The sequence below is a fragment of the Halomonas sp. NYA30 genome (assembly GCF_976980765.1).
On the sequence record NZ_OZ334477.1, the window covers coordinates 57139 to 114324 of the forward strand.

Below are 57186 nucleotides of genomic sequence, written 5' to 3' on the forward strand. Positions count from 1 at the left end.
AGAGGCTGGCACAGGCGGTACTGGCAGTCCGGATGATGCTATTCATAGCAGCGAAGAAGAAAATAGCGAAGATGGCGATGGAGACACTGACGATAACGAGTAACGTCAGTGCCTGAAACATTATTTAGCTAGACGGCGTGAGTTAGCACTGCTGCGCTGATGATAAGGCTTCATTGTGAGCTGGCTGGTGACCCACCAAGGGGCTAGCTGGCCATTCATAGAGTTAAACAATGCTTTCTGCATTTCGAGGCCAGCTTCCATGCTGGCCTCGAGCTTTTCGGTGACCATTTTTTGATTTTCTTTCATCATTTTAGGACTGAAGAAAGGCTGTGTTTGCCATAAGTGATTGCGCATAGTGATGGTCGACAGAGAAGTGGACCATAGTTCAAACGCCATTAGGCCCGCCTTCCAAACATCGAACATCGCTAACGGAGTGGTGGGCATCAGTGGCGCCATTGTGGAGCTTTTCATGAGTATTAGCCTCTCTATTTGAACACGAAACCTCGTGGACTCATCACCAGTGTTAGCGTATCAATGCTGCAATGCAATATGTATTTCGTCGAGCATAACGTGGATTAGGTAAAAAAAAGACGACCGATTTGGTCGTCTTTATAGTCAGCAATGGAAGTATCAGGTTTACTTGATTTTAGGAGCCAGCTCACCGCGCTCATAGCGCAGGGACATCTCTTCTAAACTGATCGGTTTAATCTTGCTAGCGTTGCCTGCAGTACCAAACGCCTCATAGCGCGCAATACATAGGTCACGCATCGCCGTAACGGTCTCTTTAAGGAATTTACGCGGGTCGAATTCGGCAGGATTTTGTGCCAGAAAACGACGGACAGCGCCGGTAGATGCTAGGCGTAGGTCGGTATCGATATTCACCTTGCGTACGCCGTGCTTAATCCCTTCAACGATCTCTTCCACCGGAACGCCGTACGTTTCTGGAATCTGGCCGCCATACTGATTAATCACTTCCAACCACTCTTGCGGCACGGATGAAGAGCCGTGCATGACGAGGTGGGTGTCCGGAATCCGCGCATGGATCTCTTTAATGCGCTGGATAGAGAGCGTATCCCCGGTCGGTGGCTTGGTGAATTTATAAGCGCCGTGGCTGGTGCCAATGGCAATGGCCAACGCGTCTACGTGCGTCGCTTTGACGAATTCGGCAGCTTCTTCGGGGTCGGTCAGTAGCTGTTCCATATCCAGCTTGCCTTCAGCACCAATGCCATCTTCTTCACCGGCCATGCCTGTTTCCAGGCTGCCCAGGCAGCCCAGTTCACCTTCAACGGAAACACCACAGGCGTGGGCCATTTCGACTGCACGACGGGTAACGTTCACGTTGTAGTCATAATCGGTGGGTGTTTTGCCATCTTCGCCCAGTGAGCCATCCATCATCACCGAGGAGAAGCCAAGCTGGATAGAGCGCTGGCAAATTGCAGGGCTAGTGCCGTGATCCTGATGCATGACCACCGGGATATGGGGGAACTCTTCTACGGCCGCTAAAATCAGGTGGCGTAGAAATGGGGCGCCAGCATATTTACGAGCGCCAGCAGAGGCTTGCACGATTACCGGTGAATCGGTGGCATCAGCAGCTTCCATAATGGCGCGCATCTGCTCAAGATTATTAACGTTAAATGCCGGGATGCCGTAGCCGTATTCGGCGGCATGGTCGAGCATTTGGCGCATGCTGATCAGAGCCATTAAATCACCTTATCTAAGTTTTAAAAAAAGCATGTTGTCACAATGGGGCTAGTAACACCGCGGCTTTATTGCACGGGTGGTTTAAGTCGCCCCATATTAACCGCGTTTGGCGGCAGCTTCGAGCGCTGCTACGGCGGGCAACTGCTTGCCTTCGACATACTCAAGGAAAGCACCGCCGCCGGTGGAGATATAGGAAACACGATCAGCAATAGCATATTTATCAATGGCCGCTAACGTATCACCACCGCCCGCAATCGAGAAACCTGAGCTATCAGCGATAGCCTGGGCGATAACCTGGGTGCCTTTGCCGAACTGATCGATTTCAAATACCCCGACGGGGCCATTCCACAAAATGGTGCCAGCATCTTTAAGCATACTGGCCAAGTGAGCGGCGGTATCGGGGCCAATATCTAAAATCATCTCGTTGTCAGCTACTTGATCGACCGGTTTGACGATGGCCTCTGCCGATTCGGAAAACTCAGTGGCCACCACGACATCGGTGGGTAACGGAATCGAAACCTTCTCCATCAGGGCTTTTGCCTGGCCAATCAAATCGGCTTCATGAAGTGATTTGCCGACATTATAGCCCGCAGCGGCGATAAAGGTGTTGGCGATGCCGCCGCCCACGATCAGCTGGTCGCATTTATCGGCCAGCGCGGTAAGCACGTCCAGTTTGGTAGAGACTTTTGAGCCACCCACAATCGCCGCCATGGGGCGTGCCGGATTCGCCAGGGCTTTCTCTAAGGCATCCAATTCTTGGGCAAGCAGCGGGCCCGCGCAGGCGCTGGGGGCAAAGCGCGCCACACCATGGGTAGAGGCTTGTGCTCGGTGGGCGGTGCCGAAGGCATCCATGACAAAGATATCGCACAGCGCGGCGTACTGCTGCGCCAGCTGTTCGTCATCTTTTTTCTCGCCGCTATTGAAACGCACGTTCTCTAGTAGCACGACATCGCCGTTGGCGATTTCTAACGTCTCACCAAGATACGCTTTGATTAGCGGCACGGGGCGACCTAACAGCTCCCCCAAATGCTCAGCCACCGGCGCGAGTGAGAATTCTTCGGCGGGCTCGCCTTCAGTAGGGCGACCTAAATGGCTCATGAGCATCACTTTTGCCCCCGCTTTCGCCGCTGCTTGAATGGTTGGCAGGGCGGCTCGCAGGCGGGCGTCACTGGTGACGCGGCCATGTTTGATGGGCACATTCAAATCTTCACGGATCAGCGCGCGTTGTCCTTCCAGGGGAAGGTCAGTCATCTTTTTCACGTTCATGTGAGCGGTTTCCTCGTGTTTATGCCATTGAGCTGAAAGTAAAAAGTAAACCAATAATGCCAACAGGTTATGTCTGTGCCGAAAGTGTGGCCAATCGCTGACTAATATCGAGCATCCGGTTAGCGAACCCCCACTCATTATCGAACCAGCACAACAGCTTGATAAGGCGCTTACCGGCCACCCGTGTTTGGGTGGCATCGAGAATGCCTGAGCGCGGGTCGTGGTTGAAATCAACCGACGCCATAGGTGCTTCAGTATAGCCAAGTACGTCCTTTAAGCGCTGCTGACTGGCGGCCAGCAGCAGCGCATTGACATCATCCCGGTGAGTATCACGGCGAACCGTCAACGCGACATCCATCGCAGAAACATTGATGGTAGGAACGCGTACGTGCAGGCACTCGAAACGGCCCGCCAGGTGAGGCATTAAGCGGCTGATGCCGAGCGCCAAGCCGGTATCCACTGGCACAATGGAGTGCATTGCCGAGCGGGTAAGACGCAAGTCGGTTTGATGATACGCATCAATCACCGGCTGGTCGTTCATCGCCGAGTGAATGGTCGTGGTGACACCGTGCTCAAGGCCGAGCGCTTCATCCAGAACGGTTAACAGCGGCACAAGACAGTTGGTGGTACACGAAGCGGCAGAAAGGATGCGCTGGGAAAGCGCCAGCTCGCCTTCATTAATACCCCATACAATGGTGGCGTCGACATCATTTTCCGCAGGCTGGGAAAACAGCAGCCGCTTAGCGCCTGCCTCTAAATGCTGCTCGGCGGTGGCGCGATCTTTAAAGCTCCCAGAGCACTCTAGCACCAGGTCCACATCAAGCGCCTTCCAGGGCAGCTTGCGTGGGTCTTGTTCGCATAGCACCTGAATGCGTTGGCCGTTGACCACTAGACACTCACCGTCGTTATCTACCTCACCTGGGAAGCGGCCATGGGTAGTGTCATAGCGGGTCAAGTAGGTGATAGTGGCAAGATCAGAGAGCTCGTTAATGGCGACCACTTCAATTTCCGGGTGGTGCCGCTCAACGAGCGCCCGAAGCACGCATTGGCCAATGCGTCCGTAACCGTTAATGGCGATGCGATACCGGGGAGCAGAATTAGCCATGCAGAAGGGCGGCTCTTAAAAGTGAATCAATGATGAAAATGACGTCGAAAACCGTGGAATGATAACGCATTTCTGCCAGCGATTCTTATCAGTTGCCGGTTCCTGTCAGCCACCCATCCCTAACAGCCGCCAGGCGAGAGGTAGCAACACGGCAGTGAAAATGCCGGTAAGGCTCATTCCCAGCGAGGCAAATGCGCCGGCTGTGGGGCTGAGTTCAAACGCTCTAACGGTACCAATCGCATGACCGTTAAGCCCAAGCGCAAAACCGATCAGGCGTTCGTCATCAATATGTAAAAAGCGCGCGGCGAGACTGACACAGGGAATCGTGATGACCCCAGTGATCAACAGCGCCCCTAACAGTAGCGCTACCGTGCCTCCAAGCTGCTCGGTAATACCAATCGCAATCGGCGCAGTAACGGATTTGGCCGCAATGGAGGCGAGTATCGTGTCCGAACTACCCAGTAACCAGGCAATTGCCAGCGAATAGAAAGCCGCTAGCGCCGCGGCGATGGGTAAACAAATCGCCAAAGGCCGCCATAGTTCAACGATACGCGGTAACTGTTGATAAAGCGGCATGCCTAGCGCCACCGTGGCTGGCCCCAGTAGCACCGTTAACCAAGTGGCCCCTTGCTGGTAGGTAGCGTAAGGCAGCCCTATCAGGGCTAATGCCCCTGCCAATAGCAGCGCCGCGATCAAAATGGCGGGCAGCCAAGAGGGACGTTTTAGGCGCTGAAATAGCCCGTTACCAATTAGATAAGCGGTAAGCGTTAACCCCACCGCAAACAATGGCGTGGTGGTTAACAGGGCGAGCAGCGATGAATCATCGGACATGAGACTGTCCGATGAGGCGTTTAAGCAGCCAAAGCGTAGTAAACACGCTGAGTAATGTGCCTAGTACTAGCGCGATAAGAATAGCGCTCCATTGCCCGGCCAGCTCGCCGATAATAAAAAACACCCCCACTACGCCGGGCATTATCAGCATAGCGAGTAGGGCAATTAGCGGCTGGGCGGCAGCAGCAATGCTGCCAGGAACGCGACCACGAATAGCGAGAGTAACGCACAGCAGCAACATGCCGATAACGCCTGACGAGATCGGCAAAGCGGTGACGCGAATCACCACTTCACCGATCAGCCAGTAGCTAATCAACCATAGAAAGCCACTGAGTGCGGGCATGGCTTAGCCGAGTAGTTCGTTGGCTTGCTTGACCACATTTTCGACGGTAAAGCCGAAGTGCTTGAACAGGTCGCCCGCCGGGGCGGATTCGCCGTAAGTGGTCATGCCGATCACGCGGCCTTCCAGACCTACATACTTGTACCAGTAGTCGGCGTGAGCAGCTTCGATAGCGATACGCTTGGTGACTGCTTTAGGCAGCACGCTCTCACGGTACTCAGCGTCTTGACCGTTAAAGCGGTAAGCCGAGGGCATGGAGACTACGCGTACGGCTTTGCCTTGCTGCTCAAGCTCGGCAGCGGCGTCCATCGCCAACGACACTTCTGAGCCGGTGGCAATCAGTATCAACTCCGGCGTTCCTTCGCTGTCCTTGAGAACGTACGCACCGTTTTGGATCGCTGCCAACTGCGCTTTCGTGCGCTGCTGGTGGGGCAGGTTCTGGCGTGACAGTACTAGTGCGGTGGGGCCTGAGTGGCGCTTGATGGCGGCATCCCAAGAGGCGGCGGTTTCCACTGCATCACAAGGGCGCCAAGTATTGAGATTCGGCGTGGTACGCAGGTTGGTAAGTTGCTCAATCGGTTGGTGGGTCGGGCCATCTTCACCCAGGCCAATGGAGTCGTGGGTGAACACGTAAATCACCTGCTGGCCCATCAGCGACGCCATGCGGATCGAGTTACGCATGTACTCCATGAAGATCAGGAAAGTCGCGCCGTAGGGCACTAGGCCACCATGCAGGGCGATACCGTTCATGACCGCCCCCATGCCAAACTCACGGACACCGTAGTGCAGGTAGTTACCGCTGGCGTCTTCCGGGGTGATCGCCTTAGCGCCTTTCCAGAAGGTCAGGTTGGAGGGCGCCAAATCGGCACTGCCACCCAGCAGTTCCGGCATTTGCGGGCCAATCGTATTCAACACTTCAAAGGAAGCTTTGCGAGACGCGATGGTCTCTCCGCGTTCTTGGGCCTGCTCGATCAGTGCTTCAGTGGCAAGTTCGGTGGGCAGCTGGCGCTTCATTCGGCGCTTAAACTCCCGCGCTTCGCTGGGGAAGGCCTCGGCATAGCGAGCAAAGCGCTCATCCCACGCCTGCTGGGCTGCTTTTCCAGCGGCACGGGCATCCCAGGCGGAGTAGATGGGCTCAGGGATATGGAACGGAGCGTGGGGCCAATCAAGCTGGATGCGGGCCAGGGCGACTTCGTCATCACCCAATGCCGCACCGTGGGCTTCCTCTTTGCCCTGCTTGTTGGGCGCGCCAAAACCGATGATGGTTTTGCAAATAATCAGGCTCGGCTTATCGTCGTGGCTCTTGGCCAGCTCAATAGCGGCTTTTACTTCTTCGGGCTTGTGACCATCGACATTCGGTACCACGTGCCAGCCGTAAGCTTCAAAACGCTTGGCGGTATCGTCGGTAAACCAGCCTTCGACTTCGCCATCAATGGAGATGCCGTTGTCGTCATAAAGCGCGATCAATTTACCCAACTGCTGGGTACCCGCTAGTGAGGCCGCTTCGTGGGAGATGCCTTCCATCAAGCAGCCGTCACCCAGGAAACACCAGGTGTGGTGATCAACAATGCTGTGGCCAGGGCGATTGAACTGCGCCGCCAGGGTTTTTTCTGCAATCGCAAAGCCTACCGCATTGGCAAAGCCCTGGCCGAGCGGGCCGGTGGTGGTCTCAATGCCCGGCGCGTAGCCGAATTCCGGGTGGCCCGCGGTGGGCGAGTGCAGCTGGCGGAAATTCTGCAGTTGTTCCAGGCTTAGCTCATAGCCGCTTAGGTGCAGTAGAGAGTAAAGCAGCATGGAGCCGTGACCATTGGAAAGCACGAACCGATCACGATCGGCCCACTTGGGGTCTTCGGGATTGTGCTTGAGGTAGTCATTCCATAGCACCTCGGCAATATCCGCCATGCCCATGGGCGCACCAGGGTGGCCGGACTTGGCCTTCTGAACGGCATCCATGGAAAGCGCGCGAATGGCATTGGCTAGCTCAAAACGGGATGGCATGGGGGTGCTCCTCGCCTGGAAACAGAAATTATAAAGCCGCTATTGTCGCTGACTTCCCATGTTGCGGCAAATATGATGGCAAATTCTGGTAAGCGCGTTCTGGGAAGCATCGCCGACAGCGTGTAGACTCTGCCCCCCGAAGTGGTGGAGAAAGTGGTGCTGCCGCTTCTCTTACGGGCAGGAGTTACCTGCCATGATTTCCTGCTGATGCTGTGGATTAGAGACAGCCGTCATACAGAGGGTCGAGTGCGCGATGAGCGAATATTCCCTGTTTACCTCCGAGTCCGTCTCCGAAGGTCATCCCGATAAGATTGCCGATCAGATCTCTGACGCGGTGTTAGATGCCATCATCGCCCGTGATAAACAGGCGCGTGTTGCCTGTGAAACCATGGTAAAAACCGGGGTGGCGATCATTGCCGGCGAAATTACCACCTCCGCCTGGGTTGATTTAGAAACTCTCGTGCGCGATGTGATTATCAGCATCGGCTATAACTCGTCTGATGTCGGCTTTGATGGCGCGACTTGTGGCGTGGTTAACCTGATCGGTAAGCAGAGTGTCGATATTGCCCAAGGCGTCGACCGTACCAAGCCGGAAGATCAGGGCGCAGGCGATCAGGGCTTAATGTTTGGCTACGCGACCAACGAAACTGATTCGTTTATGCCCGCGCCGATCCACTACTCGCACCGTTTAGTCGAGCGTCAGGCCGAACTGCGTAAAAATGGCCTACTGCCGTGGCTGCGCCCGGATGCCAAGAGCCAGGTCACCTTCCGCTATAATGCCGAAGGCCAGCCTTGCGGTGTCGATGCCATCGTGCTTTCCACGCAACACGATCCTGACATCGATCAGGAAGATCTGCGTAAAATGATCAAGCGCGAGGTCATTGAGCAAGTGATCCCCGCTGAATGGTTGGATGAGCACACCCAGTACCACATTAACCCGACCGGCAAGTTCGTCATTGGCGGCCCGGTAGGCGATTGTGGCCTAACGGGGCGTAAGATCATCGTCGATACTTACGGCGGCATGGCACGTCACGGTGGTGGTGCATTTTCAGGCAAAGACCCCTCTAAAGTTGACCGCAGTGCCGCCTATGCGGGTCGCTATGTGGCTAAAAATATTGTTGCGTCGGGCCTGGCAGACAAGTGTGAGATTCAGGTTTCTTACGCCATTGGTGTGGCCGAACCCACCTCGGTTTCTATTGATACCTTTGGTACCGGCAAAATTGACGATAAGCAGATCGTTGCGCTGGTTCGCGAGCATTTCGATCTGCGCCCCTACGCAATCACCAAAATGCTCGACCTGCTCCACCCGATGTATCAGCTCACTGCTGCTTACGGCCACTTTGGTCGTGCGCCGTTCGAGCACAGCTACACTTGGAGCGACGATAAAGGCGAAGAACATACCGAAACCTTTACCGCCTTTCCGTGGGAAAAAATTGATAAAGCCGATGCGCTGCGCAAGGCGGCCAATTTGTAAGACATTCGCTACCGCGTTTGTAAGCAATGTATGAAATCGCCCCTTTGGCTCCGGCCGGGGGCTTTTTTTATGCGCGGCTTCGAAGCCCTGCGCTAGGCTAAGCCTATTTGCTAACGATTCGTGTGAAGAGGGGGCAAGATGGCCAGTGGTCTCGTTGTGTGGGTATTCGCTAGCCTGATCGGGCTTGTCACTTTTTCCGCACAGGCTGCCGAATGCCCTGATTGGCCTGAAGAGCGCTTAACTCGCGAGAGCCAGGCACTGGCCGAGCAGGTTCAGCGCTGGGATACCGCCTACCACGACGAAGGTATTGCGCTGATTGACGATGCCCTCTATGACCAAGCGGTAGAGCGCCTCGCTACGTGGCAGCGTTGCTTGGGCAATGTACCTGACCATCGTCCGCTTTCGCGCGTTACCCGAAGCAGCGGCACTCTCGATCATCCGGCGGCGCAGCGTGGGCTTACTAAAGCCGATGACGATGGCGTCAGGCGCTTTACCAGCCGCCGCGAAGACCTATGGATTCAACCTAAAGTAGACGGTGTGGCGATTACGCTGCGCTATGCTGATGGCGAATTGATCGAAGCCGTTAGCCGTGGCGATGGCGAGCGGGGCCAAGACTGGACGAACCGGGTGCGCCAGTTACCCGCTGTTCCCACTACGCTTCCTGAGCCTATTTCTGCGGTGCTACAAGGCGAACTGTACTGGCGGCTAACCCAACACGTGCAGTCACAATCACCTGCGTCGGGTGCGCGGGGCGCCGTGGCGGGGGCAATGGCGCAGTCCTCTCCTACGGCGGCCACCCTTGAACGTATTGGTCTGTTTGTTTGGGATTGGCCCGACGGGCCTACTGGTATGGGCGAGCGTTTAGCGCGTCTTACCGCGCTGGGCTTTGATACTGCCAGCTATACCCAGCCGCTAGATGACCAACGTGATGCCACCTACTGGCGTGATAGCTGGTTCAATGGCCCGTTGCCGTTTGCCACCGATGGCGTGGTAATCAAGCAAGCAGAGCGTCCTGGCGTACGGCGCTGGACGTCATCACCCCCTGAGTGGGCTGTCGCCTGGAAATACCCCGCTCAACAGGCGCTAGCGGAAGTACGCGGCATTGAATTTCGCGTAGGGCGTACCGGACGCGTGACGCCACTGGTGTGGCTTAACCCGGTACAACTGGAGGGGCGGCGCATCAGCCGTGTTTCGCTGGGTTCACTGGAACGCTGGGAGTCACTGGATATTCGCCCCGGCGACCAAGTGGCGATCTTCTTGGGCGGGTTAACGATTCCCCAGTTAAGCGAGGTGGTGTGGCATACCCAGGAGCGCTCGCCGTTGACTCCGCCTTCACCCCAGCGCTTTAACCTGCTGAGCTGCTTTGAATTAACCCCCGGTTGCGAGGGACAACTGCTGGCGCGGCTCACCTACCTTGGCGAGCAGCTTGGCATGCAGGGTATTGGTGAAGGTACCTGGCAAGCGCTCATGGACGCGGGCGTAGTCACCCATTTACTGGACTGGCTGGACGTTGAACCACGTCAGCTACAGCTGGCGTATGGTATTGGTGAGTTCACAGCCGCCGCGCTCACTGAGCAGTTTCAGGTTGCCCGAAGCAAGCCGTTTGCGGCATGGCTGAGTGCGCTGGGGGCGCCGCCGGGGAGCGAGTCAGTTCGTGGGGATTGGGATGATTTAGCAGGCTACCAGCGCGAAGAGTGGCAAGCCGTTCCAGGCGTCGGCCCGGTTCGTGCTGAGGCGCTGGTAGCATTTTTCAGCCACCCCAGCGTGCAGCGCATGGCTCTGCAGTTGCAGCAGGCGGGGGTTGCAGGGTTCTAGGTTAACTCACTCACTACCCCAGGCCGGTGAGACGCAGCATCAAGCCGAGATAAAGCGGAATCAGCAGCGGTGCGAGCAGTGTGGTGACCAGCACGGCTAACGCGCCTTTTTGTGGCTGAATGCCCAGCTCCATCGCCACTACCACGACGTTAGCGGCCATGGGCACCACACCCAATAGCAACAGCGCCAGGGCCAGCTCTGTGGAAAGAGGCGCCATCCACTGCAAGGTTAAAACGGCCAGTAGCATGGCCAGCGGCCACATTAGGTAGCGCAGGCCCACGCAAGTGGCCACAAAGCGCGAATCCCAGGCGGAAAGCGTTACCTGACTGAGTGTCATACCAATAATCATCATGCCTAGTAGGGTATAGGTGGCGGGGAACACTGCCAGCGAACTCATTACCCCAGCGGGTAGCGTTATCTTAAAGGCGCTAAGCAGTAACGCTAATAAGAATGCGTAGATAAGCGGTAAGCGAGAAATCTTGATCAAACTTTCGCGTACCGAGAAGCGCCCACGAGCGCTGAGATAGAAGCCCACGGTGAATTCATAAATATTGATCCCCAGCATGCAGAACAGGTAAAGAGTAACGCCTTCAGGGGGGAGTAGAATCAGCGCGATTGGCAACCCGAAATAGCCGGTATTACCCGTCCCTGAAGAGAACGCCAGCAGGGCGGCTTCCTGTTCACTAAAGCGGTGGCGCGTAACGCGTTGCACCACCAGCGCCATTAGGCTCGCCAAAATGAACAGCGCTAATGTCAGCAGCAAGTAGTCAGGTGTCGGGCCACCGTTCATCAATGCACGGAAAATGGTAAAGGGGGCAATCAGGTAAACCAATAGCGTGGCAATCGGGCGAGGATCTAGTTTAAGCCGTTGGGCGGCGAGCCAGCCTAACGCCACATAGCTCAGTAACATTAGTAGTGGCCCAACCAGAGCCGCAGGTGCAAGATCCATTTACCCTCCCGTAAAATGTGTGGTGACTGACGAACATGAGCCGAATTAAAGGCCGAGCGTGAAATCTTTCATTAGCCCCAGCGCAATGGAACAGCGAGAATACCCCAAAATATCATCACTATTGATCTAAAAAGGAAATCCCATGAGCAGCCACGAGCATCCGTTAGGTATCAGCTTTGAGTTCTTCCCGCCCAATACTGATGCTGGGCGCGATAAGCTGATCCACGTTCGTGATGAGCTGGCCGCCCGCAAACCGCGTTTTTTCTCGGTGACCTATGGTGCCGGTGGGTCGACGCAGGCGCGTACCCGCGAGGTAGTGCGTGCGGTCGGCGAGAGTGGCATCACCACCGCGCCGCACCTTTCTTGTATTGGTAGTGAGAAAGCTCAGCTGCGCGACCTGCTGGCGCAGTACCGTGAAGAGGGCGTGGATAGCCTGGTAGCGCTGCGTGGTGACATGCCCTCCGGTATGGGGAGCATTGGTGAACTACGTTATGCCAACGAACTCGTTGAGTTTATTCGCGCGGAAACCGGTGATCATTTCGATATCGCCGTAGCCGCTTATCCTGAATCTCATCCACAGGCCCCCAACCTAGATAAGGATGTGGAAAACTTTGCGCGTAAAATGAAGGCGGGGGCCAATATGGCCATCACCCAGTACTTCTTCACCGCTGACGCCTATTTCAACTTCGTCGATAAAGCTCGCGCGCTGGGCGTTGAGCAGCCGATTATCCCCGGCATTATGCCGATTACCAACTACACCAAGCTGGCGCGTTTCTCTGACGCCTGTGGTGCCGAGATCCCGCGCTGGATTCGCAAGCAGTTGGAATCCTACGGTGATGACAGCGAAGCGATTGCCGCTTTTGGCACCGATGTGGTGAGCCGTCTTTGCCAACGGTTGCTGGATGGTGGTGCGCCAGGCCTGCACTTCTACACGCTTAACCAAGCCGCTCCGGTACTGAAGATCGTCGACAACCTGAGTGATTAAGCCATTTATTGACTTACTTTAGGCTCACTAAAAACCCCGCCCAACGAATGTTGAGCGGGGTTTTTTACGCTTACTGTTTTGCGGTTTGTATCAATTAACCAGCTTGCGCCGTTTTGTTACCACCGCCGTGAAGCTTACGCTGCATCATAAATAGCACGATACCAATCGCAAGGCCTGCAATGTCGGTATAGATACCGCCATAGATCAAGAACAGCGCGCCTACGAGCATGACGATACGTTGCACTGTATTAACGGGGCCAAAGAACCATTTCTGCACCATACCCGAGAGCAGCACAATACCCAGTGTCGCCGTTAAGCCAACGCGTAGGATCTGCATCGGCGAGCCTTCCATCAGCATGGCCGGGCTGTAGAAGAACATAAACGGAACAATGAACGCGGCCAAGCCAATCTTGAACGAGGCCACCGACGTGCCCATGGGATTGTCGCCAGAGATACCAGCCGCTGCATAGGAGGCCAAGGCAACGGGCGGAGTGATCGCCGACACGACTGCAAAATAGAACACGAAGAAGTGCGCGATCAGTGGCTCAATACCGATATTGATTAGGCCAGGCGCAACAACTGACGCGGCCACCGCATAGGCAGCGGTGGTCGGCATGCCCATCCCCAGCAAAATGCTGATCAACATGGCGAATACTAGCGCCAGTAACTGGCTGACACCGGCTAGGCCAAGCAGCAGCGATGAGAAGCGTGCACCGACACCCGTTAGCGAAATCACCCCGACGATTAAACCCGCACAGGCGCACACGGCGATAATCTGAATCGACATAGTGCCCGCAATCTGCAGGGCTTTAAGAATCGCACGAAGGCCCATTTTGTTGGGCGAAATCCAGCTTACGACGGCGGCTGAAGCGGTTGCCAGGGTACCGGCGCGGATAACCGAGTAACCCATAAACAGCGCGACAATCAGGATAATAATGGGCGCAAACAGATAGACCTGTTTCACCAGCTTCGAGAACAATGGGATCTCATCTTTGCGCATGCCACGCATGCCTTTACGAGCGGCCTCAAAGTCGACCATAAAGTAAATAGAAGCAAAGTAGAGAATGGCTGGAATGATTGCCGCAATGGCAATTTCGGTATACGGAATACCGGTCACTTCAGCCATGATGAACGCGCCAGCGCCCATGATGGGCGGCATGATCTGTCCACCGGTTGAAGCGGCGGCTTCGATGGCACCCGCGCTACGCGCGGGATAACCGACTTTCTTCATCAAAGGAATGGTCAGGGAACCAGTAGAAACCACGTTACCCGCCGATGTGCCGTTGATCATGCCCATCAGGCCAGAGGCGAAAATAGCCACTTTAGCGGGGCCACCGCGAGCACGACCCGCTGCGGCAAAGGCAAAGTTAACGAAGTAGTCGCCTACTTTAGAGGCCTGCAAGAAAGCCGCAAAAATAATGAACAGAATGATATAGGTCGACGATACCGCTGTGGTGGGTCCGAGGATACCGGCATCGGTGTATACCTGGCTGAAGAAGCGCTGCAGTGACAGACCCGGATAACCCAAAAAGCCCGGCAAATAAGGACCGGCGAAAACATAGGTCAAAAAGACCGCAGAAATCACGACTAACGCTAAACCAGCTACTCGGCGAGTAAGTTCTAGAATCAGCAGAGAACCTGCGATGGCTGCCCAGGAAATGCCCGCTGGTGCAAAGGAGGTACCCGTCGACATACGGATATTGGTGTTATAAGCCACCAGCAAATAGCCTGCGCTCGCCATCGCGCAAACCATCAGCACCAAATCGGCAGGGTTGAAACGGTGCCGAGCCTGGCGATAAAACCATGACAGCACAATCGCACCCGCCGTGGTCGCCATGAGCGGATAGCCGTAGTGCCAGTTTTCAACACTTGGGTCGATGCGCATGGCACTGCCGCTGAGCGTTTGATACATCACGAAAACTTGCGCCAAGGTATAGGCAGCGGGAATCAGTAGCGCATAGCTAACCCACTTAATCCAGGCGCCTGACGCCTGATGATCGTCCTCGGCAAAGCGGGCACCGGCAAATAGCCCGTAACCCAGAATAAGTGCACCGGCAATGTGTACGATACGAAACGACCAGGTTTCCATCGGATACACGTTGAGTGAAATCAGATGGAAACTTGAGTAAGCGATCGCTAATGCCGCAAACAGTAGAAATTGCCAGCCCGTAAACAGGCGACGATTAGGTTCAACAACATCATCATCGACACCATCGGCAATAGACTCTGGTACCGCTGACGCCGCGTGAACATCATCGTTAAGACCATTGGGGTCTTGGTCGGTTTTGTGACTCATTAGAGTTCACCCTCACAGCAAAAGCAGACAAAGGGGGGTAGCAGCGAAAGCTGCCCCGCCCGGCGAAACCGGAAACGGGGCAGTTAGAACGGTTTAAGGTTGCTTAGTTGATCATGTCATCAGCAATTTCATAGCCGTTCTCTTCATACCAGCGAGCAGCACCGGGGTGGAACGGCAGCACGGTGTTGTGCTTGATGTTTTCTGGAATGGTGGTTTCAGCACTGCGGTGCACAGAGCGCATGCGGTCGTTGTTTTCCATGGTGGCCTTGGTGACTTCATAAACGAAGTCTTCCGGCAGATCACAGCCAGCGATAGCGAAGTTCCACATGGAGACAGCGCGAGCATCTTCTTCAAGCGTTGTATAAGTGTTCGCCGGGATCATGAATTCAGCGACTGGGTAGTTTTCAAGTACCGTGGCCAACTCTTCTTCATTAAATTCGATGATGTTGACGTCAGTTTGTACTTCCAACTGGCTGACTGCCGGGATCGGAATGCCCGCAGCGAAGGCAACAACGTCAAGCAGGCCATCCTGCAACTGACCGCCCAGGTCTGACCAGCCGCCGTTACGACGTTCAAAGTCAACGCCCAAGGTTTCTAAAATGGCCGGGAAGTAAGTGTCAGACGTTGAGGCAGCCGGGCCGAAACCGATGCGTGCGCCATCAGGAATGTCGGAGATCGTCTCAATGCCGCTGTCAGCAAGCGCGGTAATGGAGAACGGCGTTTCGTACATGGGGAACATGGCGCATACATTGTCCATCTTCATACCAGGCGCCAGCGGGCTTTCGCCTTTAACGGCATCAGAAGCGGGACCCATGGTGGTTAAGCCAAATGCCATGTCGCCCGTGTGCACGAGTGCCAAGTTTTGAGTTGGGCCACCGGTGACTTCACCGCCACCCGATACACCCAGCTCATCAGCAATAAAGTTTGCCCAGCCTGAACCATAAACGAAGTAAGTGCCGCCTTGGCTTGCGGTACCTACAGTGAAGTTGTCAGGCCAACCGGAACGGTCTGCTTGAGCTTGAGCACTGCTGGCAGCCGCCACAAGCAGGGCGCTGCTGGCGAGAAGAGTGAACGTTTTAGGCATTTGATTGCGCATGGCGAAAGTTCCTAGCTGTTATTGGGGTTATAGTCTGATGATTCCGAGTAATAGCGCTCTTCGAACGGCATTAATCAGGCTATGCAGCAGTTATAACAGCGATAGTTGTGCCAGCTTACCTTTATGATTTTAAAATCAAACGCTTATAATTTTTTTATTCAACTTTGGTGGAAAGGGGATTTCGCTATTGTGTCCGGTTGTTCGCACGGCAGCGGCTTTTTAGTGTGCGGATAACCGCACACTTGCTGCACTCTTCTGATACGAACAATGCGAGGAGGGAATTAGCGAGAAGACTTGCCTGGATCCATAATGCGTACGGGTTGCACATCCTGCTGTTTCTGATCATCGCGGACCTGGTTGACCCGGGTGGTCATCTCGGTAAGCGCATCTTCTTCGATAGGCAGTTGCTCAAAAAAATCACAGCTGACGCACTCGCGATAGCGGATGCCGTTTTGTTCCCAGGCGCGGATACGATCCATTGCCGCACAGCGCGGGCAGGTAACACCGGCGATAAAGCGTTTAACAGTCGACATTCAAAGCTCCAAACGCGTGGCACCCAAGGTGCCACGCATGGGAAATGGTTTAAAAAAGCTTAAGCAGCGCGAATGCCGCAGTGGCGCAGCAGCGGTTCGACGCTGGGTTCACGGCCACGAAAGGCGACAAACAGATCCGCCGCGTCTCGGGCGCCGCCCTGTTCGAGGATCTCGCTACGAAAGCGCTGTCCTGTTTCAGGGTCGAAGATACCGGCCTCTTCAAAGGCGCTCCAGGCATCCGCCGAGAGTACTTCCGCCCACTTATAGCTGTAGTAACCGGCAGCGTAGCCCCCGGCGAATACGTGGCCAAAGCTATTCTGAAAGCGGTTGTACGATACTTTCGGCAATACTGATACGGCATCGCGCACTTCATCTAACAAGTTTTGTACGTCGCTGGCGCTGGGAGCGCTTAACTCGTGGTGCAGCCGCAAATCAAACAGCGAGAACTCGATTTGACGCATCATGCCCATAGCGGATTGGAAATTCTTAGCCGCTTGCAGGCGCTCAAGCAGCTCTGCAGGTAACGCTTCTCCGCTATCCACGTGCTTGGCGAGCAAGTCTAGCCCTTCGCGCTCCCAGCAGTAGTTTTCCATAAACTGGCTGGGCAGTTCGACAGCATCCCAGGCAACGCCATTTATGCCGGAAATATCGGCAATATCCTGTTTGGTCAGCATATGGTGAAGACCGTGACCAAACTCATGGAACAGCGTGGTGACTTCATCGTGGGTGAGCAGCGCAGGGCGACCGCCTACCGGGACCGTGAAGTTGCAGGTTAAAAAGGCGACAGGCAATTGCAGGCCCTGCTCTGTTTGACGCCGCACGCGGCAATCAGCCATCCAAGCGCCGCCCCGCTTCCCTTCACGGGCGTAGAGATCCAGATAAAAACCGGCAATCGGCTGGCCGTTTTCGGTGATGCGGAAATAGCGTACGTCAGGGTGGTAACGGGGCGCTTCAGTATCTTCTTCAAAGCGTACGCCATAAAGACGCTCGACCACCTGAAACAAGCCATCGACCACCCGTGGCGCGGGAAAGTAAGGGCGTAATTGCTCTTGAGATATCGCATGGCGCGCTTCGCGCAATTTTTCACTGGCATAGGCAACATCCCACGGTTCTAACGTCTCCAGGCCAAGTTCATCACGGGCATAAGTGCTTAGCTCGGCAAACTCTTCCTGCGCCTGGGGAAGCGCCCGGCGGGCTAAATCGTTGAGAAAGTCGAGCACTTGTTGGGGGGACTCTGCCATTTTGGTGGTCAGTGAATAATCAGCGTAGGTATCAAAGCCGAGTAGTTGGGCAATTTCGCTACGTAGCGCCAGTATCTCTTCCATGATCGCGGCATTATCAAACTTACCCGCGTCAGGGCCCTGGTCTGAGGCGCGGGTAACGAAGGCGGTATACACTTCGCGGCGCAGCTCGCGGTTGTTAGCGTAGCTCACCACCGGGAAAAAGCTGGGGAAATCTAGGGTAATACGGTAGCCCGCCACGCCTTTAGCCTCAGCGGTGGCTTTTAATGTTTCAAGAGCACTTTCGGGTACGCCTGCTAAGGCTTCTTGGCTATCGATATCTTTATGCCATGCTTGAGTGGCATCCAGCACGTTATTCGAGAACTGGTTTGACAGCATGGAGAGCCGCGACTGAATCTCGCCGTAGCGGGCTTTTTTGTCTGCGGGAAGGTCAACACCGGCCAGACGAAAATCGCGCAGCGCATTCTCAACAGTACGCCGCTGTGCGGCATCCAGGGTTTCCCAGGCCGGGCCCTCTTTTAGCGCTTGCCAGCCATGAAACAGCCCTTCGTGTTGGCCAACCCAGGTGCCAAAAGCGGAGAGTTTTTCAAGGCATGCCTGATATGCTTCGCGCAATTCTGGAGAGTTCATGGTGCCGTTAAGGTGCGAGACCGGTGACCATGCTTTAGTCAGCCGGTCATTGACGGCTTCGAGTGGCACCGCAAAATTCTCCCAGCTTGGCGGGGCGGCGGCTGCCTGTTCGGCGAGGCGGTCAATGGCTTCGCGGCTCTCGCTAAGCAGCGTTTCCACAGCGGGCTCCACATGCTCGGCGCGAATTTCAGCAAAGGGGGGTAGCTCGTGCGTTTCAAGCAGCGGATTGGTGGACATAGGCACCTCGAGTGGCATCGTTTTTAAAACCGTATAGGAAGCGCAAAACGCGCAATAATAATGACACAGTGCGGGCGGCGGGGCTGCGTTTCAATGTTCGCTTCAATAACTATAACAACGATGTTTAATATCCGGGTTTACGCTTAGGGTTTGGCCTGCACGCAAGCGCCTGCTAGTCTTGCCGCCTTTTATTGCCACCAATGGCAGGAGCATGTGATGAGCGAGACGCTGGAGCGCTGGGGGTCGAAGCGGGCCTTTATCTTGGCGGTAACAGGTGCTGCGGTGGGGTTAGGCAACATCTGGCGCTTTCCTTATGTGGCGGGAGAGAACGGCGGCGCGGCCTTTTTGCTGATTTACGTGGCGTTCGTGCTGCTGCTGGGTATTCCCGTAATGATGGCCGAGATTCTGATTGGCCGTGCCGGTCGGCGTGGGCCGATGCAGGCGTTGGGGGCTTTGGCGGCCGAGGCGGGGGCTTCCCCTCACTGGCGTTGGCTGGGGTTGTTCGGGGCGTTCACCGTGTTCTGTATCTTGTCGTTCTATTCGGTGGTCTCCGGCTGGTCGATTGAGTTTTTGGTGGCCTCCGTTAACGGCAATTTTAATGGCGCGAGTGCCGCTGAGATCGGTGCCAGCTTTGAATCTTTTTTAGCCAATCCGGGGCTGCTGATTTTTAATCATTCGTTGTTTCTGTTTATGACCATGACCGTGGTAGCGGCGGGCGTTGCCAAGGGGCTGGAGCGGTTGAACAACCTGCTGATGCCGCTGTTGTATCTGTTGTTACTGCTGCTGGCGGGCTATGCCGCGACGACCGATGGTTTTGGTACGGCGCTGGCGTGGCTGTTCTTACCCTCTTTCGAGGCGCTGACACCATCGGTAATGGTGCATGCCATGGGCCATGCCTTCTTCACGTTGGCGGTGGGGGCCTGTGCATTAATGGCTTATGGCGCTTACATGCCGGAAGAGCAAAGCCTGCCCAAGGCGGCGGTTGCGGTCGCAGTGCTCGATATCAGCGTGGCATTGCTGGCGGGGATCGCTATTTTCTCAGTGGTATTCGCGCAAGGCATGGATCCTGCCGACGGTCCGGGCTTGATGTTTGTGACGTTGCCTATCGCCTTTTCTGAGTTGCCGTGGGGCTCGGCATGGCTAAGCGTGTTCTTTTTACTGCTGCTGTTGGCCACCTGGACATCGGCGATAAATCTTGCGGAGCCGATGGTCGCCACGCTGCAAGGATTGGGGCTGCGTCGCAGTATCTCGACGGCGATCGTAGCGCTCAGTGTCTGGTTGATCGGGCTATTATCAGCCTTCTCCTTCTCCTCCCTGGCTGAGTTTCGGCCGCTGTTCGGGCGCAACGTCTTTGAGCTTGTTAGCAGTATACCGCCGGATGTCTTCCTACCCTTGGGCGGCTTGTTGATCGCGGTTTTTGCGGCTTGGGTTATGCCTCGTGAAAGAGTGGTAAGTGCGTTAGGCGTTGGTGAACGCGGCTACTTAGTGTGGCGTAATATCATTCGCTGGGTGTCGATTCCGCTTACCTTTATTGTTCTGCTGGCTGGGTTGCTATAGTGGAGGAATTAAATTCTCTAAGCTGTCCAGCAGCATTCCAGGAGCGAGTGATGAGCAGTGCATTAAGACGTTATCAAGGTATGGCGCCCCAATTAGGTGAGCGCGTTTATATTGATCCGGCCAGTGTGGTCATCGGTGATGTAGTGCTAGGTGACGACTGCTCTGTGTGGCCAATGACGGTAATTCGCGGCGATATGCACCGTATTCGTATCGGCGCGCGAACGAGCGTGCAGGATGGCAGCGTGCTGCATATTACCCACGCCAGTGACTTCAGCCCCGACGGCTTTCCGCTCACCATTGGGGACGACGTGACGATTGGCCATAAAGCGATTCTGCATGGCTGCACGTTGGGCAACCGGATACTGGTAGGGATGGGCGCGATTGTGATGGATGGCGCGGTCGTCGAAGACGAGGTCATTATCGCCGCGGGTGCTGTCGTCACGCCGGGTAAACATTTGGAAAGTGGTTATGTGTATGCGGGTAATCCGGCTAAAGCGATGCGGCCGCTAAAAGATAAAGAGCGCGCTTTCTTCCCCTATACCGCCGGCAACTACGTTAAATTAAAAGACCGCTTCTTGGCAGAAGCGTCTCTTTAGTTAATGTTGTTAGAAACAGCCTAAGCAGTTGCTCCGCCAACCTTTTTTCTAAATAATTCATGTCGCGGCTGTAAGAAATCTGTTAATTTATACAGTTTTCTTTTTTGCAGACTCTGGGATGCCGCGTCATGGCTAATTTTCGCACGCATATTACGGTAGCAGCGGCGGGCGGCATGCTAGTAGCTTACGCAGGCTGGAAAGGCCAATGGTGGCCGCCTTCCCAGGCGGTGGTGATGATTGCGTTGGTCACGTTTGGTGGCATTCTGCCCGATATTGATGCCGACCGCTCTCACTCTATCCGTTTGATATTCAACCTACTTTCAGTGCCCGCTTTGGTGCTGGGGGCACTGTTGCTCCAGCCCTGGCTAACGCCTGGTGCGCTGTTAGTTGCCTGTGGTGGGATCTACTTTTGTGTTCGCTATTTGGCGGGCGTACTATTTTCGCGACTAACCGTTCACCGTGGTATTTGGCACTCTCTGCTGGCGGGTGGGCTATGTAGCCTACTGGCCGCCACGTTTAGTTTTAACTTACTTGGCCAGCCAGCGTGGTTGGCCTGGTCCCACGGGGCTGCCACGTTGGTCGGTTTTTTGATTCATCTGAGTTTGGATGAAATATATAGCGTTGACCTGGAGGGTGCCCGGCTAAAACGCTCATTTGGAACAGCGCTGAAGTTAGGCGATAGCCGTCGGCCGATGTCCAATCTGTTGATGCTGATTGCGACGTTTACGCTTATTCCCTGGGTACCGCCCTGGTCGGTATTGGGGGAGTTACTCCATCAAGGCTCGCTGCTGTGGCGATAGTCGTCGGCGTTGAGTCCGTGCTTTTTAAGTTTGTCGTAAAAGGTTTTGCGCGGAATCCCTAAGTGGCGACAGACATCGGTTACCCGGCCGTGGTAGCGCGCCAATGATTGGCTGATCAGGCTCTTTTCAAACAGCTCTACCTGGCGCGGCAGAGTGAGCTCTTCGGTATCGGCGTTGACCCCTTCCAGCAGCGCGTCCAGGCGGTAATCAAAAGCAGCACCCAGCAGCACATAACGCTCAGCAAGGTTACGCAGCTCGCGTACATTGCCGGGCCAGTCGTGGGCCAGCAGGGCGGCAATAGCAGGGCTGTCGAGGGTAGGTGCTTCCAACCCGCTGCGGTTGGCAGCCACCACGGCAAAGTGTTGAAACAGTAAAGGAATATCTTCGCGCCGCTCACGCAGCGCGGGCAGCGGCAGGGTAACCACATTCAGCCGGTAGTAAAGATCTTCGCGAAAATTTCCCTCTTCGGAGGCGGTTTTGAGATCGACCTTGGTGGCCGCAATCACGCGGATATTGAGCGGCACGGTTTCATTGGCGCCTAACCGCTCGACGCTGCGCTCTTGAAGTACCCGCAGCAGTTTGACCTGCAGCGCCATGGGCATCGATTCAATTTCATCTAAAAATACCGTGCCGCCATTAGCGTGTTCAAACTTGCCGATGCGCCGTTCTACGGCGCCAGTAAAGGCGCCTTTTTCATGACCAAACAGCTCGGACTCAATGGTATTTTCGGGCACGGCACCACAGTTAATCGCCATAAACGGGCTGTTACGCCGGGCGCTGCGCTCGTGAATGGCGCGGGCGACCAAGTCTTTGCCGGTGCCTGTCTCGCCAAACAGCAATACATCGGCTTCCACTTGGCTGATGCGCTGAATCATCGCGGCCAGCCGTGAAATGATCGGTGTGCGCCCTACTAACCGTGGTCCTAATGCGGCTTGTTGCACCTCTAGTTCCGCTTTTAGGCGATGGTTTTCCAAACTGAGCTGGCGCTTTTCAATACCACGACGTACCACATCCAGCAGTTGATCACCGGCAAAGGGTTTCTCAAGAAAATCCCAGGCGCCTGCGCGCATGGCTTCTACCGCGGTAGAAATATCGCCGTGGCCGGTGATTAAAATAATCGGCAGGGTGGCATCGCGGCTGTGTAGCTCATGCAGTAATGCCATGCCATCCATCCCCGGCATGCGGATATCGCTCACAATCACGCCGGGGAAGTCCGGCGTTAATGCCGCCAGCGCTTGTTCTGCAGATTCAAAGCAGTAGGGCGTATAGCCCGCAAGTTCGAGGGTTTGGCTGGCGGTGATCCGCAGATGCGGTTCGTCGTCGATCACCATGACCGGCAGCGTCGACGGCTCATGCATAGTGAGTGCGCTCCTGGGGGTGCGTAAATGTTGAGTGGGGCAGGGTAATGGTGAAACAGGCGCCCCCTTCGGGTTGGTTAGCAGCCTGCAGCTTGCCGCCTAGATCGTCCATGATACGTGACGAGATCGAAAGCCCCAGTCCCAAACCACTCCCTGGCGCCTTGGTGGTAAAAAAGGGTTCAAAAATATGCCCTAAATGCTCCTCGGGGATGCCAGGACCGTTATCGGTAACGCTGATAACGACCTGCTGCTGGTGGGTATGCGCCCCTAAGGTCAGTTGCGGGGCCGGTACGCCTTTCATAGCCTGCAGTGCATTGCCGATTAAGTTAACCAGCACCTGTTCCAGCCGCACTAGGTCGCCTTTTACCCACAGCGTTTCATCGGGCCAATCCTGAATAATGCTGATATTGCCTTCGCGCAGGCGGCTTTGAAACAGGCGCAAGGCGTAGTCGATACAGGCTTGTACCGATATCGTCTCCTGGCGTTCGCTGCTTTTGCGCGAAAACTGCCGCAGCTGGGCGCTGATATCCGCCATGCGTTCGGTCAGCTCGACAATTTGTTCCAGGTTGGCATCCGCCTTGTCGTGGCGGGCTAATGCGATAAAGCGACGGGCGTTTTCTGCGTAGGCGCGAATAGCCGCCAGCGGTTGATTGAGTTCATGGTTGATACCCGCGGCGAGTTGCCCTAAAACCGCCAGTTTGGCGGCTTGAATAAGCTCATCCTGGGTTTGACGCAAGTTGGCTTCAGCGCGGCGACGTTCTTCAATTTCATCGGAAAGGCGCTGATTACTGGCTACTAGGTCACGAGTGCGGCGTTCAACGCTGACTTCCAGTTCGTCACGCACGCGGGCCAAAGTGTTGCGTTCGCGTTGGGCAAATGCTTCCCGCTCACGACGCAGCCTTAGACGCTGCCAGCCAATGCCCACGCCAAGCGTTACCACGCCATAAAGGCCGCCTGCCATGAGGGCGGCAATCCATTGGGCGCTAATCACTGGTGTTAGCGGCTTTAAAATATGCATTTGCCAGCCAAACTCAGGAATATGCCGGGTCAGGCTAAGGTAGTCGCCGTTGCTTAGCGGGCCCTGGGAGAAACTGACCAGCTGACTGCCCTGGCGGTAAGGCGCATCGACTTCTATACCCGAAGGCGACAGCGGCTCCATGGCGTAGCGGCGAGTGTCGTGCAGTGTTTGGCGCTGTTCATCGCTGAGCGGGTAAAGGGCGTTCATGCGCAACTCTGGGTGGCTGGCCATGAAAATGATGTTGTCGCTATCGGTCACAAACAGCTCGGCATCCTGTTCCGCCCAGCTCTCTTCAACGTCATCCAGCAGGACTTTTACCACTAACACCCCGTCTGGCTGTGAATCTGGCGAGGTGTCGTCTAGCCACACAGGCGAAGAAAAGTAGTAGCCCCGCTCAAGAGATTTGATGCCCAAACCAAAAAAACGGCCCTGGCCGCCTGCAATGGCATCGGTGTAGTAGGAACGAAACGCATAGTTCTGGCCAATAAAGGTGTTGGGGCGGTGCCAGTTGCTGGCGGCGATCGTGTCACCATCGCGGTTGAGCAGATAGACGTCCGACACGCCCGCTGTGAAGCGGAAACGATCCAGTAGCATATTCAACGGCATTGGGTCTTGGCTGTCGGGAGAGGCCAGAAAGCGCTGCACGCCTTCCCGGGTAGCAAGCATTTGCGGCAGGTAGTCGTAGCGCAGCAAATAGCCGTTCAAGTTGGCGGCAGACAGCCGCAGCTCGTTTTCAGCATCATCCTGCAAGTTGGAAAGCGCTTGCTCACGCGCTAGGTGAGCAGCCTGCCAAACACATAACAGCAAGCCGAGCGAAATGACCAGTAGCCACAGGCGCCGCCAACGTAGCGGCAAAGGAGCCGGGGCTTGATTGGTCATGGCAGCGCTGTTCATGCCGGTGTCTTGCTACTGCCTTGGGCGCGGCGGAGGGCGCGCTGGGCGCGTGTCTCTGCCCGAGCCATTTCCAACAATCCTTCTTCGACAAACACTAGATGTTCGTGGGCGCGAGTGCGGGCATCTTCTGCGCGCCCTTCTAAAATGGCATTGAGTAGAGCGCGGTGCTGTTGCATTAATTGGCTGCGTGAACCTTCTTTGGCAAACAAGTGGGCGAGATTATTAACAATGCTTTTCTCCAGCAGGTGAAAAATGCCGCGAATGGTGTGTAGCAGCAAAACATTATGGGCAGCCTCGGCAATCGCAAGGTGGAACGCTGCATCCAGTTTCGCTTCTTGAATAGGGTCGGCACCGGCAAAACCGCCGTCGAGCTCTTCAAAGCGCTGAATAAGCACGGCTTTATCGGCAGGTGTTGAACGTAGTGCAGCGTAATAAGCAGAGATTCCTTCCATGGCATCTCGGAATTCGAGTAAATCCAGGTTGAACTCGTCGTGGCGGGAAAGCATTTCCAGCAATGGGTCGGTATAACCATTGCTGAGATCGTCGTTAACAAAAGTACCGCCGCCTTGGCGGCTGGTTAGTAAACCGCGAGCCGCTAGTTTTTGGATTGCTTCACGTAAAGAAGGACGCGAGACGCCGAAGCGTTCAGCCAATTCACGCTCAGGAGGCAGGCGTTGCCCTGGTTTTAGGCTGCCTTCCAACATCATGGCTTCTAGGCGCTCAGTAATTACATCGGCCAAGCGCTGCTGGCGGAGCGGTGGGTAGCTCATGTTGGTCGGCTCCTTTAATTGGTAAGACCAATATTAAGGGCTTTGAAGCCTTAGCTCAAGAGTCTGTAGGGTAGGGCGGTGCTGGGCCCCATGAATAGCGGCTTTAAACTAAAGTATAGCGCAGTGGAATGCTATAAAGCGGCATCATGGTTTGACACGCTTAAGACGCCTCACTAATGTTGGCGTTACTTTTTTGTCAATTGGTAAAACCAATTCTTACAATGGGGCGTCGGTGTAAAGCGCATCCATTGCATAGGCTATTGCACAGGGCTATCCATGATCATTTCAGCTTCCACTGACTATCGCCAAGCGGCCAAGCGTCGTATCCCGCCCTTTTTGTTTCATTATGCGGACGGCGGGTCTTATACCGAGCATACGCTGCGGCGTAATGTCGACGATCTTGCCGGTATCGCGTTACGTCAGCGCGTGCTGAAGGATATGTCTTCATTGTCATTGGAGACCGAGCTGTTCGGTGAGAACCTAGCGATGCCGATTGCTTTAGCGCCAGTGGGGTTGGCAGGCATGTATGCAAGGCGTGGTGAAGTGCAGGCTGCGCGCGCAGCTACTAATAAAGGTATACCGTTTACGCTGTCTACAGTATCAGTGTGTCCAATCGATGAAGTAGCCTCGGCAGTCGATCGGCCTATCTGGTTTCAGCTCTATGTGCTGAAAGACCGTGGCTTTATGAAGCATGCGCTGGAAAAAGCCAAGGCCGCTGGCGTCAAAACGCTGGTTTTTACCGTCGATATGCCGGTGCCTGGGGCGCGTTATCGTGATGCGCACTCTGGCATGAGCGGCAAGTATGGGCCAATCCGGCGAATGGCTCAGGCCGCAATGCATCCTTTCTGGGCCTGGGATGTGGGCGTTCATGGCCGCCCGCATGATCTGGGTAACGTATCTGATTATCGCGGTAAGCCAACGGAGCTTGAAGATTATATTGCCTGGCTTGGTGACAACTTCGATCCCGCTATTTCCTGGAAAGACCTGGAGTGGATTCGGGAATTCTGGGATGGACCGATGATCATCAAGGGCATACTCGACCCCGAAGACGCTCGTGAGGCGGTTCGCTTTGGTGCGGATGGCATTGTTGTTTCTAATCATGGTGGACGCCAGCTTGACGGGGTGCTTTCTACCGCGCGTGCTTTGCCTGCCATCGCCGATGCGGTTAAAGGGGACATAGCGATACTGGCTGATTCTGGTATACGCAGCGGACTTGATGTCGTGCGGATGATTGCTATGGGTGCTGACACGGTATTGCTTGGGCGTGCCTACATCTATGCCCTTGCTACTGCCGGAGAGGCTGGCGTTATCCATTTGCTTGAGTTATTCGAAAAAGAAATGCGGGTAGCAATGACACTCACCGGGGCACATAGCATCGCTGACCTCGGGTCTGATTCTTTGGTTCCAAATTCGCTCCGCGATGCCTATTGAGCGTCACTTGCGCCTTATTAATATCAATATTAAAAAAAGCCCTTGCCAACCCGGCAGCGAATCCGTAAAGTACGCATCCGCTGCCGGGGACGCCGAGCGTTACCAGCGGTGAGTGAAGGTGAAAACCTTCGGTTTGTCAGATAGTTAGCGATTTCGTGTCAGGGTTGTATAGATAGCGAAAATCGCACATTGACAACCACCAGGAAATGCGTAGAATACGCCTTCCTCGCTGCGGCAAGCCAAGTCAACGGCTCGCCAGGTTGCTTTCACAGTAACCAGGACAGCGAAACAGCTCTTTAACAATTTGATCAGGTAATTCATGTGGGCGCTTGCTGACGTTGGTGACAAATCACCAAATATCAAGGCAAGCGGTCATGACAATGTAAATTGAAATGAATTCGTTTGAACCTTGAGCCAAGTTTGATCCGCTTTTGTCACTTTCGAGTGACGAGTAAGGATCACAATGATTGTAAACTGAAGAGTTTGATCATGGCTCAGATTGAACGCTGGCGGCAGGCCTAACACATGCAAGTCGAGCGGTAACAGGGGTAGCTTGCTACCCGCTGACGAGCGGCGGACGGGTGAGTAATGCATAGGAATCTGCCCGGTAGTGGGGGGTAACCTGGGGAAACCCAGGCTAATACCGCATACGTCCTACGGGAGAAAGGGGGCTCCGGCTCCCGCTATTGGATGAGCCTATGTCGGATTAGCTAGTTGGTGAGGTAACGGCTCACCAAGGCGACGATCCGTAGCTGGTCTGAGAGGATGATCAGCCACATCGGGACTGAGACACGGCCCGAACTCCTACGGGAGGCAGCAGTGGGGAATATTGGACAATGGGGGCAACCCTGATCCAGCCATGCCGCGTGTGTGAAGAAGGCCCTCGGGTTGTAAAGCACTTTCAGCGAGGAAGAACGCCTGTCGGTTAATACCCGGCAGGAAAGACATCACTCGCAGAAGAAGCACCGGCTAACTCCGTGCCAGCAGCCGCGGTAATACGGAGGGTGCAAGCGTTAATCGGAATTACTGGGCGTAAAGCGCGCGTAGGTGGCTTGATAAGCCGGTTGTGAAAGCCCCGGGCTCAACCTGGGAACGGCATCCGGAACTGTCAGGCTAGAGTGCAGGAGAGGAAGGTAGAATTCCCGGTGTAGCGGTGAAATGCGTAGAGATCGGGAGGAATACCAGTGGCGAAGGCGGCCTTCTGGACTGACACTGACACTGAGGTGCGAAAGCGTGGGTAGCAAACAGGATTAGATACCCTGGTAGTCCACGCCGTAAACGATGTCGACCAGCCGTTGGGTGCCTAGCGCACTTTGTGGCGAAGTTAACGCGATAAGTCGACCGCCTGGGGAGTACGGCCGCAAGGTTAAAACTCAAATGAATTGACGGGGGCCCGCACAAGCGGTGGAGCATGTGGTTTAATTCGATGCAACGCGAAGAACCTTACCTACCCTTGACATCTACAGAAGCCGGAAGAGATTCTGGTGTGCCTTCGGGAACTGTAAGACAGGTGCTGCATGGCTGTCGTCAGCTCGTGTTGTGAAATGTTGGGTTAAGTCCCGTAACGAGCGCAACCCTTGTCCTTATTTGCCAGCACGTAATGGTGGGAACTCTAAGGAGACTGCCGGTGACAAACCGGAGGAAGGTGGGGACGACGTCAAGTCATCATGGCCCTTACGGGTAGGGCTACACACGTGCTACAATGGCCGGTACAAAGGGCGGCGAGCTCGCGAGAGTCAGCGAATCCCTTAAAGCCGGTCTCAGTCCGGATCGGAGTCTGCAACTCGACTCCGTGAAGTCGGAATCGCTAGTAATCGTGAATCAGAATGTCACGGTGAATACGTTCCCGGGCCTTGTACACACCGCCCGTCACACCATGGGAGTGGACTGCACCAGAAGTGGTTAGCCTAACGCAAGAGGGCGATCACCACGGTGTGGTTCATGACTGGGGTGAAGTCGTAACAAGGTAGCCGTAGGGGAACCTGCGGCTGGATCACCTCCTTAAACGATGCGTCACAGTCAGTAAGCGTCCACAATGAATTACCTGATCAGATAGAGAGCAAACGGTAAAAGCACGATCCCCTCTTGGGTCTGTAGCTCAGTTGGTTAGAGCGCACCCCTGATAAGGGTGAGGTCGGCAGTTCAAGTCTGCCCAGACCCACCAAATTTTATCTATCCCTGCGTTATTTTATGACTCGCATAGCAGGTTATGTGTCGCCATAAAATGCCTTGCGCTAAATAAAATTGGCCAGAGGTGAGTGTGACGAAGAGCGACTCGATGGGGCCATAGCTCAGCTGGGAGAGCGCCTGCCTTGCACGCAGGAGGTCAGCGGTTCGATCCCGCTTGGCTCCACCATTATGTTGCTACGCTGTTTTACCTTAAATACCGTTTGTGAATGTTTCGTGACCACTGATAAGTCGCTGTACTGTAACTGCTGTTTTAGTTATCGCTCGCCGCTTTATCACTGTTCATTGAACAGCTGCTCTTTAACAATGTATATCATGCTGACAAGAACACTTCGCAAGAAGTGCTCCTTAAATTGTGATACGCGTCAGCGTATCCGGCAAAATGAAACGTGATCATTGCGAGTCCAGACTCCTTCGGGTTATAGGGTCAAGCAATGAAGCGCACACGGTGGATGCCTAGGCAGCCAGAGGCGATGAAAGACGTGGTAGCCTGCGATAAGGCTCGGTGAGGTGGCAACAACCTGTGACCCGGGCATTTCTGAATGGGGAAACCCACCGATCATAAGATCGGTATCGTGCATTGAATACATAGATGTACGAGGCGAACCAGGGGAACTGAAACATCTAAGTACCCTGAGGAAAAGAAATCAACCGAGATTCCCCTAGTAGCGGCGAGCGAACGGGGACCAGCCCTTAAGCATGTGACTGATTAGGCGAATGCGTTGGGAAGCGCGGCCGTAGCGGGTGATAGCCCCGTAGTCGAAAATCTGAGCATGTGAAATCGAGTAGGTCGGGGCACGAGAAACCTTGACTGAAGACGGGGGGACCATCCTCCAAGGCTAAATACTCCTGGCTGACCGATAGTGAACCAGTACCGTGAGGGAAAGGCGAAAAGAACCCCGGAGAGGGGAGTGAAATAGATCCTGAAACCGTGTGCGTACAAGCAGTCGGAGCCCACTTGTTGGGTGACGGCGTACCTTTTGTATAATGGGTCAGCGACTTATATTCAGTGGCGAGGTTAACCGTATAGGGGAGCCGTAGGGAAACCGAGTCTTAACTGGGCGACACAGTCGCTGGATATAGACCCGAAACCGAGCGATCTATCCATGAGCAGGGTGAAGGTTGAGTAACATCAACTGGAGGCCCGAACCAGGATCTGTTGAAAAAGATTTGGATGACTTGTGGATCGGAGTGAAAGGCTAATCAAGCTCGGAGATAGCTGGTTCTCCTCGAAAGCTATTTAGGTAGCGCCTCACGTAGTACCGCCGGGGGTAGAGCACTGTTTCGGCTAGGGGGTCATCCCGACTTACCAACCCGAGGCAAACTCCGAATACCGGTGAGTAACGCGTGGGAGACACACGGCGGGTGCTAACGTCCGTCGTGAAAAGGGAAACAACCCAGACCGTCAGCTAAGGTCCCGAAATCCTGGTTAAGTGGGAAACGATGTGGGAAGGCTCAGACAGCTAGGAGGTTGGCTTAGAAGCAGCCATCCTTTAAAGAAAGCGTAATAGCTCACTAGTCGAGTCGGCCTGCGCGGAAGATGTAACGGGGCTAAACCAGGTACCGAAGCTACGGGTTCATTCTTAGGAATGAGCGGTAGAGGAGCGTCGTGTACGCCAATGAAGGTGGATTGAGAAGTCTGCTGGAGGTATCACGAGTGCGAATGCTGACATGAGTAACGATAAAGGGAGTGAAAAACTCCCTCGCCGGAAGACCAAGGGTTTCTGTTCGACGCTAATCGGAGCAGAGTGAGTCGGCCCCTAAGGCGAGGCCGAAAGGCGTAGTCGATGGGAAACGGGTCAATATTCCCGTACCGGACATGGTTGCGATGGGGGGACGAAGAAGGCTAGGTGAGCCAGGCGTTGGTTGTCCTGGTGAAAGTGAGTAGGCAAGCGGTTTAGGTAAATCCGGACCGCTCTTTCAAAGAGAATGCCGAGACACGAAACGAACTGACCACGGTCAGGAAGTCACTGATGCCACGCTTCCAGGAAAAGCCTCTAAGCTTCAGATCATGTGCGACCGTACCCCAAACCGACACAGGTGGTCAGGGTGAGAATCCCAAGGCGCTTGAGAGAACTCGGGTGAAGGAACTAGGCAAAATGGTGCCGTAACTTCGGGAGAAGGCACGCCGGCGTAGGGTGATGAGACTTGCTCTCTAAGCCCGAACCGGTCGAAGATACCAGGTGGCTGCAACTGTTTATTAAAAACACAGCACTCTGCTAACGCGCAAGCGGACGTATAGGGTGTGACGCCTGCCCGGTGCCGGAAGGTTAAATGATGGTGTTAGCCCCTCTCTTGTAGAGGGCGCGAAGCTCTTGATTGAAGCCCCGGTAAACGGCGGCCGTAACTATAACGGTCCTAAGGTAGCGAAATTCCTTGTCGGGTAAGTTCCGACCTGCACGAATGGCGTAATGATGGCCACGCTGTCTCCACCCGAGACTCAGTGAAATTGAAATCGCCGTGAAGATGCGGTGTACCCGCGGCTAGACGGAAAGACCCCGTGAACCTTTACTATAGCTTCACACTGGACGCTGATGTTGCCTGTGTAGGATAGCTGGGAGGCTTTGAACTCTGGACGCCAGTTCGGAGGGAGCCAACCTTGAAATACCAGCCTGGCATCATTGGCGTTCTCACTCAGGTCCGTTATCCGGATCGAGGACAGTGTGTGGTGGGTAGTTTGACTGGGGCGGTCTCCTCCTAAAGAGTAACGGAGGAGCACGAAGGTACCCTCAGCACGGTCGGACATCGTGCATTGAGTGCAAGAGCATAAGGGTGCTTGACTGCGAGACAGACACGTCGAGCAGGTGCGAAAGCAGGTTCTAGTGATCCGGTGGTTCTGTATGGAAGGGCCATCGCTCAACGGATAAAAGGTACTCCGGGGATAACAGGCTGATACCGCCCAAGAGTTCACATCGACGGCGGTGTTTGGCACCTCGATGTCGGCTCATCACATCCTGGGGCTGAAGTCGGTCCCAAGGGTATGGCTGTTCGCCATTTAAAGTGGTACGCGAGCTGGGTTTAGAACGTCGTGAGACAGTTCGGTCCCTATCTGCCGTGGGCGTTGGATGTTTGAGAAGGGCTGCTCCTAGTACGAGAGGACCGGAGTGGACGACCCTCTGGTGTTCCGGTTGTCACGCCAGTGGCATTGCCGGGTAGCTATGGTCGGACGGGATAACCGCTGAAAGCATCTAAGCGGGAAGCCCCCTTCAAGATGAGACATCCCTGAGGCCTAGAGCCTCCTGAAGGGCCCAGCGAGACCAGCTGGTGGATAGGCACGGTGTGGAAGCGCTGCAAGGCGTTGAGCTAACGTGTACTAATGGCCCGTGAGGCTTGACCCTATAACACCCAAGGGGTCTGGTCGCGATGATGACGCACCATTAAAAGCCGGATATGCATGCTAAGCCACGTGGTTAAGACACAGGGCTTGGCAATGAGACGATCACAGTTTAGTTAAAACAGTCAGCATGATGTACATTAACCGTTACGCCTGACGACCATAGCACGCGTGAACCACCTGATCCCTTGCCGAACTCAGCAGTGAAACCGCTTAGCGCCGATGGTAGTGTGGGGTCTCCCCATGCGAGAGTAGGTCATCGTCAGGCACCTATACCACGAAGAACCCAGCCACCCGGCTGGGTTTTTTGTGTGCGTGAAAGAAAAATACCTCGCTCTTACCAGTCGATAGGTTGGCCGTCCCAAGCCCAAAAAGTACCGTTATCATCGGGTGTTCGCTGAGTGATAACTTCTAGCAACTGCTCTGCTACAAATGCAGGCGTGAAGAGCTGCTCGTTAGGCACTCTTGCTTGAAAAGGTTTAGAGAGTGCCGTATCGGTAGTGCCAGGATGCAGGCATAACACGGTGCATTGTTTGTTAAGCCGCTTGAGCTCTATTGATGCCGTCTTAAGCAGCATGTTGTGCGCTGCTTTGCTGGCTCGATAACTGTACCAGCCACCTAGCTGATTATCCTCGATGGAGCCAACCCGCGCGGAAAGACTGGCGATTACTGCAGGGTGTGTCCCTTTGAAAGAGTCTTTCAGAGCCGCCAGCAGCAAGATAGGCGTAAAGGCGTTGATATTCATTGTCTGCGTTAGGTTTTCAACACTCAGCTGATCAAGTCGCTTTTCAGGAACCAGTTGTTTAGCTTCATCATGAAGGATGCCAATGGCATTAAAGAAGAAGTGAACAGGCCGGGCAGCCAATGCATTTTGAAGCGCCTGCCTATCCTGTTCTTGAGAAACATCAAGCATCAGGTGAGTAAGGCGTGGGTGGTCAATTTGTGATGGTTTACGGCTTACCGTAATAATGTGGCCGAGCTGGGAGGAAGAGAGCAGCTGCTTAATGATGGCAGCGCCTATTCCTCCCGATGCGCCAACAACCAGCGCTGTATAATGATGAGGCAGCAAATAAAACATGGAAAGCCTTTGGAATCCTACTAGTGAGGAGGGCTTTCATTGAAACGTTATGCAGGGAACTTGTCGAGGGAATATATCAGGCGGAAGCGTTGATTCTGCCAGGTTGAGCGCTATTACGACCATCCGGCTTATACAGCGTTTTTTCTGCAATTTGGCGGATGTAATCCAGCATTGCCTGGTTATGCTTCATTCGTACTGACAGCATTTGTCCCGTCAGCTCGTTCATGCGTGAGGCGCGCTCACTTTTTTCAAGCAGGCTTTCCCATGCTGTTTGACAGCCAGCATCAACAGCTGCTGATCTAGCGCCAATAGCACCTTCATCATAACCGAGGCGTTTCTGTACATTGCGGCGCACAGTTTCAATCCGCTCTAGCTCGGCTAATAATGACTGCTTTTCGTGTGCAACTTGAGCTAACGCATCGCCGTCAATGTCACCTTGCGTCAAAAGGTTTTGCTCGTTGGACAACAACGAAATTAACGCATCAAGGCGCTGCCGTTGGTCGGTAAGCAAAGATGCAAGGCTCATTTAAAGCGTCCCCTATAAATCTTTAAGATTGGCAATTAGACCGTCAGCAATTCGGTCTGCGCGCATTTCCAGGCGCCCTTCACGAATAGCGTCTCGAATCTCTTCAACTTTGGCGGTATCGATATCCTGAGACTCATCAATACTCGATTGACTCAGTTGGGTCGACTCACGAGTCGTGCCGCCCGGTGTGGCTGGCGATACGCTCTCCGCTTTTTGCGTTTCATCCCGCTGCTGCGTAGGATTCGAGCGTAATAGCGAGTTAATGTTATCAATTTTCACGTTGTCTGCCTCATCGTCAACGTCGATGCGCTTGGCGCCTAGTGTAGCTTCTATAGCCATATATCGGCAGCGCAGGGTATAACTTTAGGCGATGCGTTAAAAATCCACCACCAAAATACCTCGATCAGTGACGCGGGCAGTCATGATTTCCCGTGACCCAAAACGCACCCTTACTTGTTCACCAAGAGCGCCATTTTCTAGCGCTTCACCTTCACGCGAAACGCGAAAAGCTGAGCCTTGCGCTACGACAGTAACGCGCTGCCCACGTTCAACCAAGTCAGGAGCTTGTAAGTAATGCGCCAAAAAAGCGCTGCCAGTACGAATGGGCCGCTGGGTGATTTTACCTACGATGTCTTCTTCAGCCGTCAAAGCTTGTGCCGAAAGATCGCCTAAATTACCACCACGTTCGCTGAGCATATTCGAAGTAATCAACGTGCCTCGTTCAATATCTCTCGCTGCCACCACATAACTACCAATGACATCAATTTGCGCCTGTAAGTAGCGCACTTGTCGGCCGTTTTCACCGCAACGTACCCCAACGGAAACGCGGCCCAAGGGGGCTTGATTTGCGTTGGGTAAAAATGGCTCTGGTTGAATACATTCCGGCAAATGCGGAGACGGTGGCCGCAGGTCAATCACCACTTCCTCGCCTAATGCCTGGGTTTCCTGATACAAAAATTGGTGTACTTGCTGGAGCAGAGCATCGTCGTCAGCCTGAACCTTAGTCAAAGCTGTCACGGCTAGCATTGCCAATAAAAAAATCACTTGGCAGTAGCAAAGCATGCTTGGCTGAGTAACGCGCTTTCGTAGCATGGAAGGGGTCACTTGCTGAAGAACTTGGAGAAGTAGGCTGATGAGGCTACCGGTCAGTCAGTGTAGCGAAAAGGTAGCAGCCGTATCACGCGAAATGCTGGTAGAAACGCCAGCTGTTCCATGCTTTAGGCTGACAGTTCCAGACGTATTCTTCATCATCAACAAAATCCATTTTATTTTTTGCCTCAACGCGAGGGTCGGCATGATTGATCAACTGGAATCTGCCTTTAACTATCACCAGCAAGCAGTCGGTTTGCGCCAGGCACGCCACGAAGTGCTGGCGGCGAATATAGCCAATGCAGATACACCCAACTATAAAGCGCGTGATATCGATTTTGCTAGTGAGCTGAAAAAAGCAGTAGACGGTACTCAGAATGCATCTAGTAATAGCGGCGGCGGTCTGACATTGGCGCGTACCGCTGGCAACCATATTGCTGGAGAAGGCCCCGCATGGCGTGGAGCGGGCAACGCCGATTTACTTTACCGCATTCCCGACCAGCCTAGTTTGGATGGTAATACGGTTGATATGGATCGTGAGCGCACGCAGTTTGCGGATAACGCTGTTCGTTATCAAGTCGGCCTTACGATGCTCAACAGCCGTATTCAAGGGCTGAAAAATGCCATGCAGCCCGAATAACCAGGCCAAATTAGTGAGGAGTTAAGCAACGATGTCGATGTTCTCTACGTTTGATATTGCCGGTTCGGCAATGAGTGCCCAGTCCCAGCGAATGAACGTTACCGCTAGCAACATGGCCAATGCCGATAGTGTTGCCGGGCCTGATGGGGAAACCTACCGAGCAAAACAGGTCATGTTTGAGACCCAGGCACAAGGCAACCGCTATGGCGTTGGCGGTGTGCGAGTTACCGAAGTGGTGGAAGACGACTCACCGCTACGCATGGAGTACATGCCCAACCACCCGGCAGCGGATGAAGAGGGCTATGTCGCAAAACCCAATGTTGAGCCTGTGCATGAAATGGTCAATATGATTTCTGCTTCGCGCTCCTATCAAGCCAACGTTGAAGTGTTTAATACCAGTAAGCAAATGCTGATGCAGACGCTGTCGCTGGGAGAGGGCTAACAATGAGTACTATTGATCCAACCACGTTGTCGAATATCAATGGTGGTGGTATTCAGCTAAAGCAGAGTCAATCAGACGAGCTGCGTAATAGCTTTATGACGCTATTGATTACGCAATTGCAAAATCAAGACCCGCTTAAACCCATGGAAAACGCGGAGATGACGTCTCAAATCGCACAGATCAACACGGTAAGCGGTATTGAGCAGCTGAATAGCACGTTACAGAGCATCACCAGCCAAATGGATGCCAATCAGGCATTGCAGGCGAGCGGGTTGATTGGCCAGGGGGTCATGGTACCTGGGCGTCAAATCATGTTGGAGCAAGATAGCGAAGGTCAACCTTACTCAACACCTTTTGGGATTGAATTAGACCAGCCCGCCGCCAATGTTCAAGCGACGATAGTTGGCCAGGGTGGCCAAGTTATTCGCCGTTATGATTTAGGGGCAGTTGATGCGGGTGTGCAGTCTTTCAAGTGGGACGGGGAGAATGACCAGGGCGAGGTGGTTGCCAGTAATCGCTATGCCGTTCAGTTAGAGGCGACGGACGCTGAAGGCGAAGCCATTGAATCAACCGCGCTTAACTATGCGATCGTCAATAGCGTGACACCTAACGATGTTAACGGTGGTGTTCGGCTGGACCTAGGGGCGATTTATGGTCAAATCAGCCTGAATGATGTTAAACAAATCCTTTGATTTAGTAACATAAATTGTCTTCTAGGAGAATGAAATGAGTTTTTCTCAAGCACTAAGCGGTCTGAATGCACAGTCAGAAAACCTAAAGATCTTAGGTAATAATATTGCGAACTCGCAAACGGTCGGCTTTAAAAGCTCAGGTGCAATATTTTCTGATGTATTTGCCGGTGCAAGTAGCCAAGTGGGCCTGGGCGTAAAAATTTCAGATGTTCGTCAAGACTTTGCGGCAGGTGATTTGGAAACCTCGGGTCGCACTTTGGATCTGGCAGTGGCTGGTGAAGGTTTTTACCGGGTTGAACAAACGAGTGGTGAAGCCGCTTATACTCGAAATGGTCAATTTAGCCAAGATAATGAAGGCTTTTTGGTGAATGCATCAGGCCAGCGGTTAACGGGGTATGGTCTTTCTGATCCTAATGATCCGTTTTCAGCTGTTGTGCCAGGAGGAGCCCCTGAAGCGCTAAATATTTCATCAGCTGACATTCCTGCAAAGGCTACTGCGGACGTGGCAGCTACCTATAATTTGAATGCCAGTACAGTACCAGGACAGGGTTTGCAGCAAGCAACTGTCCAAGCAGTGGATGGAAATGGTGATTTAATCACGGTTGATAACGACGGTGCTTTTGATGCAACAGGCGATCCACTTGAACTCGATGTTTCGTATCACTTTTCCAATAGTTTCACTACGTTCGATTCCTTGGGAAATGAACGCAATATTACGATGTATTATGAAAAGGTAGATGATAATACCTGGAAAGCGTTTCAAGCTGTTGATGGGAAGCTTTCATTTGATGGAGTGGATAATGCTGCGCAAGATCTGGAGAATTCGTTCTGGCTGAAGTTTAACAGTAATGGACAGCTTGCTAAATATAGCGATCTTGATGGGGCAGGGGCTGGACTTAGAGATGAAGACGATATAGTTGGTGTCGCTGATGCCGGTTATCGGCTTGCTTTTGGTACGGCTACTACCCCAGTGAATCTTGATGTAGATAATGCTTCCGCCAATGGTCAAGATGCGACTCAAGCATTCAACCAAGCCTCGGTAGACAATGCAGGCCTAACGAAAGCCTTTGCAAATTTAGAATTTATTGTGGGTGATGGTGCTGATCCGCTTAACTATGATTTTGCACTGACTGGAACTACCCAGTTCAACAATAACTCTGTGCAAAATACACTGACGCAAGATGGTTATACCTCCGGCAGCCTCGCTGGGTTAGAAATAACACGCGATGGTCGTGTTATTCGTATTTATACCAACGAAGAGCGCCGTGATGCAGGGCAAATTGTATTAGCTAACTTTGCAAACGAAGAGGGCCTCCAGTCTATAGGCGACAACGCATGGCGCGAAACCAATGCCTCAGGTATCGGCATTATAGGTACTGGTGGTACCGGCGTATTCGGCACCATTGAGTCTGGCGTGTTGGAAAACTCCAACGTTGACCTAGCAAAACAGCTGGTGGATACCATCGTTGCCCAGCGTGCTTACCAAGCGAACTCGACGTCGATTAGTACCCAGGACGAGCTCCTGCAGACCATTATTAATCTTTAATAGTCGGTCAATCTTGTAAGGAGTAAGTACCGTGGATCGAATGCTCTATACCGCCATGAGTGGCGCCAAAAACAGTATGGATCAACAGTCGATAGTGAGTAATAACCTATCGAATGTGAGTACTACTGGTTTTCGTGCCCAGCTACAGGCTGCTCGTTCTGTGCCCGTGCAGGGTGAGGCGTTGCTGGCAACGCGGACGTCAGCGGTGACCACCACGCCCGGCAGTGACTTTTCACAGGGGCCCGTTGAGTTTACGGGGCGCACACTTGATGTCGCGATGCAGGGCGATGCGTGGATGGCAGTGCAGGCGGACGATGGTACCGAAACCTATACGCGGCGCGGCGATCTCCAAATTGACAGTGATGGGGTTCTGCTTAATGTAGGGCGCCCGGTGATGGGGGAAGGTGGCCCTATTGCCGTGCCGCAAGGCGCGCAAGTCTCTATCGGTGCCGACGGGACCATTAGTGCCATTCCCGAGGGCGTAGGGCCAGAAGCGCTCGTCGAAGTAGGGCGGATTAAGTTAGTGACACCCGAAGAGGGAGCGCTAACCCGTGGTGAGGACGGCCTGTTTCGTGCACCTCCTAATGAGGAAGGTGGACCGGGCGCCTTGCCCGCCGACGAGAATGCCAAGCTAGTGAGCGGCGCGCTTGAGGGCAGCAACGTGAGTGCCGTCGATGCCATGGTTTCAATGATCGATGTGGCACGCCGTTACGATATGCAGATGAAAGTGCTCAGTACCGCTGACGAAAACGCCCAGCGTGCCAACGGCATTCTATCTATTCAAGGTTGATGTTGGCCATTCAATGCTGATGTGAGTCAGTCGGCCAAGGGAGCATAATTATGATTAAGTCATTGTGGACCGCTAAAACCGGTCTAGAGTCGCAACAAACCAAGCTAGATGTCATTTCAAATAACCTGGCCAACGTCAGTACCAATGGCTTCAAACGCTCACGTCCCGTGTTTGAAGACTTGTTATATCAAAATATGCGTCAGCCAGGGGCTCAGAACAATATTCAGGATCGCCTGCCCTCAGGCATGCAAATTGGTACCGGTGTTCGCGCGGTGGCCACTGAGCGTTTGCATACCCAAGGTGGTTTAGAGCAAACGGAAAACTCGCGTGATCTAGCCATTGATGGCGAAGGCTTTTTTCAGGTATTGATGCCCGACGGGACTAATGCTTATACCCGCGACGGCAGTTTTCAGCTAAACGAAAATGGCCAGATGGTGACGGCTAATGGCTATCCCGTTGAGCCTGCTATTTTCTTACCTCCCAACGCACTGTCAGTGAATGTAGGTGAAGACGGTACGGTGAGCGTCCGCCAGCCAGGCGTGGCTATTGATAATGAAGTTGGGCAAATCACCGTCAGTACCTTTATTAACCCGGCAGGTTTAGAAAGTGTTGGGGGCAACCTCTATCTTGAAACAGGGGCCTCAGGCGCACCTAACGAAAATATGCCCGGAATGAACGGCGCTGGGCGTCTATTCCAAGGCTATGTAGAAACGTCCAACGTTAATGTGGTTGAAGAAATGGTCAATATGATTCAGACCCAACGCGCCTATGAAATTAATAGCAAAGCGGTCTCTACCAGCGATGAAATGTTGGCACGCTTGAGCCAGCTGTAACGGTTTTTCAATAAAGTTTACTAACAGGTTGCGTCATGCTGGAGTTGCACCCAATGTTACGTCGTATTGCACTAGCTGGCTTGGCGCTCTTAATACTGGTGGTTGCCGGGTGCGCTCAAATTCCAAGAGCCTCAGTGGTGGGAGAGCAGGAGCAGATCAGTATTGTTGATCGTCCACCACCCATCCCTAATGGCTCTATTTATCAGGCAAGGCAAGGGTATCAGCCGCTTTTTGAAGATCGCCGGCCGCGCTCGATTGGCGATATTTTGACCATTGTGTTGGATGAAGAAGTCAGTGCGAGCAAGAATTCGCAGTCCAACGCAGGTCGTAGTGGCAGTGCTAGCCTGGAATTGGCAGAGCTTCCAGATATTCTCGATACTCTTGCTGAGTACGGCTACGATGTTTCCGGTGAGAACGATTTTACCGGCAGTGGTGGGTCGCAGGCGAATAACTCCTTTACCGGTACGATTACCGTATCGGTGTTAGAAGTCATGAATAACGGCAATTTACGTGTACGGGGCGAGAAGCAAATTGCCATCAATCAGGGAACGGAGTTTATCCGTTTTTCAGGCGTGGTTAACCCGCGCACGATTACCGCACAAAATACCGTTCCTTCCACTCAGGTGGCTGATGCGCGTATTGAGTATGTGGGTGACGGTTATATCAACGAAGCGCAGCACATGGGTTGGCTACAACGTTTCTTCTTAAACGTCTCGCCATTCTAGCCCCTATTTGGAGCTATCAATGTTAAAGCGACCAATAACACTGTTACGACGGGCAATAGCGATGCGATTAAGTGGTTATCGAACAAGCAACACCTGGTTGGTTCAGCTGGGTGTCTTAGTGCTGATGTGTTCACTGGCACTACCCGCCCAAGCGGAGAGTGTTCGCGAGCTTTCGAGCTTTGCCGGTGTCCGCGATAACCAGCTGGTGGGCTATGGGTTAGTCGTGGGCCTTGATAGCACCGGTGACCAAACAACCCAGGCGCCTTTCACCAGTCAAAGCCTGACCAACATGCTTTCCCAGCTTGGGGTGACGGTACCTGCAGGTACGAACTTACAATTGCGCAACGTGGCTGCAGTGATGGTAACGGCTGATCTCCCGCCATTTTCCAGGCCGGGCCAGCGGTTGGATATAGTGGTTTCGTCGATTGCCAATGCGCGCAGCTTGCGAGGCGGTACGCTGTTAATGACGCCGCTAAAAGGTGCCGACGGGGATACTTATGCGATTGCCCAAGGCAATATGCTCGTAGGTGGGGCGGGTGCACAGGCTGGTGGCAGTAGCGTTCAGATTAACCAACAGGCCTCAGGCCGTATCCCCAATGGTGCCCTGGTGGAAAGAGAAGTGCCGCTTAACCTGGGCAGTAACGGTGGGATGCTTGAATTACAGCTCAACGATTCCGATTTTGGCACCGTTCAGCGCATGGTGACGGCGATTAATAACGAGTTTGGCCAGTCGGTTGCCTACGCACGAAATGGTCGAGTCATCGCCCTGGATGGCCCTACCGATGACAATGCAAGGGTCAACTTTATGGCCCGTGTCGAAAACGTTCAGGTAACACCTACTGAGGCACCAGCGCTTGTTGTGCTGAATTCACGTACCGGCTCGGTCGTAATGAACAGTGCCGTCACATTGCGAGAAGCGGCGGTAGCCCACGGCAGTCTGTCGATCATGATTGATACCCAGTTTGGCGTTAGCCAGCCTAACCCGTTTGGCGAGGGAGAGACGGTCGTCGTACCTGATGCGGATATTGAAATTGATCAGCAAGAGGCTTATCTGCAAATCGTAGAAGGCGCGCAGCTCAACGAAGTGGTCAATGCATTGAATGCGTTAGGCGCCACACCCCAGGATTTAATGTCGATTCTAGAAGCGTTAAAAGCATCGGGTTCGCTACGCGCTGAGCTGGAGGTCATTTAATGAGCGCGAATGATATGAGCAGTCAGTTCGCCCTGGATGTGAGCGGCTTTCAACGGCTTCAACACACCGCCCGAGTCGACCCTGAAGCTGGCGTAGATGGCGCAGCCCAGCAATTTGAAGCGTTGTTTATTCAGATGATGATGAAGAGTATGCGCGAAGCGACACCCACCTCAGGACTGATGAATAGCAGCGCGACGAATACCTATCAATCGATGCTGGATCAACAGTGGTCCCAAGTGATGGCTTCGCGTGGCATGGGCCTTGCGGATGTTCTCGTTGAGCAGTTAGAGCGCCAAGGTGCTATTTCAAAAGCAGAGCCAGCAGCCAATGCAGATCAAGAGCTGCAAGCCCTAATCGCCGGTATTCCCCGTGGCACGCCCCGAATACTTGATGACTCTTTCTCGGTAGATCCGGGCGCTACTGGCACAACAAGCTCACAGGGCAGCGGGCAATTCCTGGCTGAGCTTGAGGCCATTCGCCAAGGTGTGGAGAAAGGTAATACAGTCGATGAGTCCGCGTTAAATCAGCGAGAGCAGGCAGCCTCAGGTCACGTCGACCAATTTATGCAAACGTTAGCGGCTCCAGCCCAGGCGGCTAGCGCTACGACTGGCGTTCCTGCTGAATTAATTTTGGCCCAGGCGGCGTTAGAAACGGGCTGGGGTCGGCACGAAATTGCCACTCGCAATGGAAATAACAGCCATAACTTGTTTGGTATCAAAGCAGGTAGCCATTGGCAGGGCGAAACAACTGACATTGTGACGCATGAATATATCAATGGGCGACGTACTCCGGTAGTCGACACATTCCGCGTTTACGAGTCGTTTGAGCACGCTTTTACCGACTATGCCAGCCTGATCAGTAATAACCCGCGCTATGCCGGTGTTGTCCAGGCACCGAGTGCCGAGCAGGCAGCGCAAGAGTTACAGCGTGGTGGTTATGCCACTGACCCGCGTTATGCCGATAAACTAGTGGCAGTAATGAAGTCGATGGGGCCGCTTAACGCGGGTGACGATTTCCTGGCAGATTCTCGCTAGCCCTTTCCTCAAGTTTTTTTGCGCACTGCCGATACTTGTAACATGTATAGGTATCAGCCTAAGGAATTGAACCATGAGCATGTTTTCGATTGGGTTAAGCGGCCTTAATGCGGCACAGAATGCCCTGAATACGGTTAGTAATAATATTAGTAATGTCTATACGCCTGGCTACAATCGGGAAATTACGGTTCTTAACGAAAGTAATAATAACTCTGGCGTGCGCGTCGCGGATATTGAACGACAATACAACACATTTGTCGCTGCTCAGCTGAATAATGCCAAATCCCAGTCTAGTGCTCTAAATGTTTATAGCACGCAAGTCACGCAAATCGATAACTTGCTTGCCGATCGTGAAGCTGGTTTGGCACCATTGATGCAGGATTTTTTTTCCTCCCTTGAAGATTTGGCCAGCGCACCTTCTGACCCTGCATCGCGCCAGGGTGTGTTAGGCTCTGCTAATACATTGTCTGCCCAGTTCCGTTCGTTTGATGGTTATCTCCAAGATTTGCAGTCAGGTGTTAATGGGCAAATAAAAGATGAAATCACTCAAATTAATAATACGACGACTCAAATCGCATCGATTAACCGTGAAATTTCTCTAGCAAGAGCGCAATTAGGTGAAGCACCGAATAGCCTATTAAATCAGCGTGATCAGATGATTTCCGAGTTAAACGAAAGATTGGATGTGCGCCTTAATATCCAAGATGGTAAAACCTATAATCTAACTCTTCCTAATGGCCAGCCGCTTGTTACCGGTGATACCGCTTATAAACTTGAAGCGATAGAGTCGCAAAGTGATCCGCAAAGAGTGGTAGTGGGTTACCGAGAGGGAGCCCAAGGAAACGGAAATTTAGTTGCTTTAGACGAGGGATTGATTAGCGGTGGCGCGTTAGGTGGTTTGATGAGCTTTCGCTCAGACACGCTAGATAAAACGCAGAATCAAATTGGCCAGTTAGCCTCCTCATTGGCATTAGCTTTTAATGAGCAGCATCAGCAAGGGGTAGATTTACAAGGAGATCAAGGCGAAGCGTTTTTCAGCTTAGGTAAGCCAAATGCTTACTTTAATGCTGAGAATGGTGGCAGCGCTAGCGTTGAAGCGACTTTTGACCTGGAAGATATCAGTGCATTAAAAGCGACCGATTACTCTATTAAAGTGACTGACGCTGCAGCTACACCACCAACATTTGAAGTTACTCGTAAAGATGATGGTTCGTTAGTCGATGTTGAATTCGAGGATACTACAGACACGCTAAGCTTTGGCGGTGTCAATGTCGTTTTTACTGATTTTAATACGGCTCAAAACGGAGATCGTTTTGAAGTACAGCCCGTTCGCCGCGCCGCTGGCGGTATGGATAGCAATATTACTGATCTAGATAAAATTGCTGCGGCCAGCTTGGTTGAAAGTAAAGGTGATTTGGACATTAGCCAACTAACTGCTGCAAGCGGTGCTTTTAGCGCTAATGAGGGTTATGAACTAAAAGTTGACGGTGCTGGTGCCCTGACGGTTGTTACACCGACAACAGCAACAGCGACCGTTACACGGGGCGACTCAGTCCTTGCTTCTGGTACACCTCTAGAAGCGGGAGACAACATCAGTATTGAAGGTATAAGCTTCACCCTGGATGCACTTCCTACAACCGCCGGTGAAGCTAGTCTTGTCATCAGCCGTAGTGACGCTAGCGCGGGCGATAATCGTAACGCCCTGGCGCTGCAAAATATGCAGGCTGAATCGATTGTGGGTGGTAGTGCTTCTGTTAGTGGCGCCTATGCATCCATTGTGAGCGATGTAGGTAATCGAACTAATATTGTTCAAGTTAATTTAGATGCACGTCAAGGCTTAACCGATCAATTAAAGGCAGTACAGCAGTCTGAATCAGGCGTTAGCTTAGATGAAGAAGCTGCTAATTTGATCCGCTTTCAGCAGTATTATCAAGCGAACGCACGTGTGATTGATACGGCTTCCAATATTTTTGACACCATTTTAGGTCTGCGAAGCTAACTTACTAGGAGTCTATTTCATGCGCATTAGCAGCGTAACTATGTACGATCAAAGTACGGCTTCTATTAATCGTCAACAGAGCGATTTTTTGAAAGTTAGCCAGCAGATTGCCAGTGGCCGACGGGTAGTGAATCCTTCTGATGATCCACAAGCTGCTTCACGGGCAGTGGGCGTTGACCAATCAAAAGCCGTCACACAGCAGTATGCCGATGCGCGAGTATCGGCGCGTAATTCGCTATCACAGACTGAAAGCATCCTAAACAGTGTTAGCGATGCGGTGACTAGTGCCAAAACGCTGTTGATTCAGGCATCAAGTGATACGTTGAGTGATGTGGATCGTGAGTCAATCGCCAGCGAGCTGAAAGGCGTTTACGAGACGATGCTAGGCCAGGCCAATGCCACTGATGGTAACGGTCGGTATCTGTTTGGTGGCTATAAAGATAATGCCCCGCCGTTCGTAAAGTCAGCCGATGGCAGCGTGGAGTATCAGGGCGACAGTAATGTACGCGAACAGCGTGTGGACGCCTCGCGCCTGATGCCGGTTAATGATAATGGAGAGACTATTTTTAAGAACGTGCCTAGCGGTGCGGGTTATATAGCTGAATCGGTCAAGACTAATAACCAGGGCGAGCGCCTCACTGGAGACGCGGCTAGAAACGTTGGCACCGTAACGTTTACTGGCCCGCAGGTAAGGGATGTAAATGCTGAGGGTTATGGAGAAAACTATCGAATGGTTTTCGGCGGCGATGAAGACGCTGGCTTTACCTATGAAGTTCAGAAATTCGATGAGGTGGTTGGGGAGTGGGATGCGGCGACTCCAGTGCTTAGCGGTACTTACAGCCCTTCCAGCGAAGGCCAGCAGATTCAATTTGCAGGTGTCTCAATTAAACTTGAGGGGAAACCTGCGGCCGGAGACGAGATACTCGTCGCTAAAGCTGGTGGAGATGTTCGTGATGCCGATCTTTTCCGCACGATGGAAGAAGCTATTCGCGTACTAGAAAATCCTGCTGACACTCCCGTCAAGAAAGCTGATCTGCGCAATACGCTGAATACTGCCATGCGTGATCTGGACAATAGCTTAGATAATGTCTTAACCGTGCGTGCGTCTGCGGGGGCGCGGCTCAATGAGCTTGATGTCGTTGATGCCGTTGGTAGTAACCGGATGTTGAACTACGAGCAAACGCTATCCGACTTGGTCGATCTTGATTACGCAGAAGCAATTTCTGAGTACAGCCTGCGCCAAGTAGGTATGCAGGCGGCGCAAAAAGCGTTTGTCGATATTAAAGGCTTATCGCTATTTAACTATATGTAACGAGCGCCTCGTTCTTACACGGTTTACTAAAAACCCCATGCTTTAAAAAAGCGTGGGGTTTTTAGGTTATAGGTGCCATCGTTTCGATTAGGTTTTGCAGAAAATCTAATCCTTGAGTAAATAACCGCTGCAGAAAGCGGCTAATATCGGTCATTAACACCATCATCAATATGAGCCCCACGATGAGAGAGGTAGGGAAGCCGATATTGAAGACGGTGAGCTGAGGGGCGGAACGGTTCAGTATGCCCAATGCCAGGTTGATGGTTAGTAAGGAGCCCACTAGCGGTAGTGCCAATAACATACCCGCCGCAAAAATCGTCCCCGCGTAGCGGGCTAGCAAGATAAACGCATCTGGGTTGAACGTCCCAATGCCAATGGGCAGTGTTCGGAAGCTCATAATCAGGGTTTCAAGCACCATTAAATGGCCATTCATCGCCAAAAACATGAGCAGTGTGATCATATAGAGAATACGCGATAGCACCATAATGTTGGTGCCGCTCGATGTATCAAAAAAGCTCGCAAATGCTAGGCCCATTTGTAGGCCGATAAAGTCCCCGGCTGCTTGAACAACCGCAAAAATGATATGCATGACGAGACCCATCGCCAAGCCGATCAGGATCTGTTCGATCATAATGCCGATGCCTGCCCAGGACATGACGGCGATAGCCGGCATGGCCGGTAGAATCGGCGCAATCACAATGGCAATGAGGGCAGCAAGGCCGACTTTGGCTTGATTGGGAACACTGGAGTGCCCCCAAAGCGGGGAGGCGGCCATAAAGGCAGTGATGCGCGCAAACGGCCATAAAAAAGCCACTAGCCACCCTTGTAGCTGTGCGAAAGTGACTTCGACCATTGGTTTACATCACCATATTAGGAATATTAGTAAATAGGCGATGGGTGAAGTCGGTAATCAAGCCAATCAGCCATGGGCCAGCAAAGACCAGTACCGCAAACACGGCCAGAATCTTAGGAATGAAGGTCAGCGTCATTTCATTAATCTGTGTGGCTGCTTGAAACAGACTAATGATAAGGCCGGTGAACAGGGCGGCCAGCAGCATGGGGCCAGCAAGGAGAAGCGTTACACGCATACCTTGATACGCAATGCTCATCACCATTTCAGGGGTCATAGCAAAAATCCTCTGCGGCGTATAAAACGCCACGGCTTATTTGATATAAAAAGCTATTTCAACAACACGCTATATCATGTAAAAGCTTTCAGCCATCGAGCCAATAATAAGCTGCCAACCATCCACTAAAATGAACAGCATCAGTTTAAAGGGTAACGAGATTGTGATGGGCGGTACCATCATCATCCCCAGTGCCATCAGCGTGCTGGCGACAACTAGGTCGATGATTAAGAACGGAATAAAAATAGTAAAGCCAATTTGAAAAGCGGTTTTCAGTTCGCTGGTAACAAAGGCAGGCAACAAAACACGCATAGGCAACTCTTCTGGCCCTTGCATAGGGCCTACATCCGCCAAGCGAACGAATAAAGCCAAGTCGGGCTCGCGGGTTTGGGCAAGCATAAATTCACGAAAGGGGTCTTGGGCAAGTAATAAAAACTCTTCAAAATTTATTGTTTCATTAGTCAGTGGCACCCAGGCGTTGTCATAGACTTGTGCCAATACCGGCGACATAATAAAAAAAGTTAAGAACAGTGCGATCCCCAAGAGCACTTGATTGGGCGGTGTTGCCTGGGTGCCCATTGCTGTACGCAATAGGCTAAGCACAATGATGATGCGTGTAAAACTGGTCATCATCAGCAGCATTGAAGGTAAAAACGCTAGCGAGCTCAGAAAGAGCAGGGTTTGCAGCGAAAGCGACCACTGTTGCCCGCCATCCTCTAAGGGCTGCGAAATAATCCCGGGTATTTGCTGAGCATGCACTGGCGCGGCGATAAAGCACACGACCATAGCGCTAATCAGCCATAGCCAGCGCTGGGCATCGCGTTTAGAAATATAATTTTTTGAAACACATGGCTTAAAAAAACAGGGCCAAGAAAGGTGCATCCATTGCCTCATGGCGTCTTATGGGGATCGGAGGGAGCGGTTGCCCCTTTGCGCTGGCTAGCGGCTAGCGCTTTAGATAAGCGTCGCGCAAAGCGCGAAGAAGGAGGAGATGAGGCGGTGGGGGCACGCTCTTCTGGAGCCGGGCGTTCGTGTAACTTAGTAATACGTCCTCCGCCAACACCAATAACCAGCCATGTATCTTCCACTTCAACGATGACAACACGTTCACGGTTGCCCACCGCCGTGCTGCCCACGACACGTAAGTGAGCGCCATGACGTGTGGTGTGGTTGCTCCAGCGCTTTAAAAGCGCCGTACAAATTAAAATGATCGCAATAACGAGGGCCAAAGCGGCGGCGGTTTTACCCAGCATAGCCATGCCCACTAATGACTCGCCCCCATTGCCTAGTGCATCAAGCGAGCCATTCTGCGCCGAGGTGGTAGTAACGCTCATCGGTTCAATTTGTGAATACGTTCGGAAGGTGTGACGATTTCAGTGATACGAATCCCGTATTTATCTTCAATAACAACCACTTCACCTTGGGCGATTAAATAGCCATTAATCAAGATATCCATCGGCTCACCGGCGAGCCCTTCCAGCTCAATGACGGAGCCTTGTGCTAACTCCAGCAATTGCTTAATAGTTAGCTTGGTACGGCCTAACTCCACGGTGAGTTTCACCGGGATATCCATGATCATCTCAAGCTCACGCGCCTGTGAGGAACCGTTGTCTGGGCTTAACGGGCGGAACACTTCATCACTCGCGGCTTTTGCAGCGGGCGCCTTGGGCTCTGGCTCAGCAGCAGATTCTTCTGAGCTCTCTTCGGCGGCTTCTTGCTCTGCCATGGCAGCTGCCCACGGATCTTCCTCTTCGCTGGCGGCGTCGGCGCTGGAGGCCGTCTCTTCTTGCTCGGACATGGCATCCGCCCAATCGTCTTCAGAGACGTTCTGATTAGGCTTATTGGGATCAGTCATGCTTTGGATTCCTTGGCTTTCTGTCGCGTAGGCACTTTAATAAAGTCTTTGGACGATGCGCTGTTCATAGCGGCATGGTCGATCAGATGTAAGACACGCAGCGCATGCTGTTGACGTTGGCTGCCGTACTCACACTGCATAACAGGCACTCCATCCACACTGGCTGTAATTGAGCTTGGAATTTCTAGTGGGAGGACATCACCCTTCTTTAGCCCCATTACATGGGCGATACGGCTGGGTATCTGCGCAAACTCTGCCACCAACTCTACTTCTGATTGACGTAGCTCACTCGCCATACGGCGCGACCAACTGCCATCTTGGTCGTGGTTACTATCGTTGATCGGGTTGGCCAATAAATCCCGCAACGGCTCGATCATGGCGTAAGGCATGCATATCTGGAAATTGCTTGATAGATTGCCAACTTCAATATTGAACTTGGTATTCACCACGATTTCGTTAGGTGAGTTAGTGATGTTGGCAAATTTTGACTGTACTTCTGAGCGCAAAAAACTCACATCAAGTGGGTAAACGACCTTCCAGGCTTCTTGATAAGCATCAATTGCCAGATTGAGCAGGCGCTGGATAATACGTTGTTCAGTGTTGGTAAATTCGCGGCCGTCCGATTTAGTGACAAAACGACCATCACCACCGAAGAGGTTGTCAACCACCATAAAAACGAGGTTAGGTGGGAACACCACAAGCGCAGAGCCGCGCAGCGGCTTCATTGACACAATATTCAGGTTCGTGGGTACGGGAACATTGCGAGAAAATTCGCTAAAGCTTTGATAGCGTACCGACTCTACTGTGATATCTGCACTACGCCGTAATAAATTAAACAGCCCGTTACGGAAGTAACGAGCGAAACGCTCATTGATGAAATCCAGCGCATGCAAGCGCTCACGAATAACGCGATGCTGAGTCGCCGGATCGTAAGCGCGAATACGCGATTCATCTTGCGTTTGGGAAGAGGAAGGCGATGACTCATCGTCTCCGCTAACACCCTTTAGCAGGGCATCAATTTCTTCCTGGGACAGTAGATCGTCCTGTGACATGAACGGCTCCAGTTCCCGAGGTTATTGCACAATAAATTCAGTGAATAAAACTTCACGCAAATCAAGCGGCGGCTGATTTTCCGTTAACGGGACGTTTAGTCGGTCAACAATCGACTGAGCAAGCTGCTGTTTACCTTCCGTTGAGGTAAGTTCATCAGCCTGCTTGCCGGAAAGCAGCATTAATAAACGGCTACGCACTTGGGGCATATGTTCTTCAAGAATGACTTTGCTTTCCTCGTTCCCAACGCGAAGGGTCACGCCTGTATAGAGTAAACGTGAGCCATAGCCGTCATCGACGAGGTTGACGGTAAAGGGTTCAATGCGCATAAAAATGGGCGTCGCGCGCTCCATCGCCTGCTGCACTTCTGCCGTTTCTGTACCATCTTTACGCTGGTCGATTACCATATAAATAGCGACCGCTGCGCCTATCGACGACAGCAGCACCAAGATAATCATTATCCAGAGCAGTTTTTTTGACCCGCCGCTTGTTTCTGCCATTTGCGATTCCTGTGAACTCCATGCGTATCACTAGCAAAGTATTATGCCTAAAGCGCATGCTGGTGATGAAATGAACAGGCTTGTTTGGCAAGCCTATCTTTTGGTTTAGTTATCTCGTGTGCCCGGCACCAGAATAATCATACAAAGTCAGGCGGCCACTTTTAAGCTTGTAGGTCGACTAAGCATAAAGATCGACTCGCCCATCGATGATCAGTGGGCTGCTTTCGGCACTTAACGAGAGTTTCTCACCCTCGCCTTCATCGCCACTGTCACTGCCTATTCCTGTGCCTCGTCCACCGCCTGATTGGGCAAAGCCCTGTGCATTAGGGTCTCGCTGTTCTCCTACCGATGTCTCGCCTAGCGAAATACCTTGTTCAGCCAATGCTTCCCTTAATTGAGGAATCGCTTGTTCAAGTACTTGTCGCACCTGAGCATGGGCGGACAAAAAGTGTGCTTGCGCCCCTTGTTCACCAAATTTTAAAGAGATAGATAGCGGCCCTAGCTCTGCTGGATTCAACTGCATTTGGACGTGTTGTTCGCCCCCACGCTGTGAAATCTGCACCAACTGTTGGCCAAGCTGTTGTGGCCAGGCAGGGCTTGTAAAGGGCGTTGTTAAGGCAGCGGGTGTCGGGGCGACTGTGGGAGTAAACCCTTGTGCAGAAGGTGTTGAAGCTAACGGACCACTGCCAGCGGCTAACGAAAAGCCTGTAGGTAAGTGCTCACTGGATTGACTTCCTTTTGGTGCTCCCTCAAGCGTCATTAGAGCCCCCATTAGGGCTTCGCTGCTGATCTGTGAGGTGGCGGCAGCGCTGGTATTAACTTGCGCAAAGAAAGTATCAGATTGAGCTCGTGGAGCAGCCTGAATGTCCATAGCCGGTGCAGGAGCGCTGGTTAAGCGAGCTGTATCAACAGGCAAGGATTGATCGCTCTGACCACCCTGGCGTTGGGCAATCAGGCCATTTAGCGCGGAGACCAACTGTGCTGCTTCAACTTGGCTAATATTAAGCTGCTCGGCGACAGTCTCTAGCGCTAGAGAGGGGCTGCCATCCTGTGTAGAAGCAGTAGCTAAAGGCTGGGCGCTTTGAGCTTGGTTCATCAGGGAATTCAATGCTGCTGCAAGCTCGTTGACTTGATCCTGATTAATATTTAACTGTTCTGTAATGATCTCGAAGGCAGCCGGAGTCATTGGTGATTCAGGCTGTGCTTGAGGGCTACTTTCAGAAAATGAAGCCATTAGGGCGAGACGAGCAGCAATCTCGTCAAGGGGCGTGGCAGATTCCGCACCCTTAAGCTCCAGCGTGTCTACTTTGATCTTTGAATTCGGCAGTTCAAGCTGAGCCAGTAGATCAGATAAGTCGCTTTCACTGAGATCAAGCCCGAGTGCTTCAAGGACGGCGTTCAAATCCTCGCTATCCATTTCTAGCGCGTCAGATAAGAGGCTACCGAGTGTATTGAGCTGTGCTTGGTGTGAAGCTGTCTGTAACGAGCCATTCTCACTAAGCGTAGGTGCCGACAAGCGTTGCGCGGCAGAAGCTTGTGAAAACGCCTGCTGGAAAAAACCGTTGGGAGAATCTTGCCGGCTGAAAGTGCCATGAGACTGCGTCTGAGGCGAGCTTTGGCTGGCTGAAAGCAACTGGTGAATAGTCATGGTCAGTTCCCTGGCACCGCTAATGCGGAGTGTCGTTATGCTGACGAGCCAAACGGCTAGTCACCAGATCATCGTTAGTTTTTTGTTCATGACGCTCGCTGCGGCGGTGCTCTTCTAACAGTCGACGCGACGCCAGTGTATCGTAGGAAGAGAGCTTGCGCTGCTCTTGTTGCCAGTTCTTTTGACTCTGCTGAACGCTTGCCTGCTGTGCCGCTAACGCTTGCCGGGCACGGCTTAGGGCTGTATCCAGCGAGGCTAGAAATTGTTGATAGTTGTACATGGTGGCAGGGTCAATGCCATCGCGCATCGCTTTCTGCAATCGCTCAGCATACTCGGCTCGGTAACTCAGCAGCGACTGTAGTTGAGCGGTCGTTTGCTGCTCTGTTTGTCTCTCTTGCGCTAGTACTTTGCCCGCGTGATCGCGAGAGTCTCTGGCTAAGTCGGTTAGCATTTCGAGTTGCGATGTACTCATGTACGCCCTCCCACCAGTGAGCGCAACGCTTGACGAGAATCGGCAAGCGTTGCGCTCTCATTAATATTTTGTTGAAGGAAGTTCTCTAATGAAGGGAACCGTTTCACCGCCTCGTCGAGCTGTGGGTCGTGACCAGGGCTGTAGGCACCGACACTAATAAGGTCCCGGTTACGCTGGTAGCGCGAAAACAACTGCTTGAAAACACGCGCTTCCTGGAGTTGCTCAGGAGCGGTGATCGAGGTCATCGCCCGGCTGATGGACGCTTCTATATCAATGGCAGGATAATGTCCTGCTTCTGCTAACGTTCTTGATAACACAATGTGCCCGTCTAAGATGGCGCGAGCAGCATCGGCAATCGGGTCCTGCTGATCGTCGCCTTCCGTAAGAACTGTATAAAACGCTGTTATCGAACCGCCGCCGCGCTCAGCGTTGCCTGCGCGCTCTACTAAACTAGGTAATTTGGCAAACACTGACGGCGGATAGCCTTTGGTGGCGGGTGGCTCACCGATAGCCAGGGCAATTTCCCGCTGGGCCATGGCATAGCGAGTCAGTGAATCCATAATCAACAGGACATCACGGCCCTCATCGCGAAATCCTTCAGCCAGGCGCGTAGCATACGCGGCACCTTGTAAGCGTTGCAGTGGCGAGGTATCAGCGGGAGCCGCTACCACCACGGCACGCCGCCGCCCCTCTGGACCCAAGATATTATCGATAAAGTCCTGTACTTCACGGCCCCGTTCACCAATCAAGCCAACAACAATCACATCGGCCTTGGTGTAGCGCGCCATCATTCCCAGCAGCACCGATTTACCCACCCCAGAACCTGCAAAAAGCCCCATCCGTTGCCCTCGCCCTACGCTTAGCAGCGCATTAATTGCGCGGATGCCGACATCAATCTGTTCTTCAATAGGGGCGCGTGAAAGGGGATTAAGAGAAGGCGTGCTGAGGGTGGCACGAGGCGTTTCTTCTATGTTGTTGAGTATGCTTTCGCGATCATCAAGCGGGTTGCCGTTGCCATCAAGCACGCGGCCTAGCAAATCTTCGCCTATTGGGAATCGCCGTGCGCTATTGCTGCCGCCTTCATCCAAAGGGGAAACGCGTGCGCCAGGCATCAACCCAGAAACCTCTTCTAGCGGCATTAAAAATAGTTTGTCACCAGAAAAACCAACCACCTCGGCTTCAGCGTGCTTGTCACTGTCGGCTAGCCGACCATCACTACCAGGTAGTTCAATTCGGCATGCGCTACCGACGGCCACCCGTAACCCGACTACCTCGATCACCATCCCTGTCGCGCGAATGACGCGACCGCTGTTTCGGTAGCGCGGCAAATGGCTGACGCGCTGCTGCGTGCGTCGCACTGCCTTATTCCAGCGATGTTGATGGGGACAGGTGGTATCTGCCATAGCGTATGGGCCTAGGATGAAGGGACGTTAGAAGGTGGTGGTGAATTGAGGCCACGTTTGCGCGACTGAGCTTGAATTGCCTGCCAGCGATTTTCGAAAGTCGCGTCAATTTCGCCCTGGGCACTGGTTACCCGGCAACCGCCACGGGCAAGTTGATCATCGGGTTGCAGCTTCCAGTTGGCAGCCCTAAGTTCATTACCTAAGTGCTCTTCAACCAAGGTATGATCATTGGGGTTGAGCCACAAGCGCTGCTGACCTACCAAGGGCGGCTCGGTGTGCAGAAGTTCGCGCACCATCGCTAAAATCTGCTCAGGCGTTTCCTGCAGGGCATCACTGGCAAGCTGTTTGCCGGTCGCAAGCGCTAACTCAACCAAGTCATGGGCGATGGTGTCATCAATGCGTTCTAATGCATCAGAGAATTGCTTTGCAAGGCTTTGTAGCGGGGTAACGGTTAACCGAGTTTGCTCTTGTAATTCCACTTGTGCCTGCTCAGCGGCTTCTGACAAGCCTTTTTCCATTCCCTCTTTATGACCCTGCTCAAAGCCTGCTTTATAGCCTTCTTCTTCCGCTTGCAGACGAATACGGTCATGAATTTCCTGACGCTCTTTCTCTTCACGCTGGCGCGCCAGTTCGGCTGCCTTTTGTGCCGCCTGTACTTTGCGCTGGTGAGCCGTGGGTACCTCGCCATCAGCAACGCGCTCAGCCGTGGTGGCCAGTTCATCCATTTGCCAGCGGCGCCAATCACCATGGCGGTCGAATTTAGGCGAGTGAGTATTAGACATACTCATCATCTCCACCCGCTAGGACAATTTCACCTGAATCAGCTAAGCGCCGCACAACCTGCAAAATGGCTTTCTGCTCGGTCTCCACTTGAGAGACGCGGATGGGGCCACGGGCTTCCATATCTTCGCGCACTAAGTCGGCGGCGCGCTGCGACATATTGCGCAGGAATTTGTCCACTAAGGCGTCCTGAGCACCTTTAAGGGCCACCACCAGCGAGTTGGTATCGACTTCCTGAAGCACCATTTGAATGGCACGGTTGTCGAGGTCGAGCAGATTCTCGAATAGGAACATTTCGTCGATGATTTTCTGTGCCAAATCTTCGCTGTGCGAGCGAACTGTTTCGATGGCGGTCTCTTCTTGAGAAGAGTTCATTAAGTTAAGAATCTCGGCCGCTGTTCTTACGCCGCCCATTTTGCTGCGCTTGAGGTTCTGGCCGTCGAGCATACTGGTAAGCACTTCGGTCAGTTCCTGTAAGGCGGCGGGCTGAACGCCGCTAAAGGTGGCAATCCTTAGAACGACATCATTGCGTAGCTTCTCTTCAAATAGCTCCAGGATATCAGCAGCTTGATGACGATCCAGGTGAACCAGAATAGTCGCAATAATTTGTGGATGTTCGTCGCGAATCAACTCAGACACCATGGAGGCTTCCATGAGATTGAGTGCGTCGATGCCAGAGTTGCCGCCCGTCGTTTCGAGAATATCTTCGATCAGGCTAGTGGCGCGTTCGCTACCCAGTGCTTTGGTCAGCACCGAGCGAATGTGGTCGCTTGAATTCAGGTTAAGCGCTACAAACTCTTCGGTTTCTTTATGGAAAGCTTCGAGCACCGCTTTCATGTCGTCATGGGAGACCTGATTCAGACGGGCCATCTCCATACTAATTTCTTGCACTTCATTGGCACCAAGGTACTTAAACACCTCAGCGGCACTGTCTTCATCGAGTGCAAGCAATAAGACGGCGCTCTTGCGGGCACCGCTCATTTCAGCAATTGAACTACTCATTAGCATTCATCCAGCTACGAATGATCATCGCGACCATGCGGGGGTCTTCTTGAGCCATTTCACGCAGGTCATTGAGGTTATGCTCATAAAGTGAGGTCTTACGCCGCCGCTTGGGCTTAGCGTAGGTCTCATCGCCCTCATCAGAGGACTCTTCACCCTCTTCGCCATCTTCTTCGTCGCCTACGCTCGCAGCCAACGTACCGCCAGGTACTGCAGTTGCCATAACCGGGGATTGGGTATAGCGCTTAATTAAGGGGCGCAAAATCAGTAGGTAGAGTAATAAGATAGCCAGCGCAACCAGCAAGTAGCGACCTACAGTGGCGGCTATTGAAAGGGTGTTGGGTTGCTGCCACCACACGACGTCAGTGGTTTCATCAGCACTGCGCGCGAAGGGTGAATTGACGACTTCTACCTCATCGCCACGAAGCTGCGAAAAGCCCATTGCTTGACGAACCAAGCGCTCAATCTGGGCAACTTCTTCATCGGTTAGCGCAACGTCGACCCACTCGCCTTCATCGTTCATTTCCGAGCGGTAGTTTACGACCACCGCGGCGGATAGCCGCTCGATCTGGCCGAGACGGTGTTGCACATGCTCAATGCTGCGATCAACTTCGTAGTTGATAACGTCGTCTTGGCGTAAGTTACGCAGCGCTTCAGCGGGCGCGTCCTCTTGCTGGTCGTCAACTTCTGGGTCGCCCTCTTCCGCTGGTTCATTAATAGGGGAGGGCAGGGTGCCTGGCGGTGTATTGCTTAGCGCACCTGGAATGCCAGTGGCCAATGGGTCTTCGCCATCAAAGGCAAGGCTGAGCTGACGGCTACGCACGGCGGCTTCGTTAGGTGGCTGATTGGGGCCGTAGCGTTCAGACGTTTCCTCGCGTCGTGAGAAGTCTATTTGTGCGGCAACTTGGGCACGCACATTATCGCGACCTAAAATGGGCGTTAAAATATGTTCAATACGCTGCTGGTAGGAGCGCTCAACTTCGACAATATACTCAAGCTGCGAACCATC

General features: G+C 53.2%; 51 protein-coding genes, 2 tRNA genes and 3 rRNA genes (2 of these 56 cut by a window edge). 24 read left to right on the forward strand and 32 right to left on the reverse strand.

The genetic code is table 11. The annotated features are described in order from the left end of the window. Positions 1-103, forward strand: partial view of a hypothetical protein gene (locus ACWI0H_RS00255; protein ID WP_485874522.1) — the 3' end only. Its footprint begins 323 nt before the window's first position; 103 of the gene's 426 nt are visible here — the last part of the coding sequence; the start codon falls outside the window, past its left edge; its stop codon occupies positions 101-103. A 17-nt stretch (positions 104-120) separates the two neighbouring features. Here the strand turns inward: ACWI0H_RS00255 and ACWI0H_RS00260 are convergent, their stop codons facing one another. The 7 genes from ACWI0H_RS00260 to tkt form a co-directional block, all read right to left on the reverse strand. Continuing rightward, positions 121-396, reverse strand: coding sequence for a hypothetical protein (locus ACWI0H_RS00260; protein WP_332870631.1), 276 nt, complete (start codon positions 394-396; stop codon positions 121-123). A gap of 240 nt (positions 397-636) precedes the next feature. After that, a complete protein-coding gene (gene fba / locus ACWI0H_RS00265; protein ID WP_485874523.1) occupies positions 637-1701 on the reverse strand; it encodes a class II fructose-bisphosphate aldolase in 1065 nt (354 codons plus the stop codon). A gap of 96 nt (positions 1702-1797) precedes the next feature. Continuing rightward, a complete protein-coding gene (locus ACWI0H_RS00270; protein ID WP_485874524.1) occupies positions 1798-2967 on the reverse strand; it encodes a phosphoglycerate kinase in 1170 nt (389 codons plus the stop codon). Between the two features lie 67 nt (positions 2968-3034). Further along, positions 3035-4072 (reverse strand): type I glyceraldehyde-3-phosphate dehydrogenase, encoded by a 1038-nt coding sequence (locus tag ACWI0H_RS00275; protein WP_485874525.1) that lies wholly within the window; start codon positions 4070-4072, stop codon positions 3035-3037. 105 nt (positions 4073-4177) lie between these two features. Beyond that, on the reverse strand, positions 4178-4903 hold the full coding sequence (locus tag ACWI0H_RS00280) for an LrgB family protein (protein ID WP_485874526.1): 726 nt from the start codon (positions 4901-4903) through the stop codon (positions 4178-4180). Continuing rightward, positions 4893-5246 carry a CidA/LrgA family protein gene (locus ACWI0H_RS00285; protein WP_485874527.1) on the reverse strand — a complete coding sequence of 118 codons (354 nt, stop codon included), beginning with the start codon at positions 5244-5246 and terminating at the stop codon, positions 4893-4895. Before ACWI0H_RS00285 ends, ACWI0H_RS00280 begins: the two co-directional genes overlap by 11 nt. A 3-nt stretch (positions 5247-5249) precedes the next feature. After that, positions 5250-7241, reverse strand: coding sequence for a transketolase (gene tkt / locus ACWI0H_RS00290; RefSeq protein ID WP_485874528.1), 1992 nt, complete (start codon positions 7239-7241; stop codon positions 5250-5252). Positions 7242-7494: 253 nt separating this feature from the next. Between tkt and metK the strand changes: the two genes are divergently transcribed. Both metK and ligB read left to right on the forward strand, forming a co-directional pair. Further along, complete coding sequence (gene metK, locus ACWI0H_RS00295) at positions 7495-8715, forward strand: methionine adenosyltransferase (RefSeq protein ID WP_008959646.1); 1221 nt, start codon at positions 7495-7497, stop codon at positions 8713-8715. A gap of 138 nt (positions 8716-8853) precedes the next feature. After that, the gene (ligB, locus tag ACWI0H_RS00300; RefSeq protein ID WP_485874529.1) at positions 8854-10530 is read left to right on the forward strand and encodes an NAD-dependent DNA ligase LigB; all 1677 of its coding nucleotides are present in this window, start codon (positions 8854-8856) and stop codon (positions 10528-10530) included. A gap of 13 nt (positions 10531-10543) precedes the next feature. On the opposite strand, the gene ACWI0H_RS00305 is transcribed toward ligB, so the two are convergent. Next, positions 10544-11479 (reverse strand): AEC family transporter, encoded by a 936-nt coding sequence (locus ACWI0H_RS00305; RefSeq protein WP_485874530.1) that lies wholly within the window; start codon positions 11477-11479, stop codon positions 10544-10546. 142 nt (positions 11480-11621) lie between these two features. On the opposite strand from ACWI0H_RS00305, the gene metF reads away from it, so the two are divergent. Next, positions 11622-12464 (forward strand): methylenetetrahydrofolate reductase [NAD(P)H], encoded by an 843-nt coding sequence (gene metF / locus ACWI0H_RS00310; protein WP_485874531.1) that lies wholly within the window; start codon positions 11622-11624, stop codon positions 12462-12464. Positions 12465-12558: 94 nt separating this feature from the next. Here the strand turns inward: metF and ACWI0H_RS00315 are convergent, their stop codons facing one another. The 4 genes from ACWI0H_RS00315 to prlC all read right to left on the reverse strand — a co-directional run bounded on the left by ACWI0H_RS00315 (position 12559) and on the right by prlC (position 18497). After that, the gene (locus ACWI0H_RS00315) at positions 12559-14760 is read right to left on the reverse strand and encodes a TRAP transporter permease (RefSeq protein ID WP_485874532.1); all 2202 of its coding nucleotides are present in this window, start codon (positions 14758-14760) and stop codon (positions 12559-12561) included. Between the two features lie 103 nt (positions 14761-14863). Beyond that, entirely contained in the window at positions 14864-15856 is a 993-nt protein-coding gene (locus ACWI0H_RS00320; RefSeq protein WP_485874533.1) for a TAXI family TRAP transporter solute-binding subunit, read from the reverse strand. A gap of 281 nt (positions 15857-16137) precedes the next feature. Then, on the reverse strand, positions 16138-16389 hold the full coding sequence (locus ACWI0H_RS00325) for a YheV family putative zinc ribbon protein (protein ID WP_008959640.1): 252 nt from the start codon (positions 16387-16389) through the stop codon (positions 16138-16140). 59 nt (positions 16390-16448) lie between these two features. Beyond that, a complete protein-coding gene (gene prlC, locus ACWI0H_RS00330) occupies positions 16449-18497 on the reverse strand; it encodes an oligopeptidase A (protein ID WP_485874534.1) in 2049 nt (682 codons plus the stop codon). Between the two features lie 216 nt (positions 18498-18713). Between prlC and ACWI0H_RS00335 the strand changes: the two genes are divergently transcribed. The 3 genes from ACWI0H_RS00335 to ACWI0H_RS00345 all read left to right on the forward strand — a co-directional run bounded on the left by ACWI0H_RS00335 (position 18714) and on the right by ACWI0H_RS00345 (position 21450). Then, positions 18714-20054, forward strand: coding sequence for a sodium-dependent transporter (locus ACWI0H_RS00335; protein ID WP_485874535.1), 1341 nt, complete (start codon positions 18714-18716; stop codon positions 20052-20054). 50 nt (positions 20055-20104) lie between these two features. Beyond that, positions 20105-20650: a gamma carbonic anhydrase family protein gene (locus ACWI0H_RS00340; RefSeq protein WP_485874536.1), complete on the forward strand. Its 546-nt coding sequence runs from the start codon at positions 20105-20107 to the stop codon at positions 20648-20650. A gap of 128 nt (positions 20651-20778) precedes the next feature. Continuing rightward, positions 20779-21450 carry a metal-dependent hydrolase gene (locus tag ACWI0H_RS00345; RefSeq protein WP_335598143.1) on the forward strand — a complete coding sequence of 224 codons (672 nt, stop codon included), beginning with the start codon at positions 20779-20781 and terminating at the stop codon, positions 21448-21450. Here the strand turns inward: ACWI0H_RS00345 and ACWI0H_RS00350 are convergent. From ACWI0H_RS00350 to ACWI0H_RS00360, 3 genes are read right to left on the reverse strand one after another with little or no spacing between them, the layout of a single operon-like run. Then, positions 21426-22808: a sigma-54-dependent transcriptional regulator gene (locus ACWI0H_RS00350; protein ID WP_176304899.1), complete on the reverse strand. Its 1383-nt coding sequence runs from the start codon at positions 22806-22808 to the stop codon at positions 21426-21428. The two genes, ACWI0H_RS00345 and ACWI0H_RS00350, sit on opposite strands and share 25 nt — an antisense overlap. Beyond that, on the reverse strand, positions 22801-24720 hold the full coding sequence (locus tag ACWI0H_RS00355) for a sensor histidine kinase (protein WP_336275149.1): 1920 nt from the start codon (positions 24718-24720) through the stop codon (positions 22801-22803). Before ACWI0H_RS00355 ends, ACWI0H_RS00350 begins: the two co-directional genes overlap by 8 nt. After that, positions 24717-25490, reverse strand: coding sequence for a GntR family transcriptional regulator (locus ACWI0H_RS00360; protein WP_336275148.1), 774 nt, complete (start codon positions 25488-25490; stop codon positions 24717-24719). The genes ACWI0H_RS00355 and ACWI0H_RS00360 overlap by 4 nt, the downstream gene beginning before the upstream one ends. 276 nt (positions 25491-25766) lie before the next feature. Between ACWI0H_RS00360 and lldD the strand changes: the two genes are divergently transcribed. The 6 genes from lldD (at position 25767) to rrf (ending at position 32710) form a co-directional block, all read left to right on the forward strand. Next, complete coding sequence (gene lldD, locus ACWI0H_RS00365) at positions 25767-26921, forward strand: FMN-dependent L-lactate dehydrogenase LldD (protein WP_336275147.1); 1155 nt, start codon at positions 25767-25769, stop codon at positions 26919-26921. Between the two features lie 471 nt (positions 26922-27392). After that, positions 27393-28925 (forward strand): 16S ribosomal RNA (locus tag ACWI0H_RS00370). An 83-nt stretch (positions 28926-29008) separates the two neighbouring features. Next, positions 29009-29085: transfer RNA gene (locus ACWI0H_RS00375), tRNA-Ile, on the forward strand. A 116-nt stretch (positions 29086-29201) separates the two neighbouring features. After that, positions 29202-29277, forward strand: a tRNA-Ala gene (locus ACWI0H_RS00380). Between the two features lie 256 nt (positions 29278-29533). After that, a 23S ribosomal RNA gene (locus ACWI0H_RS00385) occupies positions 29534-32446 on the forward strand. A 148-nt stretch (positions 32447-32594) separates the two neighbouring features. Next, a 5S ribosomal RNA gene (gene rrf / locus ACWI0H_RS00390) occupies positions 32595-32710 on the forward strand. The 16S, 23S and 5S rRNA genes sit together here with 2 tRNA genes alongside, the layout of an rRNA operon. Positions 32711-32779: 69 nt before the next feature. Here rrf and ACWI0H_RS00395 read toward each other — a convergent pair. From ACWI0H_RS00395 to flgA, 4 genes are all read right to left on the reverse strand, one after another. Then, complete coding sequence (locus ACWI0H_RS00395; protein ID WP_485874537.1) at positions 32780-33520, reverse strand: SDR family NAD(P)-dependent oxidoreductase; 741 nt, start codon at positions 33518-33520, stop codon at positions 32780-32782. Between the two features lie 76 nt (positions 33521-33596). After that, positions 33597-34046 (reverse strand): flagella synthesis protein FlgN, encoded by a 450-nt coding sequence (locus tag ACWI0H_RS00400; protein ID WP_176303466.1) that lies wholly within the window; start codon positions 34044-34046, stop codon positions 33597-33599. Between the two features lie 12 nt (positions 34047-34058). Further along, positions 34059-34385 carry a flagellar biosynthesis anti-sigma factor FlgM gene (gene flgM, locus ACWI0H_RS00405; RefSeq protein WP_485874538.1) on the reverse strand — a complete coding sequence of 109 codons (327 nt, stop codon included), beginning with the start codon at positions 34383-34385 and terminating at the stop codon, positions 34059-34061. A 36-nt stretch (positions 34386-34421) separates the two neighbouring features. Beyond that, positions 34422-35138, reverse strand: a complete 717-nt coding sequence (gene flgA, locus ACWI0H_RS00410) for a flagellar basal body P-ring formation chaperone FlgA (protein WP_485874539.1) — start codon at positions 35136-35138, stop codon at positions 34422-34424. Positions 35139-35340: 202 nt separating this feature from the next. On the opposite strand from flgA, the gene flgB reads away from it, so the two are divergent. From flgB to flgL, 11 genes are all read left to right on the forward strand, one after another. Beyond that, entirely contained in the window at positions 35341-35775 is a 435-nt protein-coding gene (flgB, locus tag ACWI0H_RS00415; RefSeq protein WP_485874540.1) for a flagellar basal body rod protein FlgB, read from the forward strand. A gap of 31 nt (positions 35776-35806) precedes the next feature. Next, the gene (gene flgC / locus ACWI0H_RS00420) at positions 35807-36217 is read left to right on the forward strand and encodes a flagellar basal body rod protein FlgC (RefSeq protein ID WP_101145856.1); all 411 of its coding nucleotides are present in this window, start codon (positions 35807-35809) and stop codon (positions 36215-36217) included. A gap of 2 nt (positions 36218-36219) precedes the next feature. Beyond that, positions 36220-36909: a flagellar hook assembly protein FlgD gene (locus ACWI0H_RS00425; protein ID WP_101145855.1), complete on the forward strand. Its 690-nt coding sequence runs from the start codon at positions 36220-36222 to the stop codon at positions 36907-36909. 34 nt (positions 36910-36943) lie between these two features. After that, positions 36944-38455, forward strand: coding sequence for a flagellar hook protein FlgE (gene flgE, locus ACWI0H_RS00430; protein WP_101145854.1), 1512 nt, complete (start codon positions 36944-36946; stop codon positions 38453-38455). A gap of 31 nt (positions 38456-38486) precedes the next feature. Beyond that, a complete protein-coding gene (gene flgF / locus ACWI0H_RS00435; RefSeq protein WP_485874541.1) occupies positions 38487-39245 on the forward strand; it encodes a flagellar basal-body rod protein FlgF in 759 nt (252 codons plus the stop codon). Positions 39246-39295: 50 nt separating this feature from the next. After that, entirely contained in the window at positions 39296-40078 is a 783-nt protein-coding gene (flgG, locus tag ACWI0H_RS00440; protein WP_101145852.1) for a flagellar basal-body rod protein FlgG, read from the forward strand. A gap of 35 nt (positions 40079-40113) precedes the next feature. Then, positions 40114-40803: a flagellar basal body L-ring protein FlgH gene (locus ACWI0H_RS00445; RefSeq protein WP_101145851.1), complete on the forward strand. Its 690-nt coding sequence runs from the start codon at positions 40114-40116 to the stop codon at positions 40801-40803. A 61-nt stretch (positions 40804-40864) separates the two neighbouring features. Continuing rightward, a complete protein-coding gene (locus ACWI0H_RS00450) occupies positions 40865-41995 on the forward strand; it encodes a flagellar basal body P-ring protein FlgI (protein WP_101145850.1) in 1131 nt (376 codons plus the stop codon). Further along, a complete protein-coding gene (gene flgJ, locus ACWI0H_RS00455) occupies positions 41995-43029 on the forward strand; it encodes a flagellar assembly peptidoglycan hydrolase FlgJ (protein ID WP_485874542.1) in 1035 nt (344 codons plus the stop codon). The genes ACWI0H_RS00450 and flgJ overlap by 1 nt, the downstream gene beginning before the upstream one ends. Positions 43030-43102: 73 nt before the next feature. Next, positions 43103-45028 carry a flagellar hook-associated protein FlgK gene (gene flgK, locus ACWI0H_RS00460; RefSeq protein WP_485874543.1) on the forward strand — a complete coding sequence of 642 codons (1926 nt, stop codon included), beginning with the start codon at positions 43103-43105 and terminating at the stop codon, positions 45026-45028. A gap of 19 nt (positions 45029-45047) precedes the next feature. Further along, the gene (gene flgL, locus ACWI0H_RS00465; RefSeq protein ID WP_336273286.1) at positions 45048-46340 is read left to right on the forward strand and encodes a flagellar hook-associated protein FlgL; all 1293 of its coding nucleotides are present in this window, start codon (positions 45048-45050) and stop codon (positions 46338-46340) included. A 61-nt stretch (positions 46341-46401) separates the two neighbouring features. On the opposite strand, the gene fliR is transcribed toward flgL, so the two are convergent. The 13 genes from fliR to fliF form a co-directional block, all read right to left on the reverse strand. Further along, complete coding sequence (gene fliR / locus ACWI0H_RS00470) at positions 46402-47193, reverse strand: flagellar biosynthetic protein FliR (protein ID WP_336273285.1); 792 nt, start codon at positions 47191-47193, stop codon at positions 46402-46404. Positions 47194-47197: 4 nt separating this feature from the next. Beyond that, positions 47198-47467 carry a flagellar biosynthesis protein FliQ gene (gene fliQ, locus ACWI0H_RS00475; protein ID WP_101145845.1) on the reverse strand — a complete coding sequence of 90 codons (270 nt, stop codon included), beginning with the start codon at positions 47465-47467 and terminating at the stop codon, positions 47198-47200. 69 nt (positions 47468-47536) lie between these two features. Then, entirely contained in the window at positions 47537-48253 is a 717-nt protein-coding gene (fliP, locus tag ACWI0H_RS00480) for a flagellar type III secretion system pore protein FliP (protein WP_336273295.1), read from the reverse strand. A 104-nt stretch (positions 48254-48357) separates the two neighbouring features. Then, positions 48358-48801, reverse strand: coding sequence for a flagellar biosynthetic protein FliO (fliO, locus tag ACWI0H_RS00485; protein WP_485874544.1), 444 nt, complete (start codon positions 48799-48801; stop codon positions 48358-48360). Beyond that, positions 48798-49322, reverse strand: a complete 525-nt coding sequence (gene fliN, locus ACWI0H_RS00490) for a flagellar motor switch protein FliN (RefSeq protein ID WP_485874545.1) — start codon at positions 49320-49322, stop codon at positions 48798-48800. The genes fliO and fliN overlap by 4 nt, the downstream gene beginning before the upstream one ends. Next, positions 49319-50374, reverse strand: a complete 1056-nt coding sequence (gene fliM, locus ACWI0H_RS00495; protein WP_101145841.1) for a flagellar motor switch protein FliM — start codon at positions 50372-50374, stop codon at positions 49319-49321. Before fliM ends, fliN begins: the two co-directional genes overlap by 4 nt. Positions 50375-50395: 21 nt before the next feature. Next, the gene (gene fliL / locus ACWI0H_RS00500; RefSeq protein ID WP_101145840.1) at positions 50396-50872 is read right to left on the reverse strand and encodes a flagellar basal body-associated protein FliL; all 477 of its coding nucleotides are present in this window, start codon (positions 50870-50872) and stop codon (positions 50396-50398) included. A gap of 178 nt (positions 50873-51050) precedes the next feature. Continuing rightward, positions 51051-52520 (reverse strand): flagellar hook-length control protein FliK, encoded by a 1470-nt coding sequence (locus ACWI0H_RS00505; protein ID WP_485874546.1) that lies wholly within the window; start codon positions 52518-52520, stop codon positions 51051-51053. Positions 52521-52539: 19 nt separating this feature from the next. After that, positions 52540-52992, reverse strand: coding sequence for a flagellar export protein FliJ (gene fliJ / locus ACWI0H_RS00510; RefSeq protein WP_176303452.1), 453 nt, complete (start codon positions 52990-52992; stop codon positions 52540-52542). After that, positions 52989-54395 (reverse strand): flagellar protein export ATPase FliI, encoded by a 1407-nt coding sequence (fliI, locus tag ACWI0H_RS00515; RefSeq protein ID WP_217908852.1) that lies wholly within the window; start codon positions 54393-54395, stop codon positions 52989-52991. Before fliI ends, fliJ begins: the two co-directional genes overlap by 4 nt. 11 nt (positions 54396-54406) lie before the next feature. Further along, positions 54407-55177, reverse strand: a complete 771-nt coding sequence (locus ACWI0H_RS00520) for a flagellar assembly protein FliH (RefSeq protein ID WP_485874547.1) — start codon at positions 55175-55177, stop codon at positions 54407-54409. Then, positions 55170-56177 carry a flagellar motor switch protein FliG gene (fliG, locus tag ACWI0H_RS00525; protein ID WP_101145835.1) on the reverse strand — a complete coding sequence of 336 codons (1008 nt, stop codon included), beginning with the start codon at positions 56175-56177 and terminating at the stop codon, positions 55170-55172. Before fliG ends, ACWI0H_RS00520 begins: the two co-directional genes overlap by 8 nt. Next, positions 56170-57186 carry the 3' portion of a flagellar basal-body MS-ring/collar protein FliF gene (gene fliF / locus ACWI0H_RS00530; protein WP_485874548.1) on the reverse strand. The gene runs 768 nt beyond the window's last position, so 1017 of the gene's 1785 nt are visible here — the last part of the coding sequence; the start codon falls outside the window, past its right edge; its stop codon occupies positions 56170-56172. Before fliF ends, fliG begins: the two co-directional genes overlap by 8 nt.

What these genes read in the sequence shown, in the direction of transcription:
- ACWI0H_RS00425 (WP_101145855.1), top strand. Translation starts at nt 36,220, where the DNA reads ATGAGTACTATTGATCCAACCACGTTGTCGAATATCAATGGTGGTGGT.
- fliP (WP_336273295.1), bottom strand. Translation starts at nt 48,253, where the DNA reads ATGGTCGTGTGCTTTATCGCCGCGCCAGTGCATGCTCAGCAAATACCC.
- fliJ (WP_176303452.1), bottom strand. Translation starts at nt 52,992, where the DNA reads ATGAGTACATCGCAACTCGAAATGCTAACCGACTTAGCCAGAGACTCT.
- prlC (WP_485874534.1), bottom strand. Translation starts at nt 18,497, where the DNA reads ATGTCCACCAATCCGCTGCTTGAAACGCACGAGCTACCCCCCTTTGCT.
- ACWI0H_RS00335 (WP_485874535.1), top strand. Translation starts at nt 18,714, where the DNA reads ATGAGCGAGACGCTGGAGCGCTGGGGGTCGAAGCGGGCCTTTATCTTG.
- flgJ (WP_485874542.1), top strand. Translation starts at nt 41,995, where the DNA reads ATGAGCGCGAATGATATGAGCAGTCAGTTCGCCCTGGATGTGAGCGGC.
- flgG (WP_101145852.1), top strand. Translation starts at nt 39,296, where the DNA reads ATGATTAAGTCATTGTGGACCGCTAAAACCGGTCTAGAGTCGCAACAA.
- flgK (WP_485874543.1), top strand. Translation starts at nt 43,103, where the DNA reads ATGAGCATGTTTTCGATTGGGTTAAGCGGCCTTAATGCGGCACAGAAT.
- metK (WP_008959646.1), top strand. Translation starts at nt 7,495, where the DNA reads ATGAGCGAATATTCCCTGTTTACCTCCGAGTCCGTCTCCGAAGGTCAT.
- fliG (WP_101145835.1), bottom strand. Translation starts at nt 56,177, where the DNA reads ATGAGTAGTTCAATTGCTGAAATGAGCGGTGCCCGCAAGAGCGCCGTC.
- ACWI0H_RS00305 (WP_485874530.1), bottom strand. Translation starts at nt 11,479, where the DNA reads ATGGATCTTGCACCTGCGGCTCTGGTTGGGCCACTACTAATGTTACTG.
- flgL (WP_336273286.1), top strand. Translation starts at nt 45,048, where the DNA reads ATGCGCATTAGCAGCGTAACTATGTACGATCAAAGTACGGCTTCTATT.
- flgA (WP_485874539.1), bottom strand. Translation starts at nt 35,138, where the DNA reads ATGCTACGAAAGCGCGTTACTCAGCCAAGCATGCTTTGCTACTGCCAA.
- flgC (WP_101145856.1), top strand. Translation starts at nt 35,807, where the DNA reads ATGTCGATGTTCTCTACGTTTGATATTGCCGGTTCGGCAATGAGTGCC.
- ACWI0H_RS00345 (WP_335598143.1), top strand. Translation starts at nt 20,779, where the DNA reads ATGGCTAATTTTCGCACGCATATTACGGTAGCAGCGGCGGGCGGCATG.
- ACWI0H_RS00280 (WP_485874526.1), bottom strand. Translation starts at nt 4,903, where the DNA reads ATGTCCGATGATTCATCGCTGCTCGCCCTGTTAACCACCACGCCATTG.
- ACWI0H_RS00260 (WP_332870631.1), bottom strand. Translation starts at nt 396, where the DNA reads ATGGCGTTTGAACTATGGTCCACTTCTCTGTCGACCATCACTATGCGC.
- fliL (WP_101145840.1), bottom strand. Translation starts at nt 50,872, where the DNA reads ATGGCAGAAACAAGCGGCGGGTCAAAAAAACTGCTCTGGATAATGATT.
- ACWI0H_RS00270 (WP_485874524.1), bottom strand. Translation starts at nt 2,967, where the DNA reads ATGAACGTGAAAAAGATGACTGACCTTCCCCTGGAAGGACAACGCGCG.
- ACWI0H_RS00400 (WP_176303466.1), bottom strand. Translation starts at nt 34,046, where the DNA reads ATGAGCCTTGCATCTTTGCTTACCGACCAACGGCAGCGCCTTGATGCG.
- ACWI0H_RS00450 (WP_101145850.1), top strand. Translation starts at nt 40,865, where the DNA reads ATGCGATTAAGTGGTTATCGAACAAGCAACACCTGGTTGGTTCAGCTG.
- ACWI0H_RS00350 (WP_176304899.1), bottom strand. Translation starts at nt 22,808, where the DNA reads ATGCATGAGCCGTCGACGCTGCCGGTCATGGTGATCGACGACGAACCG.
- ACWI0H_RS00340 (WP_485874536.1), top strand. Translation starts at nt 20,105, where the DNA reads ATGAGCAGTGCATTAAGACGTTATCAAGGTATGGCGCCCCAATTAGGT.
- fliR (WP_336273285.1), bottom strand. Translation starts at nt 47,193, where the DNA reads ATGGTCGAAGTCACTTTCGCACAGCTACAAGGGTGGCTAGTGGCTTTT.
- tkt (WP_485874528.1), bottom strand. Translation starts at nt 7,241, where the DNA reads ATGCCATCCCGTTTTGAGCTAGCCAATGCCATTCGCGCGCTTTCCATG.
- ACWI0H_RS00320 (WP_485874533.1), bottom strand. Translation starts at nt 15,856, where the DNA reads ATGCGCAATCAAATGCCTAAAACGTTCACTCTTCTCGCCAGCAGCGCC.
- fliO (WP_485874544.1), bottom strand. Translation starts at nt 48,801, where the DNA reads ATGAGCGTTACTACCACCTCGGCGCAGAATGGCTCGCTTGATGCACTA.
- ACWI0H_RS00505 (WP_485874546.1), bottom strand. Translation starts at nt 52,520, where the DNA reads ATGACTATTCACCAGTTGCTTTCAGCCAGCCAAAGCTCGCCTCAGACG.
- fliI (WP_217908852.1), bottom strand. Translation starts at nt 54,395, where the DNA reads ATGGCAGATACCACCTGTCCCCATCAACATCGCTGGAATAAGGCAGTG.
- metF (WP_485874531.1), top strand. Translation starts at nt 11,622, where the DNA reads ATGAGCAGCCACGAGCATCCGTTAGGTATCAGCTTTGAGTTCTTCCCG.
- fliN (WP_485874545.1), bottom strand. Translation starts at nt 49,322, where the DNA reads ATGACTGATCCCAATAAGCCTAATCAGAACGTCTCTGAAGACGATTGG.
- ACWI0H_RS00445 (WP_101145851.1), top strand. Translation starts at nt 40,114, where the DNA reads ATGCTGGAGTTGCACCCAATGTTACGTCGTATTGCACTAGCTGGCTTG.
- ligB (WP_485874529.1), top strand. Translation starts at nt 8,854, where the DNA reads ATGGCCAGTGGTCTCGTTGTGTGGGTATTCGCTAGCCTGATCGGGCTT.
- ACWI0H_RS00520 (WP_485874547.1), bottom strand. Translation starts at nt 55,177, where the DNA reads ATGTCTAATACTCACTCGCCTAAATTCGACCGCCATGGTGATTGGCGC.
- flgE (WP_101145854.1), top strand. Translation starts at nt 36,944, where the DNA reads ATGAGTTTTTCTCAAGCACTAAGCGGTCTGAATGCACAGTCAGAAAAC.
- ACWI0H_RS00315 (WP_485874532.1), bottom strand. Translation starts at nt 14,760, where the DNA reads ATGAGTCACAAAACCGACCAAGACCCCAATGGTCTTAACGATGATGTT.
- ACWI0H_RS00275 (WP_485874525.1), bottom strand. Translation starts at nt 4,072, where the DNA reads ATGGCTAATTCTGCTCCCCGGTATCGCATCGCCATTAACGGTTACGGA.
- ACWI0H_RS00355 (WP_336275149.1), bottom strand. Translation starts at nt 24,720, where the DNA reads ATGAACAGCGCTGCCATGACCAATCAAGCCCCGGCTCCTTTGCCGCTA.
- ACWI0H_RS00360 (WP_336275148.1), bottom strand. Translation starts at nt 25,490, where the DNA reads ATGAGCTACCCACCGCTCCGCCAGCAGCGCTTGGCCGATGTAATTACT.
- ACWI0H_RS00285 (WP_485874527.1), bottom strand. Translation starts at nt 5,246, where the DNA reads ATGCCCGCACTCAGTGGCTTTCTATGGTTGATTAGCTACTGGCTGATC.
- flgB (WP_485874540.1), top strand. Translation starts at nt 35,341, where the DNA reads ATGATTGATCAACTGGAATCTGCCTTTAACTATCACCAGCAAGCAGTC.
- fliM (WP_101145841.1), bottom strand. Translation starts at nt 50,374, where the DNA reads ATGTCACAGGACGATCTACTGTCCCAGGAAGAAATTGATGCCCTGCTA.
- lldD (WP_336275147.1), top strand. Translation starts at nt 25,767, where the DNA reads ATGATCATTTCAGCTTCCACTGACTATCGCCAAGCGGCCAAGCGTCGT.
- ACWI0H_RS00325 (WP_008959640.1), bottom strand. Translation starts at nt 16,389, where the DNA reads ATGTCGACTGTTAAACGCTTTATCGCCGGTGTTACCTGCCCGCGCTGT.
- fba (WP_485874523.1), bottom strand. Translation starts at nt 1,701, where the DNA reads ATGGCTCTGATCAGCATGCGCCAAATGCTCGACCATGCCGCCGAATAC.
- flgM (WP_485874538.1), bottom strand. Translation starts at nt 34,385, where the DNA reads ATGGCTATAGAAGCTACACTAGGCGCCAAGCGCATCGACGTTGACGAT.
- ACWI0H_RS00395 (WP_485874537.1), bottom strand. Translation starts at nt 33,520, where the DNA reads ATGTTTTATTTGCTGCCTCATCATTATACAGCGCTGGTTGTTGGCGCA.
- fliQ (WP_101145845.1), bottom strand. Translation starts at nt 47,467, where the DNA reads ATGACCCCTGAAATGGTGATGAGCATTGCGTATCAAGGTATGCGTGTA.